This window comes from Bradyrhizobium sp. GW821-FHT13H05, assembly GCF_058804065.1.
This window is the reverse complement of record NZ_JBXAPO010000005.1, coordinates 282,596-339,671: the sequence shown is the minus strand read 5'-3', so window position 1 is coordinate 339,671 and position 57,076 is coordinate 282,596. Positions and strand designations below refer to the sequence as shown.

49 protein-coding genes (1 of these 49 only partly in view) are annotated in these 57,076 nt (G+C 65.0%); 13 read left to right on the top strand and 36 right to left on the bottom strand.

Features of this window, described 5'->3' with window-relative positions; genetic code table 11:
• Positions 1-1,556, bottom strand: partial view of a transcription termination factor NusA gene (nusA, locus tag AC1RR3_RS18290; protein WP_492824506.1) — the 5' portion only. Its footprint begins 55 nt before the window's first position; 1,556 of the gene's 1,611 nt are visible here — the first part of the coding sequence; its start codon is at positions 1,554-1,556; its stop codon lies off the left edge, out of view.
• A 2-nt stretch (positions 1,557-1,558) separates the two neighbouring features.
• Positions 1,559-2,317: a ribosome maturation factor RimP gene (gene rimP / locus AC1RR3_RS18285; RefSeq protein ID WP_492824505.1), complete on the bottom strand. Its 759-nt coding sequence runs from the start codon at positions 2,315-2,317 to the stop codon at positions 1,559-1,561.
• A 362-nt stretch (positions 2,318-2,679) separates the two neighbouring features.
• On the opposite strand from rimP, the gene AC1RR3_RS18280 reads away from it, so the two are divergent.
• Entirely contained in the window at positions 2,680-3,762 is a 1,083-nt protein-coding gene (locus AC1RR3_RS18280) for a DUF2336 domain-containing protein (protein ID WP_492824504.1), read from the top strand.
• Here the strand turns inward: AC1RR3_RS18280 and trmB are convergent.
• The 12 genes from trmB to tsaB form a co-directional block, all read right to left on the bottom strand.
• Positions 3,759-4,469 carry a tRNA (guanosine(46)-N7)-methyltransferase TrmB gene (gene trmB, locus AC1RR3_RS18275; protein WP_492824503.1) on the bottom strand — a complete coding sequence of 237 codons (711 nt, stop codon included), beginning with the start codon at positions 4,467-4,469 and terminating at the stop codon, positions 3,759-3,761. The genes AC1RR3_RS18280 and trmB overlap by 4 nt on opposite strands.
• The gene (locus tag AC1RR3_RS18270; RefSeq protein WP_492824502.1) at positions 4,466-5,623 is read right to left on the bottom strand and encodes a M20 family metallopeptidase; all 1,158 of its coding nucleotides are present in this window, start codon (positions 5,621-5,623) and stop codon (positions 4,466-4,468) included. The genes trmB and AC1RR3_RS18270 overlap by 4 nt, the downstream gene beginning before the upstream one ends.
• A gap of 79 nt (positions 5,624-5,702) precedes the next feature.
• Positions 5,703-6,116 carry a helix-turn-helix domain-containing protein gene (locus tag AC1RR3_RS18265; protein WP_008131807.1) on the bottom strand — a complete coding sequence of 138 codons (414 nt, stop codon included), beginning with the start codon at positions 6,114-6,116 and terminating at the stop codon, positions 5,703-5,705.
• A 231-nt stretch (positions 6,117-6,347) separates the two neighbouring features.
• Positions 6,348-7,961, bottom strand: a complete 1,614-nt coding sequence (gene lnt / locus AC1RR3_RS18260) for an apolipoprotein N-acyltransferase (protein ID WP_492824501.1) — start codon at positions 7,959-7,961, stop codon at positions 6,348-6,350.
• The gene (locus AC1RR3_RS18255; protein ID WP_492824500.1) at positions 7,958-9,076 is read right to left on the bottom strand and encodes a hemolysin family protein; all 1,119 of its coding nucleotides are present in this window, start codon (positions 9,074-9,076) and stop codon (positions 7,958-7,960) included. The genes lnt and AC1RR3_RS18255 overlap by 4 nt, the downstream gene beginning before the upstream one ends.
• Before the next feature lies 1 nt (position 9,077).
• Positions 9,078-9,566, bottom strand: coding sequence for an rRNA maturation RNase YbeY (gene ybeY, locus AC1RR3_RS18250; RefSeq protein WP_492824499.1), 489 nt, complete (start codon positions 9,564-9,566; stop codon positions 9,078-9,080).
• An 81-nt stretch (positions 9,567-9,647) separates the two neighbouring features.
• Positions 9,648-10,643 (bottom strand): PhoH family protein, encoded by a 996-nt coding sequence (locus AC1RR3_RS18245; RefSeq protein ID WP_492824498.1) that lies wholly within the window; start codon positions 10,641-10,643, stop codon positions 9,648-9,650.
• 64 nt (positions 10,644-10,707) lie between these two features.
• Positions 10,708-12,105, bottom strand: coding sequence for a tRNA (N6-isopentenyl adenosine(37)-C2)-methylthiotransferase MiaB (gene miaB / locus AC1RR3_RS18240; protein WP_492824497.1), 1,398 nt, complete (start codon positions 12,103-12,105; stop codon positions 10,708-10,710).
• A gap of 138 nt (positions 12,106-12,243) precedes the next feature.
• Positions 12,244-12,924: an HAD family hydrolase gene (locus AC1RR3_RS18235; protein WP_492824496.1), complete on the bottom strand. Its 681-nt coding sequence runs from the start codon at positions 12,922-12,924 to the stop codon at positions 12,244-12,246.
• Positions 12,925-12,928: 4 nt separating this feature from the next.
• Complete coding sequence (locus AC1RR3_RS18230) at positions 12,929-13,384, bottom strand: Fur family transcriptional regulator (protein WP_492824495.1); 456 nt, start codon at positions 13,382-13,384, stop codon at positions 12,929-12,931.
• Positions 13,385-13,422: 38 nt separating this feature from the next.
• Positions 13,423-13,908: a ribosomal protein S18-alanine N-acetyltransferase gene (gene rimI, locus AC1RR3_RS18225; RefSeq protein WP_492824494.1), complete on the bottom strand. Its 486-nt coding sequence runs from the start codon at positions 13,906-13,908 to the stop codon at positions 13,423-13,425.
• On the bottom strand, positions 13,905-14,597 hold the full coding sequence (tsaB, locus tag AC1RR3_RS18220) for a tRNA (adenosine(37)-N6)-threonylcarbamoyltransferase complex dimerization subunit type 1 TsaB (protein WP_492824493.1): 693 nt from the start codon (positions 14,595-14,597) through the stop codon (positions 13,905-13,907). The genes rimI and tsaB overlap by 4 nt, the downstream gene beginning before the upstream one ends.
• Before the next feature lie 315 nt (positions 14,598-14,912).
• On the opposite strand from tsaB, the gene AC1RR3_RS18215 reads away from it, so the two are divergent.
• A complete protein-coding gene (locus tag AC1RR3_RS18215; RefSeq protein WP_492824492.1) occupies positions 14,913-16,598 on the top strand; it encodes a methyl-accepting chemotaxis protein in 1,686 nt (561 codons plus the stop codon).
• Positions 16,599-16,653: 55 nt separating this feature from the next.
• On the opposite strand, the gene AC1RR3_RS18210 is transcribed toward AC1RR3_RS18215, so the two are convergent.
• The 4 genes from AC1RR3_RS18210 to murJ all read right to left on the bottom strand — a co-directional run bounded on the left by AC1RR3_RS18210 (position 16,654) and on the right by murJ (position 20,738).
• A complete protein-coding gene (locus AC1RR3_RS18210; protein WP_492824491.1) occupies positions 16,654-17,223 on the bottom strand; it encodes a NifU family protein in 570 nt (189 codons plus the stop codon).
• Between the two features lie 238 nt (positions 17,224-17,461).
• Positions 17,462-17,956, bottom strand: coding sequence for a universal stress protein (locus tag AC1RR3_RS18205; RefSeq protein WP_492824490.1), 495 nt, complete (start codon positions 17,954-17,956; stop codon positions 17,462-17,464).
• A 104-nt stretch (positions 17,957-18,060) separates the two neighbouring features.
• Entirely contained in the window at positions 18,061-19,113 is a 1,053-nt protein-coding gene (gene trpS, locus AC1RR3_RS18200) for a tryptophan--tRNA ligase (protein WP_492824489.1), read from the bottom strand.
• Between the two features lie 92 nt (positions 19,114-19,205).
• Positions 19,206-20,738, bottom strand: a complete 1,533-nt coding sequence (murJ, locus tag AC1RR3_RS18195; RefSeq protein ID WP_492824488.1) for a murein biosynthesis integral membrane protein MurJ — start codon at positions 20,736-20,738, stop codon at positions 19,206-19,208.
• Positions 20,739-20,863: 125 nt separating this feature from the next.
• On the opposite strand from murJ, the gene AC1RR3_RS18190 reads away from it, so the two are divergent.
• Complete coding sequence (locus tag AC1RR3_RS18190) at positions 20,864-21,865, top strand: adenosine kinase (protein WP_492824487.1); 1,002 nt, start codon at positions 20,864-20,866, stop codon at positions 21,863-21,865.
• A gap of 125 nt (positions 21,866-21,990) precedes the next feature.
• Here the strand turns inward: AC1RR3_RS18190 and AC1RR3_RS18185 are convergent, their stop codons facing one another.
• On the bottom strand, positions 21,991-23,184 hold the full coding sequence (locus tag AC1RR3_RS18185; protein WP_492824486.1) for a serine hydrolase domain-containing protein: 1,194 nt from the start codon (positions 23,182-23,184) through the stop codon (positions 21,991-21,993).
• Positions 23,185-23,532: 348 nt separating this feature from the next.
• Between AC1RR3_RS18185 and AC1RR3_RS18180 the strand changes: the two genes are divergently transcribed.
• Together AC1RR3_RS18180 and AC1RR3_RS18175 are read left to right on the top strand one after the other, a co-directional pair.
• Complete coding sequence (locus AC1RR3_RS18180) at positions 23,533-23,853, top strand: hypothetical protein (RefSeq protein ID WP_188099486.1); 321 nt, start codon at positions 23,533-23,535, stop codon at positions 23,851-23,853.
• A 168-nt stretch (positions 23,854-24,021) separates the two neighbouring features.
• A complete protein-coding gene (locus AC1RR3_RS18175) occupies positions 24,022-25,515 on the top strand; it encodes an NAD-dependent succinate-semialdehyde dehydrogenase (protein ID WP_492824485.1) in 1,494 nt (497 codons plus the stop codon).
• A 133-nt stretch (positions 25,516-25,648) separates the two neighbouring features.
• On the opposite strand, the gene AC1RR3_RS18170 is transcribed toward AC1RR3_RS18175, so the two are convergent.
• Positions 25,649-26,548, bottom strand: coding sequence for a helix-turn-helix transcriptional regulator (locus AC1RR3_RS18170; protein ID WP_492824484.1), 900 nt, complete (start codon positions 26,546-26,548; stop codon positions 25,649-25,651).
• A gap of 30 nt (positions 26,549-26,578) precedes the next feature.
• Between AC1RR3_RS18170 and AC1RR3_RS18165 the strand changes: the two genes are divergently transcribed.
• Complete coding sequence (locus tag AC1RR3_RS18165) at positions 26,579-27,460, top strand: NAD(P)H-binding protein (protein WP_492824483.1); 882 nt, start codon at positions 26,579-26,581, stop codon at positions 27,458-27,460.
• A 39-nt stretch (positions 27,461-27,499) separates the two neighbouring features.
• On the opposite strand, the gene AC1RR3_RS18160 is transcribed toward AC1RR3_RS18165, so the two are convergent.
• From AC1RR3_RS18160 to AC1RR3_RS18150, 3 genes are all read right to left on the bottom strand, one after another.
• Positions 27,500-29,716: an SLC26A/SulP transporter family protein gene (locus AC1RR3_RS18160; protein WP_492824482.1), complete on the bottom strand. Its 2,217-nt coding sequence runs from the start codon at positions 29,714-29,716 to the stop codon at positions 27,500-27,502.
• Between the two features lie 447 nt (positions 29,717-30,163).
• The gene (locus tag AC1RR3_RS18155; RefSeq protein ID WP_492824481.1) at positions 30,164-31,078 is read right to left on the bottom strand and encodes a phosphoribosylaminoimidazolesuccinocarboxamide synthase; all 915 of its coding nucleotides are present in this window, start codon (positions 31,076-31,078) and stop codon (positions 30,164-30,166) included.
• Between the two features lie 76 nt (positions 31,079-31,154).
• On the bottom strand, positions 31,155-32,072 hold the full coding sequence (locus AC1RR3_RS18150; RefSeq protein WP_492824480.1) for a pirin family protein: 918 nt from the start codon (positions 32,070-32,072) through the stop codon (positions 31,155-31,157).
• 274 nt (positions 32,073-32,346) lie between these two features.
• Between AC1RR3_RS18150 and AC1RR3_RS18145 the strand changes: the two genes are divergently transcribed.
• Together AC1RR3_RS18145 and AC1RR3_RS18140 are read left to right on the top strand one after the other, a co-directional pair.
• Positions 32,347-33,408 carry a helix-turn-helix domain-containing protein gene (locus AC1RR3_RS18145; protein WP_492824479.1) on the top strand — a complete coding sequence of 354 codons (1,062 nt, stop codon included), beginning with the start codon at positions 32,347-32,349 and terminating at the stop codon, positions 33,406-33,408.
• A 144-nt stretch (positions 33,409-33,552) separates the two neighbouring features.
• Positions 33,553-34,980 (top strand): serine hydrolase domain-containing protein, encoded by a 1,428-nt coding sequence (locus tag AC1RR3_RS18140; protein WP_492824478.1) that lies wholly within the window; start codon positions 33,553-33,555, stop codon positions 34,978-34,980.
• Between the two features lie 199 nt (positions 34,981-35,179).
• On the opposite strand, the gene AC1RR3_RS18135 is transcribed toward AC1RR3_RS18140, so the two are convergent.
• Positions 35,180-36,547: an MmgE/PrpD family protein gene (locus AC1RR3_RS18135; protein WP_492824477.1), complete on the bottom strand. Its 1,368-nt coding sequence runs from the start codon at positions 36,545-36,547 to the stop codon at positions 35,180-35,182.
• A 123-nt stretch (positions 36,548-36,670) separates the two neighbouring features.
• Between AC1RR3_RS18135 and AC1RR3_RS18130 the strand changes: the two genes are divergently transcribed.
• Positions 36,671-37,786 carry an FUSC family protein gene (locus AC1RR3_RS18130; RefSeq protein ID WP_492824476.1) on the top strand — a complete coding sequence of 372 codons (1,116 nt, stop codon included), beginning with the start codon at positions 36,671-36,673 and terminating at the stop codon, positions 37,784-37,786.
• Position 37,787: 1 nt separating this feature from the next.
• Here the strand turns inward: AC1RR3_RS18130 and AC1RR3_RS18125 are convergent, their stop codons facing one another.
• The 7 genes from AC1RR3_RS18125 to AC1RR3_RS18095 all read right to left on the bottom strand — a co-directional run bounded on the left by AC1RR3_RS18125 (position 37,788) and on the right by AC1RR3_RS18095 (position 46,331).
• On the bottom strand, positions 37,788-38,438 hold the full coding sequence (locus AC1RR3_RS18125) for a 2-hydroxychromene-2-carboxylate isomerase (RefSeq protein WP_492824475.1): 651 nt from the start codon (positions 38,436-38,438) through the stop codon (positions 37,788-37,790).
• Positions 38,435-38,923 (bottom strand): DUF2867 domain-containing protein, encoded by a 489-nt coding sequence (locus AC1RR3_RS18120; RefSeq protein WP_492824474.1) that lies wholly within the window; start codon positions 38,921-38,923, stop codon positions 38,435-38,437. The genes AC1RR3_RS18125 and AC1RR3_RS18120 overlap by 4 nt, the downstream gene beginning before the upstream one ends.
• Positions 38,920-40,314 (bottom strand): MATE family efflux transporter, encoded by a 1,395-nt coding sequence (locus AC1RR3_RS18115; RefSeq protein ID WP_492824473.1) that lies wholly within the window; start codon positions 40,312-40,314, stop codon positions 38,920-38,922. The genes AC1RR3_RS18120 and AC1RR3_RS18115 overlap by 4 nt, the downstream gene beginning before the upstream one ends.
• A gap of 219 nt (positions 40,315-40,533) precedes the next feature.
• Entirely contained in the window at positions 40,534-41,829 is a 1,296-nt protein-coding gene (gene murA / locus AC1RR3_RS18110; RefSeq protein WP_492824472.1) for a UDP-N-acetylglucosamine 1-carboxyvinyltransferase, read from the bottom strand.
• A 140-nt stretch (positions 41,830-41,969) separates the two neighbouring features.
• Positions 41,970-42,437: a hypothetical protein gene (locus AC1RR3_RS18105; RefSeq protein WP_492824471.1), complete on the bottom strand. Its 468-nt coding sequence runs from the start codon at positions 42,435-42,437 to the stop codon at positions 41,970-41,972.
• 228 nt (positions 42,438-42,665) lie between these two features.
• On the bottom strand, positions 42,666-45,101 hold the full coding sequence (gyrB, locus tag AC1RR3_RS18100) for a DNA topoisomerase (ATP-hydrolyzing) subunit B (protein ID WP_492824470.1): 2,436 nt from the start codon (positions 45,099-45,101) through the stop codon (positions 42,666-42,668).
• A 339-nt stretch (positions 45,102-45,440) separates the two neighbouring features.
• Entirely contained in the window at positions 45,441-46,331 is an 891-nt protein-coding gene (locus AC1RR3_RS18095) for a LysR family transcriptional regulator (protein ID WP_492824469.1), read from the bottom strand.
• A 70-nt stretch (positions 46,332-46,401) separates the two neighbouring features.
• Here AC1RR3_RS18095 and AC1RR3_RS18090 point away from each other — a divergent pair, with 70 nt between their 5' ends.
• The 4 genes from AC1RR3_RS18090 to AC1RR3_RS18075 are packed head-to-tail and all read left to right on the top strand — an operon-like array spanning position 46,402 to position 50,837.
• The gene (locus tag AC1RR3_RS18090) at positions 46,402-47,736 is read left to right on the top strand and encodes an acyclic terpene utilization AtuA family protein (RefSeq protein ID WP_492824468.1); all 1,335 of its coding nucleotides are present in this window, start codon (positions 46,402-46,404) and stop codon (positions 47,734-47,736) included.
• 4 nt (positions 47,737-47,740) lie between these two features.
• Positions 47,741-48,073 (top strand): AtuA-related protein, encoded by a 333-nt coding sequence (locus AC1RR3_RS18085; RefSeq protein ID WP_492824467.1) that lies wholly within the window; start codon positions 47,741-47,743, stop codon positions 48,071-48,073.
• 35 nt (positions 48,074-48,108) lie between these two features.
• Entirely contained in the window at positions 48,109-49,689 is a 1,581-nt protein-coding gene (locus AC1RR3_RS18080; RefSeq protein ID WP_492824466.1) for an ABC transporter substrate-binding protein, read from the top strand.
• On the top strand, positions 49,686-50,837 hold the full coding sequence (locus AC1RR3_RS18075) for a serine hydrolase domain-containing protein (RefSeq protein ID WP_492824465.1): 1,152 nt from the start codon (positions 49,686-49,688) through the stop codon (positions 50,835-50,837). Before AC1RR3_RS18080 ends, AC1RR3_RS18075 begins: the two co-directional genes overlap by 4 nt.
• A 172-nt stretch (positions 50,838-51,009) precedes the next feature.
• On the opposite strand, the gene AC1RR3_RS18070 is transcribed toward AC1RR3_RS18075, so the two are convergent.
• The 5 genes from AC1RR3_RS18070 to dnaA form a co-directional block, all read right to left on the bottom strand.
• Positions 51,010-51,753: a hypothetical protein gene (locus tag AC1RR3_RS18070; protein ID WP_492824464.1), complete on the bottom strand. Its 744-nt coding sequence runs from the start codon at positions 51,751-51,753 to the stop codon at positions 51,010-51,012.
• A 120-nt stretch (positions 51,754-51,873) separates the two neighbouring features.
• Positions 51,874-53,010, bottom strand: coding sequence for a DNA replication/repair protein RecF (gene recF / locus AC1RR3_RS18065; RefSeq protein ID WP_492824463.1), 1,137 nt, complete (start codon positions 53,008-53,010; stop codon positions 51,874-51,876).
• Positions 53,011-53,099: 89 nt separating this feature from the next.
• The gene (locus AC1RR3_RS18060) at positions 53,100-53,465 is read right to left on the bottom strand and encodes an endonuclease domain-containing protein (RefSeq protein ID WP_492824462.1); all 366 of its coding nucleotides are present in this window, start codon (positions 53,463-53,465) and stop codon (positions 53,100-53,102) included.
• A 210-nt stretch (positions 53,466-53,675) separates the two neighbouring features.
• Entirely contained in the window at positions 53,676-54,794 is a 1,119-nt protein-coding gene (gene dnaN / locus AC1RR3_RS18055; protein ID WP_492824461.1) for a DNA polymerase III subunit beta, read from the bottom strand.
• A 378-nt stretch (positions 54,795-55,172) separates the two neighbouring features.
• On the bottom strand, positions 55,173-56,585 hold the full coding sequence (gene dnaA / locus AC1RR3_RS18050) for a chromosomal replication initiator protein DnaA (protein ID WP_492824460.1): 1,413 nt from the start codon (positions 56,583-56,585) through the stop codon (positions 55,173-55,175).
• Between the last annotated feature and the right edge of the window lie 491 nt (positions 56,586-57,076).

Genomic DNA, 57,076 nt, shown 5'->3' with positions numbered 1-57,076 from the left:
GCCTCGGTGATCCAGCCGGCCTTGACGCGGGCCTGCATGATCATGGCTTCGGCATCGTCGCGGGAAACGTCGAGACCATCGAGCGCGCCGGCGAACTTGGTCTGCTCGCCGCCTTCCTTGCGCTCGGTCCAGCCGACCAGATCGTCGGTGGCGCAGCCGGCGAGGTCGTCGACCGTCTTGATGTCGTTCTCGCCGAATTTCACCAGCATCTTCAAGGTGACGCCGGGCACGTCCTTGACGGCATCCTCGACCCCGAGCTCCTTGCGCTTGGCCTCAATCTCGGCTTCCTGCTGCTCGAGATATTCGCGAGCCCGGTTCTGGAGTTCCTGCGCGGTCTCCTCGTCGAAACCCTCGATGCCGGCGAGTTCCTTGATGTCCACCATGGCGAGTTCCTCGACCGAGGTGAAGCCTTCGGACGCCAGCAGCTGGCCGACCACTTCGTCGACGTTGAGCGATTCCATGAAGACGCGGGTGGAATTCTCGAAGTCGGCCTGGCGGCGCTCCGATTCCTCCTGCTCGGTCAGGATGTCGATGTCCCAGCCGGTGAGCTGCGAGGCCAGACGCACGTTCTGGCCGCGGCGGCCGATCGCCAGCGAGAGCTGGTTGTTGGTGTCGGGCACGACGACCTCGATGCGCTCGCGGTCTTCGTCGATGACGACCTTGGAGACTTCAGCCGGCGCCAGCGCGTTGACCACGAAGGTCGCGATGTCGGGCGACCAGGGAATGATGTCGATCTTCTCGCCCTGCAGCTCGTTCACCACGGCCTGCACGCGCGAGCCGCGCATACCGACGCAGGCGCCGACCGGATCGACCGAAGAATCGCGGGAAATCACGCCGATTTTCGCGCGCGAGCCGGGATCGCGGGCGACCGCCTTGATCTCGACGATGCCGTCATAGATCTCGGGCACTTCCTGCGCGAACAGCTTTGCCATGAACTGCGGGTGGGTGCGGGAGAGGAAGATCTGCGGGCCGCGCGTCTCGCGGCGGACGTCGAAGATGTAGGCGCGGACGCGGTCGCCGTTGCGGAACACTTCGCGCGGCAGCATCTCGTCGCGGCGGATGATGGCTTCACCGCGGCCGAGGTCGACGATCACGCTGCCATATTCGACGCGCTTGACGACGCCGTTGACGATGTCGCCGATACGGTCCTTGAATTCCTGATATTGCCGGTCGCGCTCGGCCTCGCGCACCTTCTGCACGATCACCTGCTTGGCCGACTGCGCGGCGATGCGGCCGTATTCCAGCGGCGGCAGGGTGTCGGCGATGGTGTCGCCGACCTGGGCGCCGGGGTTGGCACGCTGTGCGTCCACCAGCGAGATCTGGTTGGAATGATTTTCGACCTTCTCGACCACCAGCATGTGGCGCGACAGCCGCAGCTCGCCCTTCTTCGGGTCGATTTCGGCGTGAACGTCAGTCTCGCTGCCGTAACGAGCCCGCGCCGCCTTGGCGATGGCGTCCTCCATCGCCGCGATGACGATACCGCGGTCGATCGATTTCTCGCGCGCAACGGCGTCCGCGATCTGGAGCAATTCGAGTCGATTGGCGCTGACTGCCATGGCTAGTCTCCTTCGTCAGGCTCGATCTCGCCACGCCGCGCGCGTTCGGCGGCAAGGCGATGTTTCTTCGTATTGGTCGGAGCCGGCTTCTTCTTTTGCGGCTTGGTGTTCTTGGTGATCTTCGCACTGATCTCCGCGTGCGGTGCAGCCGGCGGCTCGATGCCGAGATCGCGGCGCATCTGGCGTTCCTGCGCCTTGCCGCGGCGCATGGATTCCGCGATCAGCTCGTCGGTCAGCACCAGGCGTGCCTCGCCGATATCTTCCATCGTCAGGAGAACGTCGGCAGCGTCGTTCGCTTTGGCGTCGTCGCGACGCAGATGCACGCGGTCGCCTTCGACGGCACCGAGCATGCCACGGAACCGCTTGCGCCCTTCATGGGCGACCGCCATGTCGATCTTCACCAGATGGCCGGAATAGCGCTCGAAATCGGAACGGCGCACCAGCGGGCGGTCGATCCCCGGTGAGGAGATCTCCAGCCGGTAGGCGCGGTCGATGGGGTCGGCAACGTCGAGCACGGGCGAGAGTGCCCGCGAGATCGCCTCGCAATCCTCGAGCTGCATCGAGCCGTCCGGCCGCTCGGCCATGATCTGCACGGTACAGCCGGACTCCCCGGAAATGCGGATCCGCACCAGGCGGTAGCCCATGCCCTCGAGCACGGGACCTGCGACCGCGGACACCCGTGCCGCAACGCCCGGCTCGACCACGAGCCTCGGCTCGGCCAGCAACTCGGCATCGGTGGAACCAGTGGTCGGTTCGGTCATATCCAGGGTCAAGGCGCTCGATGGTTAAGGCTTGGTTAAGACTTCAAAGCCCGTTTCGGAACTCTCCCGACAGCGCGTCGGGCCGTATCTTCCGCCAAGCCGCGTTCAGGTAATAAAAAAGAGCGGGTCCTTTCGGGCCCACTCTCACTACGCGGATCGTATGAGAAGATGAATTGGCGGTGATATAGCCCTTTCCGACCTCCCGGACAAGGCCCATCGCAGGCCACAGGAGGGCTTTTTGCGTCCGCCTGGCGGGCCACCGCGCAACGCTTCCTTCACCTCCGAGGCCTAAATTCCCTGTTTGTGGGGCGGCTTGGACCAAGGGCGCACCCGCGGCGTGCCCCGTACGAGTTTGCGTTTTCATGACCGTTGCCACGTCGCTCATTCCTGGACTGGACGAGATCGTCAAACGCGGCGACCCAAGGCGTCGCGGCGAGATCGCGCGTGCCATCTCCGAGCTGTTCTTCCAGGATCCCGCCAAGCTTCGTCCCGAGCTCATCGACCTCTTCGACGATCTCCTGATCGATCTCGTCCCGCATGCCGAGCTCGCCTCGCGGGTAGATCTCGCCGAGCGCTTCTCGCACCTGGACAACGCGCCGCGGCACCTGGTGAACCAGCTCGCCCGTGAAAACGAGATCATGGTGGCGGGGCCCGTGCTGCGCCGCTCGCCCGTGCTCGACGAGGCCTCCCTGGTCGAGATCGCGCGGCTGAAGGGCCAGGGCCATCTGCTGGCGATGACGGAGCGTCCCGTTCTGTCGCCCGTCGTCACCGACGTGCTGGTCGAACGTGGCGATCGCGACGTGGTGCGTCGTGCCGCGGGCAATGCCGGCGCAATGTTCACGCCTGGCGGCTATTCCGAACTGATCAAGCGCGCCGCGCAGGACGGCGTGCTGACACTCAAGATCGGCCAGCGCAACGATCTCTCCGGCGAACACCTGAAAGAGCTCCTCAACGGCACGCTCGACGTCATCCGCCGCCGCCTCTCCAGCGTGGTCAATCCCGTGCGCCAGGTCGAGATCAAGCGCGCGATGGCGGCGATCGAGGAGGCCGCGCTGCCGCCCGGGCCGCGGCGCGATTTCTCCGCGGCACAGCGCACGGTGCTTGCCCTGCATCGCGAGGGGCATCTCGGCGAGAGCGCGCTGCTCGGCTTTGCCAAGGCGCAAAAATACGAGGAATCGATCGCCTCGCTCTCCGCGATGGCCGGCGTCCGCCTCTCGATCCTTGACCGCCTGATCTCGGGCGACCGCTACGATCCGATTCTGATCCTGGGGCGGATGCTGAATCTGGGCTGGCCTACGGTGCGCGCGCTCATCCTGCTCTGGTACGGTCCGCATCGCACGCCTGCTGATGCCGACATCGAGGCCGCACGCATGAACTTCACGCGCCTGATGCCGACCACGGCAGAGCGCGTCGTGAATTTCTGGCGTAACCGGCAGACGATCTAGAGTCTCTCAAACCGCAGATACGTCGTCTTGCGCCCTTCGCGCGTGGCCTTCCGGCCGTAGCGCGTCATGGTGTAGCCGGCCCATGGTTGCCGGAAATCGTCGGCGCCTTCGGCAAGCCATTTGAAATCCGGCGCGCGCGCAAGATGCGACAGGGTCCACGCGCAGTAATCGTCGATGTCGCAGACGAAGCGGAATTCACCGCCGCTCCTGAGCACGCGCGCCATCGCCGCGATCGTCCTGTCCTGGACGAAGCGACGCTTCCAGTGCCGCCGCTTCGGCCAGGGATCGGGATGGATCAGGTCGATCCGCGACAGCGAGGCCTTCGGCAACCAGGCCAACAGCTCGGCGGCATCGCCGGCGAATAGGCGGATGTTGGCGATGTTGGCAGCCTCGATCTGCGCGAGGATTTTGGCCATGCCGTTGACATAAGGCTCGCAGCCGATGAAGCCGGTGGTGGCGAAGTTCTCCGCTTCGGCTGCAAGATGCTCGCCGCCGCCAAACCCGATCTCGAGCCGCACATTCTCCGCCGCGGGATCGAAGATCTCGCGGGCATCGGCCGGCCTTTCGCCCTCGATGTCGAGTGCAAGATGCGGCAGCAGATGATCGATCAGCTCGGCCTGATGCTGCCTGAGCTTGTGGCCCTTGCGCCGCCCGAAGAAGGCACGCTCGCCGTCATCGCGATCGGGCTCTGATTTGCGCTCGCTCATCGCAGCGTCTGATAGAGCCGATAGAGCAGCCGTGCGCGCGGTTCGAGCGACGAGACGTAGAGCTGCTCATAATGAGTGTGCGCGCCCTTGCCGTCGACGCCGAGTCCATCGAGCGTCCCGGTGTGGGGAGCGGTGAAATTGCCGTCCGAGCCGCCGCCGCTATAGGTGTCGATCAGCTCGAAGCCGATCTCTGCCGCGAGCGTCTTTGCGTGCTCGTACAGCGAAGCGCCCGCATTGCCCTTCTCGTAGGGCGGACGGTTGAGCTCGCCCTTGACCGTGACGGTGACACCTTCGGTCTTCGATGTCAGCCCGAGGATCTTGCCGACGAACTCCTCCGCGTCGGCGAAGCTCGGAACACGCAGATCGACTTCGGCATAGGCCTCTTCCGGCGTCACATTGGGCCGCGTGCCGCCGCGGACCACGCCGACATTGACGGTGACGCCACGCTTCAAATCGTTCATCGCTTCCAGCGTGTGGATGACGTTGGCAAGCTCGCGGACGGCGCTGCGGCCGTCTTCGGGCCGCGAGCCGGCATGTGCGGGCACGCCCTTGATGAACACATGGAAACGCCCGACGCCCTTGCGTCCGGTGACGATCTTGCCGCCGTCGCGCGCCGGTTCCGTCACCAGCACATATTTGGCCTTGCGGCCTTCCTTCTCGATCAGCGCACGCGAGGTGGGGCTGCCGATCTCCTCGTCGGAGGTGAACATGTGGGTGATGCCGAGCGGCGAATGATTGCCGTCGGCGCAGAGTGCGCGAAATGCGTGATGGGCGATATAAGCGCCGCCCTTCATGTCGTAGATGCCGGGACCGAACGCGCTGTCGCCTTCGACCTTGAACGGCAGGCGCTCGATGAAGCCGAGGGGATGAACGGTATCGAGGTGGCTCAGCACCAGAATGCCCGGCTGCCCCTGGCCCCAGGTCGAGCGTGCCAGGAGATGATCGCCGCAGCCGTCGATGCCGGCGATACGTTCAAGCGTGACAGGCAAATCGCGGTGTTGATCCGCGACCAGCGACACGAGTTTGTTGACTTGTTCAGGCGCCTCTGTCGGCGTCTCGATCTCTACCCAGCGCCGGATGCCATCGAGAATAGTTTGGGTATCGAACCAATTTGAGCTCGCCATGGACGCATCTATGCCTTTGAATCGCATCATCTGAGCGGACGCGCATCAATACGCGGCCACAAATGACGACATAGGCCAGATTTGGCGCAGTCTCAAATCGGAATGGCGCTCAGCGCTTGTCGGGGCCTTCGCGGGCGGCGATCTGCTCGACGAGATCGACGATCGAGCGGCGCATCTTCGAATCGGTGATTCGCGTGAACGCCTTGGTCAAAGCGAGACCTTCGGAGGTCGCGAGGAAGTCCGAAACATAAGAGGGCGAGGCGCCTTCGGCGAAGCCGTCCGGCCCGGCCACGCCGCTCGGGCCGCCCTCGAACAGGAACGACACCGGCACCTGCAAAATCTCGGCGATCTGCTGGATGCGGCTTGCGCCGACCCGGTTCGTGCCCTTCTCGTATTTCTGAATCTGCTGGAAAGTCAGGCCCAAAGCTTCACCGAGCTTTTCCTGGCTCATGCCCAACATGATGCGGCGCATACGCACGCGGCTGCCGACATATTTGTCAACAGGGTTGGGCGCTTTCGACATTTCCTCAGCCTCCAAACACCACCTTCAGCGCAATCGACGGAATGCCTCAGGTGCCAGCATCGTAAAAATCAAACCCTGTTATTGGGAAACATTGCGGAGAAATTTAGCAATGCCCACTGTCTTTCGCAGCGGGTGCAGAATGAGGAACCCGCGTGCAGTCTGTCAACCGTGGGACTACGGTTGTCAAAGGATTCCGGTCACCTCGACCAAAAACCGCTAGCGACGACGCGATCAGGGGTGCCGTTTGGCAACACGTCGGCGGACCGCGAGAAACACGGCCAGTGCGACCAGCATGGCTGCGGGCACATCGCCCACCCGCGCATAGACGGTCGGCGGGATTGCGGCAGGCAGGCTTGCATCCAAAATGCCTTCGACTCCGAGACCGAGGCTGGCGACGGTGCGGCCCACCGGATCGATCACTGCGGAGACGCCGGTATTGGCGGAACGAACCAGCGGCAATCCGAGCTCGATCGCGCGCATCCGTGCCTGCTCCAGATGCTGATAGGGTCCGGTCGAGATGCCGAACCAGCCGTCATTGGTGAGGTTCACGATCCAGCCGGGACGCTCGTTGCGTCCGGCAACCTCACCGGGAAAGATGGCTTCGTAGCAGATCAGCGGAAGCGCGCTTGGAGCGCCCGGCACTGCCAGCGCATGCCGCACGGTGCCGGGAATAAAGCCGCCGCGCATGCGCGTCAGTTGCTCGAAGCCGAGCTTCTCCATCAGCTCCTGGTAGGGAAGAAATTCGCCGAACGGCACCAGATGCAGCTTGTCGTAGACTGACAGCACGCTGCCTTCGTGATCGATCACGTAGATCGAATTATAGGCACGCGTGATCGGGGTTCCCCGCGGCAAGTCGGGCGCGCGCACCGAACCCGTGATCAGCACCGTGCCCTTCGGCAGAAGCTCGGCGATTTGCGCCATCGCGTCGGCTTCGCGGGTCAGGAAGAACGGAAACGCTGATTCCGGCCAGATCAGGATGGTGGCATCGCGCACGCCGGTTGATTGCGGGCCGGAGGCGCGGTCCGACAGCGCGAGGTATTTCTTCATCACCTCCGCCTTGGCGGCGTAGTTGAATTTCGCGTCCTGCTGGAGGTCGGGCTGCATCAGGCGCAGCTTGGTGCCCGCGACCATCGTGGTCGGATGCAGCGACAGGCGGATCGCGCCGAAGATGCTCATGACAATCAGAAGCGCAATTGCCGCGGCCGGCGCCCGCCACGCCGGGCGGCGATCGGGCGTGCGGTCGATCAGCGTCGCCGGGCTCGCAAAAATCGCAATGCTGAGGAACGTCATGCCCCACAGGCCGATCAGCGAGGCCGTTTGCGCGAGCGGCAGCGGCTCGGACAGCGCATAGCCGAACGCGTTCCAGGGAAAGCCGGTCAGCGCGTGACCGCGCAGCCATTCGGCGATGGTGAGGCTTGCTGCGAGCGCAAGCACGCGCGTGGCGTTCTTGGTCCAGAGCAGGCGTGCGAGCGCAAACCCGATCGCGGTGAAGATGGAAAGATAGGCCGGCAGGCCCAGCACGGCGAACGGCGTCAGCCAGGCGAAAATATCGGCGTCGACGAAGAAGGCGTAGCCGATCCAGTAAAGCCCGGGCACGAAATAGCCGAGCCCGAACCAGTAACCGGTCAGTGCCGCGGCGGGGACGCCGCCATATCGTCCAGCGCCGGCGCCGTCGATCAACCAGACCAGCACCGGGAAGGTGATGAACAGCACCGGAAAGATATTGAATGGCGCCAGCGCCAGCACCGACAGCGCGCCGGCAGCCATCGCGAGCAGCGCGCGCTTCCATCCCCAGGTCAGGATGATGGCAAGCGCAATCTGCCGAAATCGCTGGAACGCGCTCACTGCGGGCCGGTCCCGTCGCCTGGCGGCGGGGTCGGCGTGTCGCTTGACGGCGGTTGACCGCTCTCCGGTGGTGCCTCGCGGCGACGGCTCTCGCGCTGGGTGCGCGGTGCGGGACGTTCCTTTCGCGTCGAGATCCGCAGCCGCTTGACGCGGCGCGGATCGGCATCGAGCACCTCGACCTCGTAATGGCCGGGGCCCGAGATCACCTCGCCACGCACCGGAAGGCGCCCGACGAAGCTGACGAGATAGCCGCCCAGCGTCTCGACCTCCTCGCCGGCTTCGCCGGTGACGAAGTCTTCGCCGATCACGGTGCGGACGTCATCGAGGCTGGCGCGGGCGTCGGCGATGAAGGCGTTGTCGGGCAGGCGCACGATCGAGGGCGGCTCGTCGCTGTCATGCTCGTCGTCGATCTCGCCGACGATCTGCTCGACGATGTCCTCGAGCGAAACCAGCCCGTCGCTGCCGCCATATTCGTCGACCACCAGCGCCAGATGGATGCGTGTCGCCTGCATCTGCGCGAGCAGGTCGATCGCCCGCATCGACGGCGGCACGTAGAGCAGCTTGCGGATGATGCGCGCATCCCCAAGCGGCAGCGCGAGGTCGACCGTCCGCAGGTCGAGGCCGGCCGGCAGCGGCTTCTTGCGCTTGGTCTTGGTGGTCTCGGACACGCGTGCGCGCGCGGTCATGAAGGCGAGCAGATCGCGGATATGGACGATGCCGACGGGGTCGTCGAGCGTTTCGTTGTAGACCACGAGCCGCGAATGGCCGGCGCTCTCAAAACGATCCATCAGCTCGCCGAGCGGGATGTCGCGCTTCACTGCGATGATGTCGGCGCGATGCACCATGACGTCGGCGATGCGACGTTCATGCAGGCCGAGGATATTGCGCAGCATGGTGCGCTCAACTGCGGAGAAGCCGGTGTCGTCGGGTGTCGTGGCGTCGAGCACGACCTGGAGATCGTCGCGCACCGATCCCGCCTTCCAGCCGAACAGCGTGCGGATCGCACGCAGCAGCCAGCCGTCGGCGGTCGGACGCAACACCTCGCCAGGCGTCACCACCGCCGGCAAATTGGCCGTGTTGCGCGGATTGTCGTGGATCGGTTCGGAATCCGGCATCTCAGTGCGTCCCCGGGCGATCGGCATAGGGATCGGGGATGCCGAGATGAGCCAGGATCTCAGTCTCCAGCGCTTCCATCTCTTCCGCGTCGTCGTCGTTTTCGTGGTCGTAGCCGACCAGATGCAGGAAACCGTGGACCGCGAGATGGCTCAAATGATGGTCGAACGGCTTCTTCTCCTCGTCCGCCTCGCGCCGCATGGTCTCATAGGCGATCGCGATGTCGCCGAGCATCCGCGGCGCATCGCCGGGTTTCCATTCGCCTTCGGGCTGGAGTGCGGGAAACGACAGCACGTTGGTCGGCTTGTCGATGCCGCGCCAGTTGCTGTTGAGGGTGCGGATGCCGGCATCATCGGTCAGCATCACGGCCACTTCGGCGTCCGCGACGTCTTCGTCGACGCTTTCGGCGGCGGCCGCGACTGCGCGCTGGATCACGGTCTCGGAATCAGGTTCGCGCTGCCAGCAATCGGCAACGACGAGGACCTCGGTCATGGGAAGGTTGGGGTGTGACATTGTCTTTGTTCGGAACGAAAGGCGCTTGCGTCCGCGCCCGCTGGTCCGGCTGTTGTCCCGTCAGGATTTACCGGCGGCCGGCCGCTGCGGCTGCCCTTCATAGGCGGAGACGATCCGCGCCACGAGTTCGTGGCGGATCACGTCCTCGGCTTTGAAATGAACTTGTGCAATGCCTTCGACGCCGTTCAGCAGGCGGGTCGCTTCCGCGAGACCCGAGGTCTGGCCGTTCGGCAGGTCGATCTGCGAGGGGTCGCCGGTCACGATCATGCGGCTGTTCTCGCCGAGACGCGTCAGGAACATCTTCATCTGCATCGACGTGGTGTTCTGCGCCTCGTCCAGGATGATGGCGGCGTTGGTCAGCGTGCGGCCGCGCATGAAGGCGAGCGGCGCAATTTCGATCTCGCCGGTCTGCAGCGCGCGCTCGACGATGCGGGCGTCCATGAGGTCGTACAGCGCGTCGTAGATCGGGCGCAGATAGGGATCGACCTTCTCGCGGAGATCGCCGGGCAAAAAGCCGAGCCGCTCGCCGGCTTCCACCGCCGGACGCGACAGGATGATCTTGTCGACCTCCTTGCGCTCGAACAGCTGCGCGGCATGCGCGACGGCGAGCCAGGTCTTGCCGGTGCCGGCAGGTCCAATGCCAAACACCAGCTCGTGGCGCTTCAGCGCCCGGATGTAAGAGTCCTGCGCGGCGGTGCGCGCGCGCACCGGGCGCTTGCGCAAATTGATGCTGTCGAAGGTCGACTTGCCCGACTTGGCGTCGAACTCGAACAGCGACCCCTGGGCGATGACCGCACGGATCGCGCCTTCGACCTCGCCCTGGTCGAGGTCCTGGCCTTTCACGGCCTGGGCGTAGAGCGTCTCCAGCACACGGCGTGCGGCATCGCAGCCGTCGCGCGAGCCGCCGATCGTGATGTGGTTGCCCTTGGAATCGACCACGACGCCGAGCCGCCGCTCGATCTGCGCGAGGTGCTGGCCGTAGGGGCCGACCAGCGCGGATGCGGCGCGGTTGTCGTCGAAGTCGATGACGACCTGGGTCTCGGGCGGAACTTGCATGTCGCGGTCAAATTTGCGGCTGGGAGCGATAGAAGACGAATCCGATGCGCTTTTTGGCAAGGGTTCAGGCTCCAGTGGCTATGGGCGATAAAGCGGGCTCGTGCGCAACGCGCGGGATCACGAGCTCGCCGAGGAAACTATAGCGTTCAAGGCTGTCGATTCTGACAGGCAGGATCTGTCCGATAATGTCGGGCGAGGCCATCACATGGGCGGGCTGGAGGAAGGCGGTGCGACCGACGATCTGGCCATCCTTGCGCGCCGGCCGCTCGAACAGCACATCGACCGTTGAGCCAATCGCAGCCTTGTTGAAGGCCGATTGCTGGCTGTCGATCAGTTCCTGGAGCCGCTCCAATCGCTGGTCCATCTCGGAAGGGGACACCGTCTCCTGCATATCCGCGGCCGGCGTTCCCGGCCGGGCGGAGTATTTGAACGAATACGCCGCAGCGTAGCCGATTTGCGTGACAAGCGCGAGAGTGGCGAGAAAATCTTGCTCGCTTTCGCCCGGGAAGCCCACGATAAAATCTGATGAAAAAGCAATGTCTTGGCGTGCAGAGCGGAAACGGTCGATGACATCGAGATAATCATCGGCGGTATGTTTCCGGTTCATGGCGGCCAGAATCCGGTCCGAGCCCGACTGCACCGGCAGGTGTACGAACGGCATCAAGGCATCGAGATCGCGATGGGCCGCGATCAGACTGTCATCGACGTCGCGGGGGTGGCTGGTCGAATAGCGCAGCCGTGCGATGCCGGGAATCGTCGCCAGATGCTCGAGCAATCGGCCAAGCCCCCAGCTTTTTCCGTCCGGTCCGTCGCCATGATAGGCGTTGACGTTCTGCCCGATCAGCGTGAGCTCGCGCACGCCGTTGTCGGCCAGCCGCTTCACGTCGTCGACGATCTTCGCCACAGGACGCGAGACTTCGGCGCCGCGCGTATAAGGCACGACGCAGAAGGTGCAGAACTTGTCGCAGCCTTCCTGCACCGTGACGAAAGCGGAAATGCCGCGCGCGCGGATCGCGGCGGGTTTCGGCTGGGCCAGGAAGCCGAACTTGTCCGCGGCGGGAAATTCGGTCTCGATCGCGCGGCCTTCCTCGCGCGCCCGCTTCAGAAGCTCCGGAAGGTGATGGTAGCTCTGTGGGCCGACCACGACATCGACGACCGGCGCGCGCCGCGTGATCTCCCCGCCTTCGGCCTGCGCAACGCAGCCGGCGACCGCGATCTGCATCGTCCGGCCCCCGCGCGCGGCCTCGTCCTTGGCGAGGCGCAGCCGGCCGAGCTCGGAATAGACCTTTTCGGAGGCCTTCTCGCGGATATGGCAGGTGTTGAGGATGACGAGGTCGGCGTCCTCTGCGCTGGCCGTCTCCACGAATCCTTCGGGGGCCAGCGTGTCCACCATGCGCTGGGCATCGTAGACGTTCATCTGGCAGCCATAAGATTTGATGTGCAGCTTGCGCGGCGGCGTCATGGAACCTGGAATGGAGGTGGAGGACGGCCCTCAGATATAGGCTGGAGGGACGAAAATCCAGCGAATGGCCGCTTTTTAGACGGTCATTCCGGGTTCAAGTGCTCTGCGCACGCCCAAAATGATGCAAAATGGCCGATATCAGCCCGTCAGGGCGTCCGCTGCGACCCGCCGGACCAGCTCGGGCAATTGCCGCATATCGTCGAATGTCAGTCCGGCGCCGGCGGCCCGCAGCCTTTCGGCATGACCCGGCGGGCAGTGGCTGCCGCCGTGGAAGCCCAGCACGGTCATCCCGGCGGCGTGCGCGCCGGTTACGCCGGGCACGCTGTCCTCGATCACGACGCAGCGTTCCGGTGCGGCCTTCATCTGCCCGGCGGCAAACAGAAACAGATCGGGCGCAGGCTTGCCGCGCGCGACCTGGCTTGCCGAAAAGATGTTCGGGGCGAGCAGGTCATAGAGCCCGGCGCATGTCAGGCCGTGATGGATCTTTTCCGGCGTGCCGCTCGAGGCAACGCATTTGGGCAAATCGATCGCGGCGATCGCTGCCGCCACATGGGTGATCGGCTGCAGATCGCTGGCGTAGAATTGCAGCGTTGCCGCGTTCACCTGGCTCTCCAGATCGTCAGGGAGGCTGCGGCCGATTTCCTGCTCGACCATCCGTCGCGCATCTTTCTCGGATACGCCGAGGAAGCGGACCAGCACCTGCTCGGATGTGATCGGATAACCGTGCCGCGTCAGCACATCCGCATGCGCACGACAGGAGATCACCTCGCTGTCCACGAGCACGCCGTCGCAATCGAAGATGATGAGATCTACCGACACCAGATCAGGACGTCGGCTTGTCGTCGTCGAGCGGGACGCAATAGAGCTCGAGCCGGTGATCGACCAGCTTGTAGCCAAGCTTGCGGGCGATCTCCGCCTGGAGCTTCTCGATCTCTTCGGAGGTGAACTCGATCACCTTGCCATCGCGCAGATTGATGAGGTGGTCGTGATGGCTGTCGCGCATCGTCTCGTAGCGCGCGCGGCCCTCGCGGAAATCATGGCGCTCGATGATGCCGGCATCCTCGAACAGTTTGACGGTGCGGTACACCGTCGAGATCGAGATCTTGTCGTCGACCGCGACGCAGCGCCGGTACAATTCCTCGACATCGGGATGATCGACGGCCTCCGCAAGCACGCGCGCGATGACGCGGCGCTGCTCGGTCATGCGCATGCCGGTGGCGGCACAGCGCGCTTCGATGCCGGACGCCTTGGATGCGGGAGAAGCTTTAAGTCCACTCATGTGTTGTCTGCCTGACGGGGCGCTATCTGCCATCAATATTACGACAAGTCACGTCGCATCAGAAGGGCGTTCAATTGGTCCCCGTTCGGCTGCTTATAGTAGCGTTCGCGACGTCCGACCACCATGAATCCGGCCTTGTCATAGAGTCGCCGCGCCGGCTGGTTATTCTCCTCGACTTCGAGAAATATCGTGCGCACGCCGCGCCCGGCGAGATGGCCGAGATGGGTCATCAGCAGCGTACGGGAGAGGCCGCGGCCGCGCTGGGCCTGGTCCACCGCGATCGAGAGGATTTCCGCTTCGTCGGCGCCGATCCGCGACACCGCAAAGCCGATCGTCTTGCGGTCGAGCCGCAGCCGATGCACCAGCGTGTTGCGCTCACTTAGCATGCTCTCGAACTCGCCTTCGCCCCAGCCGTGCGCGAAGGAGGCGCCGTGAAGCTGCGCGAGCCGCGCGGCGTCACGCGCGGAGGCGGGCTCGACGGCGGCCGTGCCGCCGCGCCACCATTCCGAAAACCATCTCATCATGAGTTTGCGGCTTGTGCGAGCGGCGGCAATGCGGCCGGCTTTGCATCGGGCGCCTTCAGATAGAACGGCCGCGCCGGATTCGCCTCGGGATTGGCTGCGGCGCCGAGCCAGGCGACCCAGCTGATGTCGGGCGCAGGCTGCGCGTCGATTGCAACGGGTTGCGGCCCATCCTTCGGCCAGCGATCGGCAAGGATCTTTGCGGCGTTGCCGACCAGATGCGGCGCGCCGAATTGCGAGGCCGCAATCGCCTCGTCGATAGAAGCGACGCCCGGCCGCACCAATTGGCTGCCGTCGCCGGCCACGATCTGGAAATAGACGTGATCGTGCCGCGCATCGATCGCCGAGATCACCGGTGCCGTTCCGCTCTGGCCGACGACGGTCGCGGCATAGGCCGATAACGTCGTCAGTCCGACGGCGGGGCGCTTGGCCGCGAGCGCAAGGCCGCGTGCGGCCGAAATGCCGACGCGGAGGCCGGTGAAGCTTCCGGGGCCGACGGTGACGGCGATGCGGTCGAGCGAGGTGAAAGCGAGATTGGTCGATTGCATGACGCGCGCAATCATCGGCATCAGGGCCTCGGCATGGCCGCGCTTCATGAGAAGCTGCTCCTGTGCAAGGAGCTCGCCGGCGTCGGTGTCGAGAACGGCGGCCGCGCACGCCTCCAGCGCGGTATCGATGGCAAGGATCAGCATGGAATCAGCTTAGTCGGTTCCGCCGCGGTCGAACCAGAGCAAGTTTCACTTCTCGACAGGCGCACAGCCGGTTCCGTAATTCTACGTGCGCGGGAACACGATGGGAGCTTCGCGCCCCATTTTTGAAGCGGCCGGATGGATTGCAACCTCCGTGATGTCCAGCTAAGTATTTGAAATATTTTAATTTTAAGAAAGCCTTAGCAATCCAATGTCACCTTGCGTGCATAGCGGAAAATCGAGTTAACGACGACTCGGGCAGAGCATTTTGGCGGATCAGGTCGCGCGCGGTCAGGACATTTGCAAAGGGATTCATTGATGTTTTTTTGGCGCAGCGGTTCTTCGGCAAGGGAGGCTTTGGCTCAGGTCATCGCGCTCGGCAAGTCGCAGGCGGTGATCGAGTTCAATCTCGACGGCACCATCGTGACGGCCAACCAGAATTTTCTGGATGCGATCGGTTATCGGCTCGACGAGATCAAGGGCAAGCACCACAGCATGTTCGTGGTGCCGGAGGAGCGGGATAGCGCGGCCTACCGCGCGTTCTGGGCGAAGCTTGCCCGCGGCGAATATCAATCCGCGGAATACAAGCGCCTTGGCAAGGACGGCCGCGAGATCTGGATCCAGGCGTCCTACAATCCGATCATCGACGAGGCAGGCAAGCCGGTAAAGGTCATCAAGTTCGCGACCGACATCACGGCGCGCAAGATCCGCAGTCTGGAAGATGCCGGAAAGATTTCCGCGATCGGCCGCGCGCAGGCGGTGATCGAATTCAATCTCGATGGCACCATCATCACCGCCAACGAAAATTTCCTGGGTGTGATGGGCTATCGGCTCGACGAGATCCAGGGCCGGCATCACGGCATGTTCGTCGGTGGGGGCGAGCGTGACAGCGCGGCCTATCGCGCGTTCTGGGCGAAGCTCGCCCGCGGCGAATTCCAGTCGGCCGAGTACAAGCGCTTCGGCAAGGGTGGCAAAGAAGTCTGGATTCTCGCCTCCTACAATCCCATCCTCGACGACGCCGGCAAACCGTTCAAGGTGGTGAAGTTTGCCACCGACATCAGCGCGCAAAAGTTGTCGAACGCGAATTTTGCCGGGCAGATCGAGGCGATCGGCAAGTCGCAGGCCGTGATCGAGTTCGACATGGATGGCAAGGTTCTGACCGCCAACGAGAACTTCCTCGGCGCGCTCGGCTATACACTGCCCGAGATCGTCGGCAGGCATCACAGCATGTTCGTGGGCGCCGATGAGCGCGACAGCGAAGCCTACCGCGCCTTCTGGGCCAGGCTGAACGCCGGTGAATTCCAGTCCGGCGAATATCAGCGTGTCGGCAAGGGCGGGCGGCAGGTCTTCATCCAGGCCTCCTACAATCCGATCCGCGATCTCAACGGCAAGCCGTTCAAGGTCGTGAAATACGCCTCCGACACCACCGCCCAGGTGATCGCGCGCAAGCGCAGCGAGAAGGTGCGCGACATGATGGACTCGGTCGCTGCCGGAGCCGAGGAGCTCAACGCCTCGGTGCGCGAGATCGCGGAGGCGATGACGCGCTCGCGCCAGACTGCTTCGACCGCGGTCGACCGGGTCGAGGCGGCGGACCAGCAGGCGCAGCGGCTGACGCAAGCGGCGGAGTCGATGAGCATGATCGTGCAGCTCATCGGCAACATCACCGGCCAGATCAATCTGCTGGCGCTGAATGCCACCATCGAGTCCGCGCGCGCCGGCGAGGCCGGTCGCGGCTTTGCCGTCGTGGCGTCGGAGGTGAAGAACCTTGCCAATCAGGCCAAGCAGGCGGCCGACCGGATCGAGCAGGAGATCGGCAATCTCAACGGCATCTCGGTCGACGTGGTCGCCGCGCTGGGGGCGATCCGGGGTGCGATCGAGGGCGTCAACGAATATGTGTCGTCAACGGCTGCCGCCGTCGAGGAGCAGAGCACCGTCACCAACGAGATGTCGGCCAGCATGCGCAAGGCCGCGGAAGAGGCGGCAAGCATCGGCCAGGCGGCGTAGGAAGGTCTCGTAGGGTGGAGTAGCCGAAGGCGTAATCCACCCTACGGCACCGTGCTTACATCGGCCGGACTTCGACCACGTCGGGCACGAAGTGCTTCAAGAGATTCTGGATGCCGTGCTGGAGCGTCGCGGTCGATGACGGGCAGCCGGCGCAGGAGCCCTTCATGTTGAGATAGACGATACCGTCCTTGAAGCCGCGGAAGGTGATGTCGCCGCCGTCATTGGCGACCGCGGGCCGCACGCGGGTCTCGATCAGATCCTTGATCATGTCGACCGTCTCGGCATCGGACTCGTCGAAGAACTCGTCCTCGTCGTCGAGATCGGCCGCGCTCTGAGCTGCGCCGTCAGCGAGCAGCGGCGCGCCGGACATGTAGTGCTCCATGATGGCACCGAGGATCGCGGGCTTGAGCTGCTGCCACTCACCGTCCGCCTTGGTCACGGTGATGAAATCCGATCCGTAGAACACGCCGGTGACGCCGGGCACGTCGAACAGCTTTTCCGCGAGCGGCGAACGCGTGGCCGATTCGCGGCTCGCGAATTCCATCGGGCCGCCGTCGACGACAACGCGGCCGGGAATGAATTTCAGCGTGGCGGGATTGGGGGTGGCTTCGGTTTGAATGAACATGGTTTTCTCCAGACGTCGCCGGTTCAAGGCCGGCGCGTGGCCTATTCCCTAGCAGATGGCGACGGGGAACGCACGGTCAAGGGGCGGCGAGGGCGTTTCGTTGTCATATCAGCGGGTTAGGGCACCCAAAAAGCCTCTGCACCGTCATGGCCGGGCTTGTCCCGGCCATCCACGCCTTGCTTCGTGGCGCCAAGAACGTGGATGCCCGGGACAAGCCCGGGCATGACGAGTGCCGGAGCTATGACAGCGAATCCACGCTTTGGTCGCTCAGCGCACCGGAGATGATCGTCACCGGCACGGGGAACGTGCCGAGTTCGTGCGCGAGCAGCGAGACCAGCGGTCCCGGACCTTCAGCGCCGGGGCTGGCGGCCAGCACCAGCAGGGCGATGTCAGGATCTTCGTCGATCACTGCCAGCAGCTGTTCCATCGCAGCGCCCTCGCGGATCACCCGCTCCGGCGTGATTGCGGCGATGCCGTTGGCACGGCCTGCGGCGCGATCGAGCTCGGCTTTTGCCGCCTCCTGCGCCTCGGCGCGCATGATGTCGGCGACACCAAGCCATTCCTGGGTCCGCTGCTCGGGCTCGATGATGCGCAGCATCACCACGCCGCCGCCGGCACGGATCGCCCAGCGGCTCGCATAATACACCGCGCGATCCCATTCGGCGGTGTCGTCGACGATGACGAGGCATTTGGGCTTGTGACCCGGCTCGAAGCAAAGTCGCTTGCTGGTCATGCATGTCCCGGAATGTGCACGGTGAGCATGCTGCCACACTCCCCGATGGTTTGGGAGAGGGACGTTGGCCGGCGTCGTCACGCCGGCCGTGTTCCGCGAACGCTTTAGCGCCGGCGGATGAAGCCGACGATGTCCTTCGAGAGCTTCATGGTCTCGTCGGCAATGGCACGGGCCCGGTCGGCACCATCGTTCAGGATGGCGTCGATATGGCCGGGGTCGGCGACAAGGCGCTTCATCTCGCCGGCGATTGGCGAAAGTTTTGTCACGCACAGCTCCACCAGCGCGTTCTTGAAGCTGGAGAACTGGCCGCCGCCGAATTCTCTGAGCACGTCGGCCTTGGTACGGCCGGAGAGCGCGGCGAAGATGCCGACGAGATTGTCGGCCTCGGGCCGCGGTTCCAGGCCCTTCTCCTCGGAGGGCAACGGCTCCGGATCGGTTTTCGCCTTGCGGACCTTCTGCGCGATGGTGTCGGCATCGTCGGTCAGATTGATGCGCGAATTGTCCGAGGCATCCGACTTCGACATTTTCTTGGTGCCGTCGCGCAAGGACATCACGCGCGTCGCGGGTCCCGTGATCAGCGGCTCCGGCAACGGGAAGAACAGGCCGTCATTGGCGCCGAGGTTGCGGATCGAATCGCCAAAGTCGTTGTTGAACTTCTGCGCGATGTCGCGCGAGAGCTCGAGATGCTGCTTCTGGTCCTCGCCGACCGGAACATGGGTGGCGCGGTACAGCAGGATGTCGGCGGCCATCAGCACGGGATAGTCGAACAGACCCACGGACGCATTCTCGCGGTCCTTGCCGGCCTTCTCCTTGAACTGGGTCATGCGGCCGAGCCAGCCCATGCGCGCGACGCAGTTGAAGATCCAGGCGAGCTCGGCGTGTCCCGAGACCTGGCTCTGGTTGAACACGATGTGCTTCTTGGGATCGATGCCGCTGGCGATGAACGCCGCGGTCACCTCGCGGGTGTTGCGCGCGAGCTCGACCGGTCCGCCCCAGACGTCCACGCCCTGCGTGATCGCGTGCATGTCGACGACGCAATAGATGCAGTTGTGGGTTTCCTGCATCTTCACGAAGTTGACGATCGCGCCGAGATAATTACCGAGGTGCAGATTGCCCGTCGGCTGGACGCCCGAAAAGACCCGTTCAACGAATGGCATGTTGGTGTTCCCAGAGGTATTCGGGTCGTCGTTTCCAACAGCGGCGCTGCCCCGTCAAGGGTAATTCGATGGCCTCGCCCGCCAAGGTCGGGCTAGGCGGGCCGCTTCAAGGCGGCCGCCGCCTCGCGCCAGGAGGCTGCGCCGAGGATTTGCAGGAGCAGGCCATAGACGGCGATTCCGGCCGCAATCTGCACGCCCAGCACGATGAAGCGGATGAGGCCATGCGCCTCGGCGGGGATGAGATCCGTGGTCAGCCAGAGCAGGGCGCCCATGGCCGCGGCTGCGAGCACGATCCGTGGCAGTCGTTTTCGTGCGGCGGCGTCAACCGAGAAACCGAATTCGCCGGTGCCTTTCCGGAGCAGCGAGAGCGTGCTGCTCCAGGCGCCGGCGGCGATGCTCGCGGCAATTCCGGTCGCGCCGAAATAGTGGCCGAGCAGGACCGCTAGGGCGACCGCGACCACAAAGCCTTTGGCGGTCGCCAGCATCGGCGTCATCGTGTCGCTGCGCGCATAGAAGGCCGGCGACAGCGCCTTGATCAGCACGTGGGCCGGCAGGCCCAGCGCCAGCCACATCAGTGCGCGTGCGGTGGACGTGCTGTCCTCCGCGCCGAAGGCGCCATGCTCGAACAGCAGCCGCACGATCGGCTCGGCCAGCACGATCAGGCCAAGCGTGGCCGGCAGCGCCAGCCCGGTCGCAAGCTCCAGCGCGCGCGATTCCGCATGCGCCACCGCGTCGCGGTCGTCGCTGGTGACCGCGCGCGTCAGTTCGGGCACCAGCACCGTGCCCATGGCGACGCCGACGATGCCGAGCGGCAGCTCGATCAGGCGGTTGGCGAAATAGAGCCAGGACACGGCGGAAGGCGTCGCGGAGGCGATGATCGCGCCCGCGACCATCAGCCATTGCGGGCCCGAGCTCGCAATCATGCCGGGGATCGCCTTGGCGAAAAAGCCGCGCATCTCCTTGTCGAAGCTCACACGCAAAGGCGTCGCAAGACGCGCACTCCGTTGCGACAGCAGCATCAGGAGTTGCAGCAGGCCGGCAACGCCGACGGTCGCCGCCAGCATCCACGCGGCGAAGCCGGCATCCGCATGCCAGACGAGCAGCACTGCGATCGCAGCGATCAGCGCGATGTTGAACAGCAGCGGCGAGAATGCGGTCAGCGCAAAACGCCCTTGCGCGTTGAGCAATCCCATCAGCACGGTGACGGGGCCGGCGAAGGCGAGATAAGGCAGCATCAGCCGCGCGTTCTGGACCGCGAGATCGAGTGTCCCGCTGCCGAGGAATCCCGGCGCGATCACTGTGATGATCAGCGGCATCGCCAGTGCAATCACGAGCGAGATCACGATCAAGGCCGCGCTGACCGTGCCAAGCACGCGTCCGGCGAACGCGGAGGCGGCGTCCTCGCCATCACGGTCACGGACGCGTAGCCAGGCCGGGATCAGCGCCGCGTTCAGGGCTCCCTCGCTGAGCAGCCGCCGCACCACATTGACGAGCTGGAAGGCGGCCAGAAACGCATCTGCCACGGCGCCGGTGCCCAACAGTGCGGCAATCATGGAATCGCGCGCAAAACCGAGTAGCCGCGAGGCCAGTGTTCCCGTCGAGACTGTCAGGAAGGAGCGGATCATTGCTCTTTAATAATACCGTTGCTTGCTCGCTAAGGCCCGGTCGTGATAGGCCGCGAGCCAGATTTCAGGCTGACAGGAAGCGGATTTCCCCAAGGTTCGCAATCCGCCAAACAGGATCAAGGTGAATGGCTGACGTGAAATATGACGTTCTCGGGATCGGCAACGCGCTGTTCGACGTCCTGGTCAAGACCGACGAGGCTTTCCTGGCCAAGCATGGCATGACCAAGGGCAGCATGTCCCTGATCGACGAGGCGCGGGCCGCCGCCATCTACAGCGACATGGGCCCGGCCACGGAAGTCTCGGGCGGCTCGGCCGCCAACACCATCGTCGGCATCGGCAGCTTAGGTGCCCGCGCCGCCTATGTCGGCAAGGTCAAGGACGACCAGATCGGCAAGCTCTATGTCCATGACATCCGCTCAGCCGGCGTCGCCTTCAACACGCCCGCCGCCAAGGACGGCCCCGCCACCGGCTGCTCCTACATTCTGGTCACCGGCGACGGCGAGCGCACCATGAACACCTATCTCGGCGCGGCGCAGGATCTGTCGCCAGCCGACATCGACCCGGCCGAGATCGCCTCAGCCGGCATCGTCTATCTCGAAGGCTATCTCTGGGACCCCAAGAACGCCAAGGACGCCTTCGTCAAGGCGGCCAAGATCGCCCATGACGCCAGACGCAAGGTGGCGCTGACGCTGTCGGATTCCTTCTGCGTCGATCGCTATCGCGACGAATTCCTCAGCCTGATGCGCAACGGCACCGTCGACATCGTGTTCGCCAACGAATCCGAGCTGCATTCGCTCTACATGACATCGGATTTCGACACCGCGCTGAAGCAGCTGCGCAATGACGTCAATCTCGGCGTGGTCACCCGCAGCGAGAAGGGCTGCATGGTGGTCTCGGCTGAAGATGCCGTCGCCGCGCCGGCCGCTCCCATCGCAAAACTCGTCGACACCACCGGCGCCGGCGATCTCTTCGCCGCCGGCTTCCTGTTCGGCCTCGCGCGCAATTTGCCGTACAAGCAGTGCGGCGAACTCGGCGCGCTCGCCGCTGCCGAAGTGATCCAGCACATCGGCGCGCGGCCGCAAGTGTCGCTGAAGGAGCTGGCCGAGCAGCGCGGGCTGACGGTTTAAGGCCCCGCTCTCTCATCGTCATTGCGAGGAGCCCTTGCGACGAAGCAATCCAGACTATTTCTGCGGAGGGATTCTGGATTGCTTCGCTGCGCTCGCAATGACCGTGTGGTGAGAGCCCCAATCCCTCACGCCGCCTTCTGCCCGCTCCCCGCATCGAGCCCGGCATAAACCCCGCGCTCGAAGCCTGCGAATGCCTCCAGGCATTTCCCATCCGCGAACGGCAACAGCTGCATCAGGATCACGCCGGTGACGTCGCGCGCCGGATCGATCCAGTAATAGGTGTTGGCGAGGCCCGCCCAGGCGAGGCTGCCGGCGCTGCGGCCTTCCGCGGTCTTGGCGGTGTTGATCATGAAGCTGAGGCCCCACTTCTTCACCTGCTCCGGATAGAGATCGACGTCGTTGGTATAGATCGGCGCCGCCGTCGCCAGCTTGGTCATGTTGAGATCGCCCATCTGGTTCTGGCTCATGGCGGCGATCGTCTCTGATTTCAGCACCTGGTTGCCGTTGCCGCGGCCCTTGTTGAGGATCATCTGGGTGAATTTGATGTAGTCGGCCGCGGTCGAATAGAGGCCGCCGCCGCCCATGTGGAATTCCGGCTCCTGCTCGAGCTCGAACGGGATCGCCGCGAGCTGGCCGTCCTCGCCGCGCGCATGCATGCCGACCAGGCGCTTGCGCATGTCGTCGGTGATCTTGAAGCCGGTGTCGGACATTCCGAGTGGAGCAAAAAGATTGTCGCGCAGATACGCGTCCAGGCGCTTGCCGCTGACGGCTTCGACCGCCTTGCCGACGAAATCGATATTGGTGCCGTATTCCCAGCGCGTGCCGGGGTCGGTCATAACAGGCGTCTTCAGCGCCGCGTTCTGGCAGGTGGTGATGGCCGGCGTGCCGGTCTTCTCCAGATAAACCCCGAGGTCGCCGTTCCACATGTTGTAGGCGAAGCCGGCGGTGTGGGTCATGAGCTGACGCAGCGTGATCACGCCCTTCGCCGGTCGCAGTTTTGGTTCGCCCTTGGCATCAAAGCCCTCCAGCACCTGCGGCTTGGCCAGATCAGGCAGCACCTCGCCGATCGGCTTGTCCAGCGACAGCTTGCCATGCTCGACCAGTTGCATCGCGCCTGCCGATGTCACCGCCTTCGTCATCGAGGCGATCCAGAACACGCTGTCCGCCGTCATCGCATCGGGTTTTGACAGATCGCGCTTGCCGAATGCGCCCTGATAGAGCACTTCGTTACCGCTGGCAGCGATGGCGACCACGCCGGGAATCTCCTTGGTGTCGCTCTTCTGGCGCAGAATCTCGTCGATCTCAGCTTGGCTTCGCATCCGCGTTTCCTCCGGTTTGATTATTGTTGGAAGCGATCGATTGTCCTCCTGCACGCCTTGCGCGGCAAGCGCGTCGAGATGCCCGCGATGGTCGCGATCTCGTGACTTGACGGTCCGCGTCTCAGGCAGGACGACAAGGCGGCTGAACTGCAACACTCCGTCACAATCTGCGGTGGATCGCCATGACTCGCCGTGACCGTAGATGGGCTCTGGCGCTATGTTTTGAGTGTTTGAAGCACTTGAAACATTTTGTGCGATGCGGCGTTCAGCACTCGGCCCAATCGACGGCCGACGTTAAGACTTGATGCAAATTTGGTGGCCTTCGATCGGCCGCGAGGGGGACCTCAGATGATTTCGACCTGGAGCGAATGGAAGCGCTATCCCCGTCCCGGACGGGGCGAGAACCTCGAGGCGCCGATCTCGCCCGGTATTTACGAGGTCCGTATCGCCGGCTCCGGCGCGCTCTATTCGTTCGGCGCGGTCGACAATCTGGCGCAGGCGCTGGCGCTGCTGCCGGTCGGCTCGAAATCCTGGTTCGGCCGCCGCAACGCGTCCGACGTCCCCGATCTCGAATACCGGACCTGCGCGACCTCCTCGAAGGCCGACGCGAAGGCCGCTGCCGAGCGCATGATCGGCCGGCGCGAGACCTATATGAGCGGCGCGGCGTAGAGCATGATCCGGAACAGTGTGCAGCGGTTTTCCGGAAAGATCATGCTCGAACAATAAGTTCGCCGCTCCCAGCTTAGCTGCCACCAGATGTGCGTTGCGGGACGGTGCATTGCGCGCCGTCTCTCCCTATATTCCCGGCCGATCCGATTGCCCCCAGGGAGTAACGCCATGACCCCGACTGCCGCTGCCCGCGCCACCCAAGCCGCCGCCACCCTGCGCGACCGGCTGAAGGATCCTTCGCTGCTGAAGGAGGCCTGCTATATCGATGGCGCCTGGGTCGGCACGCCGGTCTTCGCCGTGAACAATCCTGCAACCGGCATCGAGCTCGCAAAAGTTCCGCAGCTTGGCGCAGACGAGACCACCAAGGCGGTTGAAGCCGCCCAGCGCGCGTTCCCGGCATGGGCCAAGCACACCGCCAAGCAGCGCTCCAACATCCTGCGCAAATGGTTCGAGCTGATCACCGCCAACCGCGAGGATCTCGCGCTCATCCTCACCTCAGAGCAGGGCAAGCCGCTCTCCGAGGCATTGGGCGAGGTCGACATCGGCGCGGCCTATATCGAGTTCTTCGCCGAGGAAGCCCGCCGCGTCTATGGCGAGACCATCCCGACCCAGCGGCCCGATGCGCGCCTGCTCGCGATCAAGCAGCCGATCGGCGTCTGCGGCGCGATCACGCCATGGAATTTCCCCAACTCGATGATCACGCGGAAAGTCTCACCGGCCCTGGCCGCCGGCTGCACCGTGGTGCTCAAGCCCGCCAACGAGACGCCGCTGTCGGCGCTGGCGCTCGCCGTGCTTGCCGAGAAGGCCGGCATCCCCAAGGGCGTGCTCAACATCATCACCGGCGATGCGCCGCCGATCGGCAAGGTGCTGTGCGAGCATCCGGCGGTGCGCTTCGTCGGCTTCACCGGGTCGACCGCGGTCGGCAAGATCCTCTACCAGCAGGCTTCCGTCGGCGTGAAGCGGCTCGGTCTCGAGCTCGGCGGCAACGCGCCGTTCGTGGTGTTCGACGATGCCGACATCGACGCCGCCGTCGAAGGCGCGATCGTCTCGAAATACCGCAACATGGGCCAGACCTGCGTCTGCGCCAACCGCATCTACGCCCAGGACAAGATCTACGACGAGTTCGTGAAGAAGCTCTCGGTCAAGGTCGCGGCGATGAAGATCGGCGACGGCACCGAGAGCGGCGTCACGCAGGGCCCGCTGATCAATCTGAAAGCGGTCGACAAGGTCGAGCGGCACATCGCGGACGCTGTGAAGCGCGGCGCCAAAATCGTCACCGGCGGCAAGCGCAGCGAGCTTGGCCGCTCCTTCTTCGAGCCGACCGTGCTCTCCGACGTCAAGCCGGATTCGCTAGTGGCGCAGGAAGAGACCTTCGGCCCGCTCGCACCGGTGATCCGCTTCAAGGACGAAGCCGACGTGATCGCGATGTGCAACGCCTCGCCGTTTGGTCTTGCCTCCTACTTCTACTCCCGCGATCTCGGCCGCGTCTGGCGCGTCGCCGAAGCGCTGGAATCGGGCATGGTCGGCGTCAACACCGGCCTGATCACGACGGAAGTCGCGCCCTTCGGCGGCGTCAAGGAAAGCGGCTTGGGGCGCGAAGGCTCGCGTCACGGCATGGAAGAATATGTCGAGATCAAATACGTGATGATGGCGGGGGTGTAAGGCCGCACCTGCCTCTCCACGTCATTGCGAGCGCAGCGAAGCAATCCAGAATCCTTCAACGGAGACAGTCTGGATTGCTTCGTCGCAAGAGCTCCTCGCAATGACGAAGCGGGCTACGGAAGCACGCAACCAATCAACTCCTGCTTCGACGCAGTTCGCTGGGACTGTATCCAAGCTCGTGCCGCATCCATTTGGCCAGGTGAGACTGATGGGCAAAGCCGGCTTCAGCGGCAATATCGCTTAGCTTCCGATCGCCCTGAAGGAGAAGCTGGCGCGCGTGCTCCACCCTCCTTCTCAGGATGTAGCGATGAATCGTGACATCCATGGCCGCCTTGAACCAGGTCCGCAGATGCGAGTTGCTGACGCCGGCCTCGCGGCTGAGAATGTCGATGGTGAGCGGCTGGTCGAGATTGGCATCGATATAGGCCAAAACTCTCTGGAGCTGCGCGTCCGAGAGGCGGACGGCCTTGTCAGGCGGATCATTCGCCAGATTGAGCAATTCGACCGCCAGGGCCATTCCAACGTTTTCGGCAAACAGCGGGCCGCTGGGCGAGCCTGCTTTCACGTCGCTTTCAAGAGCCTGTCCAAGCAGAACGATGCGGTCATTCCGCAGCATATGATGGTGCGCGAGCCGGGCGGATGCCAATTGCCGGCTTCTTGCTGCTGCGTGGTCCAGCATGCCCGGCGCGAGCCGGATTTGAAGCGATTGGTAGGGCGTCTCGGCCACGAAGCCGCCGACGGCGCCGCATGGGATCACATCGATGTCGCCGGCCTGACGCAGACACTGCTCCCCGGTCTCGAGGCAGAATGAGCGCGTCGCGGGGCTGAGATGGATGATGATCCGGTGATCGCAGATCGGCTGCAGCGCAACGGCGTCAGGCTCGGTCCGCCTGGCCGCGGCGATGGCGCCGACTGATGTGGGCGCCGAACTCGGTCTCGCACGCATGGGCCTGGCTCCAGAGCTTGGCGGAACGTGTTCGATATTTGGCGCATCGTGCGCGATTTTCAACGGCTCGGGCGTCAAAGAACTCATATGTCTTTTCGTGACAAATGAGGATGCCAGGTGAGCCATTACGTGATTGTCGGAGCCGGCCCCGTCGGGCGCGAAACCGCGCGCCTTCTGGCGGAGGAAGGGCACAGCGTCGTCCTGACCAGCAGGAACGCCGGGTCGCTCGACGCCGGAGATGTACGTACGGTTTCGTCGGATGCCACCGATGCCGCACAGCTGGCGGCCCTCAGCAAGGGCGCAGATGCGATCTTCATGTGCGCCATGGCGGCCTATCATCGATGGCCGACCGATTTCTTTCCGATCATGGACGGAACGGTCAAGGCGGCCGAGCAGGTTGGTGCCAGGCTGCTCGTGGTCGGGAATGTCTATGGTTATGGCGCGGCGGCTGTGAGCCCTCTCACGCCGGACCTGGAGCCCGACCCGACCACCCGAAAGGGCACGACCCGGCACATCATGTGGCAGCGTGCGCTGCAATCGAACGTTCCCGCGCTCGAGGTCCGCGCCAGCGACTATCTCGGCAAAGGCGCGATCGCGTATTTCTCGCTGCTGGCGCTGCCGTCGCTGCTCAAGAACGAGCCGGTCGCGTTCCTCGGCGATCCCGACGCTGCGCATGCCTGGTCCTTCACCAAGGACACGGCGAAGACGCTGGTCGCGGCGTCGCGCTTCACCGGAGAATGGGGCCGCGCCTTCCACGTGCCGTCGCACTCGGCATCGGTGCGCGAACTGGTCCAGAGATTCGCGGCCGCGCTGAAAATTGACGTTCCCAATTTGTCGCGACTCACCTCGGCCGATCTGGAAGGCATCGGCTTCAGCGAGGGGATCGAGATGTCCTATTTGTTCGAAAAGCCGCTTCTGCTCGATGCCGGCGAAACGGAGAAACTGCTGGGGGTCACGGCGAGCAGCCTGGATACGATGGTTCGCGACACCCTCTCGTAAGCGGCAGGCATGGATGTGGCGAGGCGGGCTACGTGGCGGCTACCGCCGCAGCACCGCAATCGTCCTATTCGCGAACGTCAATCGCTCCGCCATGACCGATACGAAATAGGTCAGCAGCTTGTGGCTGAGCGCGGGATCCTCGGTCTTGATCGCGTCGAACTGGAGCGTGTTCAGCACATAGAGCACGCTGTCGACCTCGGCCTGGATCGTCGCGCTGCGCGGCGTCTGCGACACCAGGCCCATCTCGCCGATGGTGGTGTAACGGCCGAGGCTGCGCACGCGCGTGGTGCGGTCGTCGTCGGCAGGGACCATGATGCCGACGCGGCCGTCGAGGATGAAGTGCATGGAATCGGCGGGATCGCCCGCTCGCACGATGACGTCGCCGGCCTCGACCTCGAGGCGCTGGCAACGGCGGATCAGCGCGTCGGCGTCATCCTCGCTGTCGAGAATCCCTGCGAACCAGTCGCGCAGGCTGGCTTCTTCCTGCGCCAGGCCCTGGTGCTGCGAGATGAGCTCGTTCTCGCACCATTCCAGCGCACGATCGAGCTCGGGAATGATGGTGACGCCTTCGCCGATGAAATCGCTGGAGCGCAGCACTTTCTTGGCCGCCGCCGACAGATGCACCAGGATCAGCTCGACGCCGAGATCGGCGGCGCTACGTTTGATCTGGGCAAAACTATAGGCGGCCGAGGAGTCGACGCCGGTGACGAGCTTGAAATCGAACAGCAGATAGCGGCACTCGGGGCGTTCCTGGAGCAGTTGCTTGACGTGCTGGTAGAGCCGGTTGGCAGAGCCGAAGAACAGGTAGCTCTGGAGATTGAGGCCCTGGATCTTGCCGCCGTGGGCCAGCAGCACCTCCTGATCGTCGCGCGAGCGGTCGAGCGAACTGCGATACTCCGAGCCGTCGAAACTGTATTTGATCGACTCCACGCGCGCGGCGCTGAACGCAAAGGTCGCGCAGCCGATGATCACGCCGATCAGGATGCCCGGGACGAAACCCCAGACCACGATGATCGCGATGATGGCGATCAGCGAGAGGTATTCCAGCTTCGAAAGCCGCTTGCGCGATTCGATGATCCATTTATGCAGCTGGTCGGCGCCGAGATAGAGCAGCAGGCCGCCGAGCACGAATTTCGGGATGAAGCCGAGCAGCTGCGGCGCGATCGCGAGCATCAGCAGCGACATCGCGGCGACCGTGAGGCCCGACAGGCGGCCGCGGCCGCCGCTGCCGAAGTTGAGGACCGAGCGGCTGACGGAGACGCAGCCGGCATAGCCGCCGAGCAAGCCGGTCAGCATGTTGGCCGTGCCGGTGACGTTCAGCTCGCGCTCGAGATTGGCCTCGCGATGCGCGGCCACCTCGATCCCGGTGGTGTTGAACAGCGTGCTGGACGCGGTGACGAAGATCACGGCGACGAGATTGCCGAGCAGGTCCGGCACGGCAAACCAGGGATAGTGGATCAGTCCGTCGACGTGCCAGGGCAGCATGAAGGCCGCCTGCGGCGGCGGCTGGAACGTCCAGCCCAGCGCGCGGGCCTCGCCGAGCGAGACGCCCGTGATCCAGAACGCCAGGTGCGCGGTGAGCACGCCGCCGACCAGGATGATCGGCAGTCCGAACGGGCTGCGCGAGCGGTGCCAGGTCAGGTAGAGCACCAGCGCCATGGCGCAGGCGGCCGCCAGCTCCGACAGCGCGATGCCGTTGGCAAGCCGCGTCAGCGTCGCGAACTGCACGGGATGATCGGTGATCACCCGGATCGCGCCCATGACGATGAGAAGTCCGGTCGCGCCGAGGAAGCCGCCGACCACGGGATAAGGCACGTAGCGGATGGCACGGCCCATCCGCGTCAGGCCCAGTCCGCACAGCGCCACTCCGGTCAGCACCGTCGACAGGCCGAGGGTGATCAGGACCGGTGAGAGCAGTGACGTCGCCGGATTCGCCGCCTCGATCCGTTCGACCAGCGAGGCGACCAGAATGCCCGTCACCGCGGCTGTCGAGCTGTCCGGTGCGGCAATCGCGAAGGGCAGGGAGCTGCCGAGCGCGACGACGGCCGCAAGCACGGCGGAACTGACGAAGGTGGCCGTGATCCCGTAGGAGAGAAAGGGCGACAACGGTCCGGCGAAGATCAGCAGCGAATAGGACAGCCCGAAGGTGACGGTCAGGACGCTGGCGGCGCTGCCGCCCAATATATCGTTCAGCGCACGTTTGAGCGCCGGACTCACGCGCGGAGCCGGACTGAAAATGATTGCTGGATCGGTCACGCCGTTGCGCTCGCTCCTGAAAAATGCCGTCTGAGACGTAGACGACTACGGGCTTAGCGCAACTGGATTCTTGCAACTATGAAGTATCCGACAGTTTTGCGGTGAGGATCTGCATTCACGGCGTGTGAATGGTCAACCATACGGTTGAGATAAGAGCCGAAGCTCGTGCCACACCCCCGATGTCATGGCGGGAAGTGGTCCCACGTTCACCGCTGTCATTCCCCGCGAAAGCGGGGAACCCAGTACGCCGCGGCGTCTCCGTGAATCACAGGTGTCTCGGAGTACTGGATCGCCCGGTCGAGCCGGGCGATGACAGTTGAGAGTGTGAGGGAGCTTCGCCCAGCCCGTCATTGCGAGCGCAGCAAGGCAATCCAGAATCCCTCCGCGGAGACAGCCTGGATTGCTTCGCTGCGCTCGCAATGACGGAGCGAGAGGCGACGACTGGGCCTAAATCCTCAGCTCTTTCCCCGTCACGCGCCGATACGCCTCCAGATACCGCTTGCTGGTCGCATCCACCACGCTCGCCGGCAGCGGCGGGGGCGGGGCGTCGCCGTTCCAGCGGCCGGCGCGGCGCTCGACGTCGAGATAGTCGCGCAGGGGCTGCTTGTCGAAGCTCGCCTGCGGCTGGCCGGGCTTGTAGGCATCGACCGCCCAGAACCGCGACGAATCCGGCGTCATGACCTCGTCGATCAGGATGATGCGGCCGTCCTTGTCGCGGCCGAACTCGAACTTGGTGTCGGCGATGATGATGCCCTGCTCGCGCGCCAGCTCCTCGCCGAGCGTGTAGATCGCGCGCGTCATGCTCTCGAGCGTGTAGGCGACCTCGTCGCCGACGACCTCGCGCATCTTCGCGATGGTGATGTTCTCGTCATGGCCGGTCTCGGCCTTGGTCGCCGGGCTGAAGATCGAGGGATCCAGCTTCTCGCTCTCGACGAGGCCGGCCTTCAGCTTCTCGCCGGCGAGCGTGCCGCTGGCCGCATACTCCTTCCAGGCCGAGCCCGAGAGATAGCCGCGGATCACGCATTCGATCGGAAACACGGTGGTGCGGCGGGACAGCATGGCGCGGCCGAGGATCTCGGCGCGGTGCGGCTCCAGCGCCGGCACGGCCGCGATGATCTCGTCGGTATCGGCGCTGATCATGTGATGCGGCACCACGCCTTCCAGCTCGTTGAACCAGAACGCGCTGATTTGCGTCAGCACCGCGCCCTTCATCGGGATGGTCTCGCCCATCACGACGTCGAAGGCGCTGATGCGGTCGGTGGTGAGCAGCAGCAGGCGGTCGTCATCGACGGCGTAGATATCGCGCACCTTGCCGCGGCCGATCTTGGGCAGGGGCAGGTCGCTGGAGAGCATGGCGGTCATCGCAGAACTTTCGAAAATTTGGCCTTCGCGCAAAAATCCGGCCGCGCCTGATGGCACGGCCGGACACCGGATTAGCCTATTCCGGCAGCGGAATGAACTCATGTTCCTGCGGAACCGCGGCGAAGCGGCCGGTTTTCCAGTCCTGCTTGGCCTGCTCGATCCGCTCCTTGCTGGAGGAGACGAAATTCCACCAGACGTGGCGCGGGCCCTCCAGCGCATCGCCGCCGAGAAACATCATCCGCGTGGCTTTCAGCGCTTTCACGGTGATGCGGTCGCCGGGCCGGAAGATCAGCAGCCGCGGCGCCTCGTAGCGCTCGTTCGCGATCTCGACCTCGCCGTCGACGATGTAGATCGCGCGCTCCTCATGATCGGGGTCGAGCGGCACGCTGGCGCCTGCAACGGCGGTGACCTCGGTGTAGAACCAGGGCGAGACCATTTTGACCGGCGAGGTGATGCCGAATGACGAGCCTGCGATCACCCGCGCGGTGAAGTCGCGCTCGGAAATCATCGGCAGGTCGCCGGCGCCGTAATGCTGAAACGAGGGATCGATCTCTTCGGATCCCGCCGGCAGCGCGATCCAGCTTTGCAGGCCGAGCATCTGCTGGCCCGAGGCGCGCTGCGCATCCGGCGTACGTTCCGAATGCGCGATGCCGCGCCCGGCCGTCATCAGATTCATCGCGCCGGGCTGGATCTCGCAGACGTTGCCCTCGCTGTCGCGATGCATGATCGAGCCGTCGAACAGATAGGTGACAGTCGCGAGCCCGATATGTGGGTGCGGCCTAACGTCCATGCCCTTGCCGGATACGAACTGCACCGGCCCGAAATGATCGAAGAAGATGAAGGGCCCGACCATCTGCCGCTTGCCGTGCGGCAGCGCTCGCCGCACTTGAAATCCGTCGCCGAGGTCGCGCGTGCGCGGCACGATGACGAGATCGAGTGCATCGCAGGACATGGGATCGCCGAGCACGGGATCGTTCGAGGGTTGCCAGCTCATGGGGGACTCCTTCTTTATTGCGGCGAGCGTAACAGGATTTGATGGCCCCGTCGCGGCGCCGCCGCATCGCCGCGATGGTCTATTTGCCGTCATCGTGCGATATCGGCGATACCTAATCTGGAAACAGGGGCGGGCGATGGTTTCTCTGATCAAACCGGGCGCAAACCTGATCGAGGTCAAATCCCAGGGATCGAGACCGCGTGATCCAGCTTGAAAAGCGCGGCCCGACGAAGGATGTTCGGCGGATGTCAATCGCGACCGATCGCATCACCAGATGACCCTTGCCGCAACCGAGCTCGCCTTCCGCGCCGCCAGCGTCGCGCTGCTGCTGGTGCTGGCGGCGTCATTGCTGTCCGATTTCCGCAATGTGCTGGCAGCGCGCCTCGGCGCGGCGTTCGCGCTGGGTTCGGCCGCGCATGCTGTGAGCTATTCGTTGGATGTCACGTCGCGGATCCCGCTCTGGCATGCACCGCTGATCGCGTTGTCGACCGGCACCATCGTGGTGTTCTGGCTGTTCACGCGCTCCCTGTTCGACGACGAGTTTCGCCTTCGCTGGTGGCACGGATCGGTCTGGGCGCTGGTGACGGCCTTCAGCTTCGCAGGCTGCGCCTGGATTGCACCCAGTGGCCATGTGCGGTTCTCGGTGACAATGGTCAATCTGATCGTGCTCGGCTTCATCGCGCTTGCGGTCGGGCAGATGATCGCATCCTGGCCGGCCGACCTGGTCGAGCGCCGCCGCAGCGCTCGCGTCTTCATCGTCTGCATAGCCGCGCTCTATGGCGGGCTGAACGCGGTGCTCCAGATCGCCGTCGCCGGGCACCACGTCGGCGATATCGCCGAAACCATCAATGCCGGCGCGCTCGCCTGCACCGTCGCGGCGATCGTTTATGCCATGATGCGCGTTGACGGGGCGGATCTGTTTCCGGCCGCGGCGGAGCCCGCACCGCCTGACGTTTTCAGCCAGCCTGTGGCCGAGGACGCCGCCGATCAAAAGCTCATCGACGCCCTGATGCGTCTGATGGCGGACGAGCGCATCTATCGCCAGGAGAATATCACCATCGGCGTGCTGGCGGGTCGGCTGAAAATTCCCGAATACCGGCTGCGCCGCCTGATCAACCAGCGGCTCGGCTATCGCAATTTTAATGTGTTCCTGAACAACCACCGTATCGAGGAAGCCAAGGCCGCGCTCGCCGATCCCGCCCAGGCCGAGGTTCCCGTCATCACCATCGCGATGGACGCCGGCTTCCAGTCGCTCGGGCCGTTTAACCGTGCGTTCAAGGCGGTGACCGGCGTGACGCCGACGGAATACCGGCGGCTGAAGGTCGAGGCAGTCTAGATTTTTATGAAATTGAAATCACAGAAGAATTCCAGAATCGGCTAGCTCCGGTCAGCTTCGACGAGGTCGTTTTTCAAATTCGGCGAGCGCACATCGCCCGCATCCCGCTTTCTCTCGGCACGTCCTCAAGCCCGGAGAAAGCCCGTGACCCGCCGCCGCAAGATCCTCCTCCTCACCACCGCCATCGCCTGTGCCGGCCTGGCGCTCGGCGCCGCGCGGGCCCGCGACGTCCCCAAGGTTGCCACCGGCTTCATTGCCGACATCCTCTGCTCGGAGACCTTCGTCTCCGGCCTCGATATCAGGCGCAATCTTGCCGAGACCACCGATGCGATGCCGGGCACCGGCCTTTTGACCTGGGCGATGGACTATCAGGTCGATCGTGTCCGCAAGGACGTCACGGTGACGCTGCTCGGTTTCGGCCGCAGCCATGCGGTCTATCGCGAGGGGCTGGGCTGCACGCTGGAGCACGACGCGGGGATTGTCGCCGTCGAGCCGCTCGCAGATGACAGGCAGCCGGCGCTGCTGCCGGAGATCGCCGGCCCTGCGATCGTGCCGCCGCAAAATCCCGAGCTCGCCGCCGCGCTCGACCGCGCCTTCACCGAGCCTGCGCAGCCGCCTTATCGCCGCACGCGCGCGGTCGTCGTGATGAAGTCCGGCCGCGTCATCGCCGAGCGCTATGCGGACGGCATTGGACCGGAGACGCCGCTGCTCAGCTTCTCCATGACGAAATCGGTGATCTCGGCGCTGACAGGCGTGCTGGTGCGTCAGGGCAAGCTGAAGCTCGACGCGCCTGCACCGGTCGCGGCGTGGAAAGATCCGGACGATCCGCGCCACGCCATCACCGTCGATCAGCTCTTGCGCCATACCGCGGGGCTCGCGCTCGGCAGCTCGTTGGAGGCCTCGCTCGGCTCGGCGTTCGAGCCGGTCAACCGGATGAAGTTTGGCGAGCGCGACATGGCGGCCTATGCCGAGAGCATTCCGCTCGCGACCGCGCCGGGTACCGCGTGGAATTATCACGACGGCAACATGCTCATTCTCTCCCGCCTGATCCGCAATGCGACCGGTGGAAGTCCTGCGGACGCGCTGCGCTTCGTACGCCGCGAATTGTTCGCGCCGCTCGGCATGCGCAATGTCACGCTTCAGCTCGACGGTTCAGGTACGATCGAGGGATCGAGCGAGATGCTGGCCTCCGCGCGCGACTGGGCGCGCTTCGGCCAGCTCTATCTCAATGACGGCGTCGCCGGCGGCAAGCGCATCCTCCCCGAGGGCTGGGTGAACTATTCGGCGACGGCGACGCCAAACGCGTGGGTCGGCATCGGCGCCGGCTTCTGGACCAACCAGGGCGACAGTTTTGGCGCGACCCTTCGCGTCGAGCACGGCTGGCCGCGCGATGCCTTCTTCGCCAAGGGCACGATCGGGCAGTACACCATCATCATTCCCTCAGAGCGGCTGGTGATCGTGCGGATGGGCCGCTCGCCGAACTGGCCGCCGGAAGCGGATGGCGTGTTCGATCTCGTGCGCGATGTGGTGGCCGCCACGCGCGAGAAGGCGAAAATGGCGGGGGCGGATTGAGGAGGTAGCGAGGAGCGCCGCTGCTTTTTCCTTCTCCCCTTGTGGGAGAAGGTGGCGCGAAGCGCCGGATGAGGGGTATCTCTCCGCGCATTCAAATGAAGGTTGGACTCGCGGAGAGAACCCCTCACCCGGCTGCGCTTCGCGCATCCACCCTCTCCCGCAAGGGGCGAGGGTGTACCGGCTGCGCGGCGAGAATTGACTACCTTCCCAGCTCCGTTGCCTTCGCCACGCGATCGAACCGCTCCAGCGTCATGATCGCATCTGCAAATTTCTCCGCGCGCGCGTTCAGTACCGGACGCGCCAGCGTCAGAAACTTCTGCTGCATCGCCAGTGCATCCGGGAACGAATTCGGCTCGCCGGAAGGATCGGCGTAGAGCCGCTCATGTACGCCGTCGTCGGTGGTGATGCTGACGCGCGCGCCGAACGGGTGGGTGCGGCCGATTTCGAGCCGGTCGTCCTGCACCACGTCGAACTTGTCGGCGAGCGCGTCGATGGCGGCGTCGCCCAGGCGGTTGTAATCGTCCCAGCCGAATGAGCCCTGGTCGAGCGCGAGCGCGCCGGTGAAGAACATCGAGAACTGGCCGCCGACGATCGAGGTCGGATGGCGCTTGGTCGCCGCGTCGCCGGTCAGCGTGATGCCGTTGCGATGCAGGCCGATCTCGACGCGCTTGACCTGGTCGGGCGTCAGATTGTGCTCGCGCCGCATCGCGATCAGCGCGTCGATCGCAGCATGGGTGTAGCGGCAGCTCGGATAAGGCTTCACGCCGATCTTCATGGTCTCATAGGTCTTGCCGAGCTCGGCCACCGCCTTGTCCGGATGCGCATCGTCGGTGTAGCCGGCGAGCAGGCCGTGCTTGCCTTCGACCGATTCGCTCGAGCCGACGAAATCGTTGCGCGCCAGCGTTGCGGCGATCACGCCGTTCATCGCGGCAGCGCCGACCTGGTAGCGTTTGTTCCAGGCGCCGTTGACCAGGAATTGCAGCGAGCCCGCGGCCTGGCTGCCGGAGACGCCGAAAGCGGAGATGAGTTGCTGCTCGCTTAGACCAAACAGTTTTCCGGCGGCCGCGGCCGCACCATAGGTGCCCGCGGTCGCTGTGGGGTGGAAGCCGCGTGCATAATGCGAGGTCGGATCGAGCGCGTTGCCGAGCCGGCAGCAGACCTCATAGCCGGCAACGATCGCGGTCAGCACGTCACGGCCGGAGGCGCCGACCATCTCGCCGACGGCGAACGCGGCCGGGACCACCGGCGCGCTCGGATGCAGCGAGGAATCGGCATGCGTATCGTCGAAATCGAGGGAGTGGCCGAGCGCACCGTTCAGCAATGCCGCCACCGCCGGCGTCCAGGTCTTGCTGTCGCCGAACACGGTGGACTCGCCCTTGGTGTCGAGCGCGAGCGCTTCCAGCATCTTCAGGATCGAGGGGGTGGATTCCGCTTCGCTGCGGGCCCGGATGGCGCTGCCGAGGAAGTCCAGCGTCAGCACCTTGGCGCGGTCCAGCACTTCCGCCGGAATATCCTGGTATTTCAGATTGAAGACATAGGCGGCGAGCGTTGCGGTTTCGTGGGCCATCGTGTTTCCTCGTTTTGGCCGGCAAGTTAGGCGGGCTGATTTGGCCTTTCAAGCGGCCTTGGGGCCGCGGGCATCAGCTATGCTTTTGGCAGGCGCAAGAGGATCGGACCGGGACATTCGACGATGACACTCGCAAGACAGATGTTCGACCGGATCCGGTCACGGCGAACGCAACTGGGGCTGGCGATCCGGGTCACGGTGGCGGCGACCGCCGCCTATGCCATCGCGACCGCGCTGCATCTGCTGTTGCCGCTCTGGGCGGTGCTGACCTCGCTGATCGTGACCCAGATGAGCGTCGGCCGCTCGCTGAAGGCGACGCGCGACTACGTGCTCGGCACCATCGGCGGCGCCATCTACGGCGGCGCCATCGCGATCATGATCCCTTATTCCACCGAGGCGGGCCTGCTGGGGCTGCTGGTGCTGGCGGTCGCGCCACTCGCCTTCGTCGCCGCGATCAATCCGAGCCTCAATGCGGCAACGGTGACCGCGATCATCGTGCTGCTGGTCCCGACCATGCATCATTCCGACCCGATGACCTCGGCGATCGATCGCGTCAGCGAGGTCGGGGTCGGCGCCATCACCGGCCTGCTGGTCTCCTTCCTGGTGCTGCCCTCACGCGCGGTGCGGCAGATCCGCGCCAGCGCGGCAAAGCTGCTCGAACTGATCGCGGATGCCTTCACCGAGCTGCTTGCGGGCCTGACGCGTGGCCGCGACAACGACGCGCTCCATCAGATCCAGGACGGCATCGGCACCGCGATGGTCGGCATGAATGCCATCGGTGCCGAGGCCGAGCGCGAGCGCTCCGCGCGGCTGTCGAGCGGACCCGACACCGGCCCGCTGCTGCGCACCGTGCTGCGGCTGCGCCATGACGTCGTGATGATCGGTCGCGCCACGGTGGTGCCGCTGCCGGTCGAGGTGCAGATGCGGCTTGCAGCGCCCCTGACGGAAGTCTCGACCGTGATCGCGCGTTTCCTGCGTTCGGCTGCAGCCGCCCTGCGCGAGGGCGCCGGCGCGCCGCCGATCCATCCCGTCCATGTCGCGCTCCAGCACTATGCCGAGGCCGTTGCCGCCGTCCGTCATGACGGCCTGATCCGCGGCCATTCCGGCGACACCGCCGAACGCTTCTTCGCCATCGGCTTCTCACTGGAGCAGATGCACCAGAATCTCTGCGATCTCGATCGCGTCGTCGGCGAATGGTCGGAAGCCTCGACCGACAAGTCCGCGCGCGTGGCGGAATGAATTAGCGCTTCGTCAGGCCCTGAGCCACCAGGCGCCAGAGCAGCAGGTCGATGCGGTCCTGGCCGAAGAACGGCTCGTTCTCGAACACGAAAGTCGGCACGCCCCAATGGCCTGATGCGGCGTGGTCCTTCTCGTTCTCCGTGATCACCTGCTCGTAGCGATCGGCATCCGCGGTGATCGCCGCATCCATCGCGGCGAGATCGAAGCCCGCCTTCTCGGCAGCGCGAGCGAGATGATCGCCTTCGTTCCAGCCCGCGACCGAGCCGTCCCACAGCACCCGCGCGATCGCGTTGGTGAATGCGAGCGAGCGTCCCTCGAGCTGTGCCATGGCACCCAGCCGGGTCAGCCGGTGGATGTAGGGCTGCTCGGCCGCGACATCGAACGTCACCTTGTCCTGCACGATCGGATCTGGCCTCGGAAAGCGGAACGGAATGCCCTCGTGCTGCGCCACGCGCGTGCTGTCGAGCACGACATAGCGAATGAAGTTCGGGCTGGCTTTCTTGAAGAAGCCGGGCACACGGACGGCGAGCGGATAGACCGGCCGCAGGTTCACCGCGAGGTCGTACTCCGCGACGAGCTTCAGCGTCTTCGGCAGCGCCAGATAGCTGAACGGGCTGCGGAAGGAATAGAACAGGTCGACGGACAGCGTCATCGCGCCGGCTCCACGATGCTCCCCATCATGCTGCGGGCCACGAGCTTGTGGAACGGCGTGATCAGCGCAAGGTAGGTCCGTCCGAGGAAATTGTTCGTTTTCACCAGAGTGGTCACGGTGACGTGGCGAAGCGTCGCTTCGCCGGCGACATCGACCACGATACGGAAATTGAGATGATAGTCGTCGAAGCCGGCGACCAGCCGCTCCGGCGTCTCGCTCACCACCGGAAACAGGCCAATCAGGCCGCCGGGCGCGTAGGCGCCTTCGCCCGATTTTTTCAAGCCGAAAGGTGTCACCAGAATGTTGCGCAAGCGCGTCAGCGCGTCGATCCAGCGCGGCCCGTGCAGCACCATTCGGGTGCAGGCCTCGCGGGCGCTCAATTGCGTCGCGCCGACCTCTGCACGAAAGGCGTCGATGAACTGCGCGCCTGACAGCACTGCGCCGGCATCGACATCGGGGGTGATTTCGCGAACGGGTCCGGTCATCCCATCAATTTGCGCGTCAGCATCCGGAAGCGCAAGACCAGGAGACCGGCATAGACGAATGTTCCGACCGAGAACCCGATCCAGATCCCGACCGCGCCAAGCCCGGTGTGGAACGCCAACACCCAGGCGACGGGAAAGGCGATGCACCAATAGCCGATCGCCGCGAACACCAGCGTCATCCTGGTGTCATTGATGCCGCGCAGCGCGCCGCCCACGATGGTCTGGAGGCCGTCGGCGATGAAGAAGGTCGCGCCGACCAGCAACAATGTTGCGGTGAGATCGACCGTCGCCGCGCTGGCCTCGCTCCGACCGAAGAACAGCCGTCCAAGCTCGTAGCGGCCGAGGATGATGGCGACGGTCAGCGCCGAGACGAACGCTACGCCGAGCACGGCGGCAACGATGCCTGCGCGCTTCACCGCAGCCGGCTCGTTGCGGCCGAAGGCATGGCCGACCCGCACTGTCGCCGCCATGCCGATGCCCAGCGGCACCATGAACAGCACGGCGGTGACCTGGAGCGCGATCTGGTGCGCGGCAAGCGCCGTTGTCGAGATCAATCCCATCAGCAGTGCAGCCGACGAGAACAGGCCATATTCCAGCAGCAGGGAAAACGAGATCGGCGCGCCGATCGCGATGAGCTGGCGCATCAACGGCCAGTCGATCTGCCAGAGACGGGCGAGCGGGTGATAGTCCGCGAATGGCTTTCGCCAAGCTGCGATGGCAAGCGTAGCGAGGAAGGTGCCGAGATTGACGATCGTGGTCGCAAGCCCCGCGCCGAACAGGCCGAGCTCCGGCAGGCCGAACAGGCCGTGGATCAGCGCGTAGACCAGCACGACATTTGCCGGGATCGCGGCGAGCGTGATCCACAGTGGCGCTTGCGGCCGGTTCACCGCGCTCATCATGCTGCGCAGCGCGATGAAGCCGAGCGCCGGCGCGATGCCCCAGGCCAGACCATTCAGATAGCGCTGGGCGAGCGCGGCCGACTGCGGCGCCTGACCAAGTGCGATCAGGATGTGCTCGCCATAGAGCGGCGAGGCCATCATCGGCAGCGAGATCAGCAGCGCAACCCATAACCCGACGCGCAAGGAGCGGCGGATGCGCCCGATATCGCCGGCGCCGAACGCCTGCGCCGCCAGCGGCGACACCGCCGACATCAATCCGAGCCCGAAGGTGAAGCTGACGAAATAGACCGTATGCGCCAGCGCTGCGGCGGCGACCGCGTCCTCGCCGAGCCGGCCGATCAGCGCGAGATCGGTCGTGATCATCGCGATCTGCCCGAGCTGCGTCAGCATCATCGGCACGGCCAGCCGCAGCGTCTCGACGAATTCCTGCGCGAGATGGTTTTGCGGCACGCCGGCTTGCGGCTGCGGACGAGGTTGCGCGGTGTCGAGCATGGCGGCTCAATAACACAACCGGGCGACGAAAACATGGCTGTCGCTGTCGTGTCCCGGACGCGCCGCAGCGCGAAGCGGTGCTGCGCAGAGCCGGGACCCAGCAATCGTGGGCGCGGCTTTCGGCAGCATGGGCCCCCGGCTCAGCAGCGCATCACTGACGTGCTGCGCTGCGTCCGGGGCGCGAGACCATCGTCGGACTAAGCGATGAAGAAAGAAGCCTCAGCCCTTGCGCTCCGGCACGCGCCGGATCTTCGCGCCAAGCGCATTGAGCCGCTCGTCGATGCGCTCGTAGCCGCGCTCGATCTGGTCGGCGTTGTTGATGGTGGAGGTGCCCTCGGCGCAGACCGCCGCGAGCAGCATCGCCATGCCGGCGCGGATGTCGGGCGAGATCATCGAGGCGCCGCGCAGGCGGCTCGGGCCGGCGATGATGGCGCGGTGCGGATCGCACAGCACGATGCGCGCGCCCATTGCGATCAGCTTGTCGACGAAGAACATCCTGGATTCGAACATCTTCTCGAACATCAGGATCACGCCCTCGCATTGCGTGGCGGTGACGATCGCGATCGACATCAGATCGGCGGGGAAGGCGGGCCAGGGCTGGTCCTCCAGCTTCGGCACGTGGCCACCGAAATCGTCCTGGATCTTCAGCGTCTGATTGGATGGCACGATGAGATCGTCGCCCTCGACGCGGCAGACGATGCCGAGCCGCTCGAACCCCATGCGGATCGAGCGCAGATGCTCGACGCCGGCGCGCACGATGCGAAGCTGCGAGCGCGTCACGGCGGCCAGGCCGATCAGCGAGCCGACCTCGATATGGTCGGGCTGGATCCGGTAGGTCGTACCGCCCAGCGTCGCCGGCCCATGCACGATCATGGTGTTGGTGCCGATGCCCTCGATCTTCGCGCCGAGCGCCACCAGGAAATTGGCGAGGTCCTGCACATGCGGCTCGGACGCGGCATTGCGCAAATAGGTGACGCCATCGGCGGCAACGGCCGCGACCAGCGCGTTTTCGGTCGCGGTGACGCTCGGCTCGTCCAGGAACACGTCGGCGCCGGCGAGCCTTGCCGCGCGGAATTCGAGCCGGTCGGTGGCGGTGACTTTTGCGCCAAGCTGCTCCAGCGCCAGCACATGCGTGTCCAGACGTCGGCGGCCGATGACGTCGCCGCCCGGCGGCGGCAGCATCACTTCGCCGCAGCGGGCGAGCAGGGGACCGGCGAGCAGGATCGAGGCGCGGATGCGCACGCACAGCTCGGGGTCGAGATCGGCGGCGCGGATGCTCTTGGCGTGGATGTGAAGCGTGTTGCGCCCGGTCCATTCCGCCTCTGCGCCGACCGAGCGGATCAGCTCGACCAGCGTCTCGGTGTCGCGGATCCGCGGCACGTTCTCCAGCGTCACCGGCTGCTCGGTGAGCAGCGCGGCGGCGATGATCGGCAGCGCCGAATTCTTGTTGCCGGACGGCTCGATCGAGCCCGAGAGCCGGTGACCGCCCTCGACGATATACTGGATGGGCGCCACGGTGATTCTCGCTGTCCTGTTGCGGTGGGGCGGGCTGCTTCGGAAGCGGAAACTACCGAGAATTGAGCAGGGGAGCAATTCTGCACTTGTCGCGGCGGGGGCCGCTCATTGGTCCCGAACAGGCCCACTTTATCAGGCGTTTAGAACAAGCCGATGATATTCGCCACCACATAAAGGATCACGATCAGCATCAGGACGCCCATGGCCAGGAAGGATATCTCGATGGCAATGGCACCGCTGCCGAGCGCCGCTGCTACGCCCGCCAGCAGCCTCTCCTCGCGAAACACCAGCGCAAGGACGGAGAACAGGATGGCGAGCAGGCCCAGCGAAATCGCCCCGATCGAGGAGGCCTCCCTGAGCTGGCTTCCCGTCGATTTTTCCCGCGGCGGGGCCTGGTACTCGACGCCCTTGACCCGCGCGATCAGGCGGTCCTTCAGGCGATGGCCGGTGTCGACAATGACCTTGTCCGCCGGCGGTGGCGGGTAGATCACAGGTATGACCCAGTGCGGCAGCACGGCCGCGATCAGCGCCAGCACGCCGACGATGCTGCCGATCACGCCGAGGCGGCGGGAGGGGAGTGTGGGGCTGGTGGTCGCGGAGCTGGTCATGATGCTTCGTCGTGACGGTGGCTGGTGAGGTTCAGCCGAGAAGTTTCCACGAAGGTGGCGCGCCCCCTCTCCCGCTTGCGGGAGAGGGCAGGGGAGAGGGTGTCTCCGCAACGGGACAATCTCCAAGAGGAGAAAGCCCTCACCCGCGCCTTCGGCGCGACCTCTCCCGCAAGCGGGAGAGGCGCTCGACCGAGTGCTCGGCTAGCAGATCGAGTCTGAAGCTGCGCCTCAAATATCGATTGTCGCGCTCAGCGAATGTTCCTGGATGAAGTCGCGGCGCGGCTCGACCACGTCGCCCATCAGCTTGGTGAAGATGTCGTCGGCCTCGTCGACCTCCTTGACCTTCACCTGCAACAGCGAGCGCGCGTCGGTGTCGAGCGTGGTCTCCCAGAGCTGCTCCGGGTTCATCTCGCCGAGACCTTTGTAGCGCTGCAGCGTGACGCCCTTGCGGCCGGCGTCTGTGACCGCCTCGAACAGGTCGACCGGGCCGTAGACCATGTGCTCGGCGTCCTTGCGCCGCAGCTTGCCGGGGCGGGCATATACGTCCTGGAGCTTGGTCGTGTACTCGTCGAGCTTGCGCGCCTCGACCGAACCCAGGAAGGCGTCGTCGATGAGGGCGGCTTCCTTGACGCCGCGCACGGTGCGCTCGAACTGGAAACCCTGTCCCTCGACATATTGACCGACCCAGCCGCGCTCGACTTCGTCGGCCTGGCTGTCCAGCCGGCCCGCGATGTACTGCGCAGCGGCAGCAGCTTTTTCCGGATCGCCGTAGATCGCCTTGTTGAGCACGCCGGTGATGGCGGCCTGCTCGATGACCTTGCGGTTGTAACGGCTGTGCAGACTGCGCAGGACGCCGCGGACGGTTCGGGCGTCGTCGACCAGCGAACGCAGGTCGCGGCCGGTGCGGTCGCCGCCGGTGCCGGGCATGTAAACACAGTCGTCGAGCCCGGTATCGATCAGATAGTCTTCCAGCGCCCGCTCATCCTTCAGATACTGCTCCGACTTGCCGCGGTTGACCTTATAGAGCGGCGGCTGGGCGATATAGAGATAGCCGCCGTCGATGATCTCGCGCATCTGCCGGTAGAAGAAGGTCAGCAGCAGCGTGCGGATGTGGGCGCCGTCGACGTCGGCGTCCGTCATCACGATGATCTTGTGATAGCGCAGCTTGTCGATCGAGAATTCGTCGCTGATGCCGGTGCCGAGTGCGGTGATCAGCGTGCCGATCTGCTCGCTGCCGAGCATCTTGTCGGGGCGGACGCGTTCGACGTTCAAGATCTTGCCGCGGAGCGGCAAGACGGCCTGGAATTCGCGGTTGCGGCCCTGCTTGGCGCTGCCGCCTGCCGAGTCACCCTCGACGATGAAGAGCTCTGACTTGGCCGGATCCTTTTCCTGGCAGTCGGCGAGCTTGCCGGGCAGCGAGGAGACCGAGAGCGGGCTCTTGCGCGTCAGCTCGCGCGCCTTTCGCGCGGCTTCGCGGGCAGCTGCGGCCTGGATCACCTTGCCGACGATCATCTTGGCCTCGGACGGGTGCTCCTCGAACCAGGCCTGGAGCGCCTCGTTGAGGACGTTCTCGACCACGGGGCGCACTTCCGAGGATACCAGCTTGTCCTTGGTCTGCGACGAAAACTTCGGGTCCGGCACTTTCACCGACAGCACGGCGGTGAGGCCTTCGCGGCAGTCGTCGCCGGTCAGCGCGATCTTTTCCTTCTTCGCGTTGGCCTCGGCATAGCCGTTGACCTGGCGCGTCAGCGCGCCGCGGAAGCCGGCGAGATGGGTGCCGCCGTCGCGCTGCGGGATGTTGTTGGTGAAGCACAGCACGTTCTCATGGTAGCTGTCGTTCCACCACAGCGCGGCCTCGACGCCGATGCCGTTGGCTTCGGCGCGCACCATGATCGGTGCCGGCACGATCGCCTTCTTGTTGCGGTCGAGATATTTGACGAATTCCTCGACGCCGCCGGAATAGTGCATCTCCTCGCGCTTCTCGACCGCGTGACGCATGTCGGAAAGGGCGATGTTGACGCCGGAATTGAGGAAGGCGAGCTCGCGCAGCCGGTGCTCGAGCGTGGCGAAATCATATTCGATGTTCTTGAACGTTTCGGTCGAGGCCTGGAACGTCACCTCGGTGCCGCGCTTGCCCGGCGCGTCGCCGACCACCACGAGCGGTGCCACCGCATCGCCGTGGGCGAACTCGATGTAGTGCTCCTTGTTGTCGCGCCAGATGCGCAAGCCCAGCTTGCTCGACAACGCGTTGACGACGGAGACGCCGACGCCGTGCAGGCCGCCGGAGACCTTGTAGGAGTTCTGGTCGAATTTTCCGCCGGCGTGGAGCTGGGTCATGATGACCTCGGCCGCCGAGATGCCTTCGCCCTTGTGGATGTCGACGGGAATGCCGCGGCCGTCGTCGCGCACGGTGACGGAATTGTCGGCGTTGAGCACGACGTCGACGCGCGTGGCGTGGCCCGCCAGCGCTTCGTCGATCGCGTTGTCGACAACTTCGTAGACCATGTGGTGCAGGCCCGAGCCGTCATCGGTGTCGCCGATATACATGCCCGGACGCTTGCGGACGGCATCGAGACCCTTGAGCACGCGGATCGATTCCGCCCCGTAATCGCTTGGATTTGAGGGCTCGTTTTCGGCAGGCGTCTGCCGAGCAGGTTCTGTCATGAGAGGCCTTCGAGATGTCGCCCGAATCAGCCGCGCAAAAGGCGCTGATTTGCAGGCTATTTGTGCCATGAAAGACCGATTGCGCCTAGCGCAAAGTATCCTCCGGCAACCCTTTGATAAAATAGGAATTTTTTGCCGGTTTTCAAGACTCTCGAAGGCCGATTCTGGGGCTCGCGAAAAGCCCGATTCGAGGGGCTTTTTGGCCACCCGTTCCAAGCGATTCTGCAACCGGCGTGTTGGTGAATCCAGGGTCTTCAGGTCGTCCTGGAGCGAACGATATCGACCGCCGCGCAACCGCCGCCACGGTCCGAGCATCGCTCGCATTTCGCGACGCCGCTCTCAGTTGGTGGTCATTTCGCGGAAGTGGTGAACGAACAGGGCCGAGAGTGGCGACAGGATCCGCCCTCTCTTCTTCACAACACTGATCTGCCTGACGAAGCCAGCCGCCTCGATTGGTCGCGACCGCAGCGCCGGATCGGAGCCGATCTCTTGCGCCGACGACGGCAGAATCGTGATGCCGAGCCCGGCCTGAACCATTCCGACCGCGGTCATCATATAGGTCGCTTCCCCGGCCGGCCGCGGGATGAGACCCGCGGCGTGGAAGCCCGCCTCCACCACGGCGCGGACGCTGGTGTCGGGGTCCATCATGATCAGCGGGTGCTGCATCAGCAGTTCTGGCGTGACGGTCTTCACCTGCGCCAGCGGATGGGACTGTGGAAAAACGACGTGCATGCGATCTTCGACGGCGAGCAGCACGTCGACATCGGCCGCCTTGGTCGGACCGCCCGTGATGCCGATATCGACGTCCTCCGATTCGACGAGCGCGAGCACGCGCCGGGCAATGACGTCGCGGACGCGGAAGTCGACGCCAGCATTCATGGCACGGAACGACTTGATGGCTCTGGGCAGAAGGGCGGCCGCTGCCGTCGGGAGTGCAGCGATCCTCACCAGGCCTTGATAACCAGTTCCCTGGCTGCGAACCTCGTCGAGCACGCCGTCCATATCCTGGATGAGCCGTCCAAGCACGGGCAGAAGGTCGCGCCCCGTCTGCGTCAACACGACCGAACGCGAGGTTCGATCGAACAGCCGGACAGCAAGAGCCTCCTCGAGTTTCCTGATCTGCACCGTCAAGGTCGGCTGCGCCACATGCAGCAGCGCAGCGGCGCGCGTGAAGCTGTTCAATCGTGCGACGGCGACGAAGGACCTGATCTGCCGGAGGCTGACATCCATAGCCTAAAGCTATTAAAGGCATTGAATCATTTCAATTGTTTCATTGTCCTTTGCGGCACACCCTGGCTGCATGCGGACTATCAGGATCGGCGCAGGGGCAGGTTTCGCGGGGGATCGGATCGAGCCCGCCGTCGAGCTCGCCCGGCATGGAAGACTCGACTATCTCATCTTCGAGTGCCTGGCCGAGCGGACCATCGCGTTGGCCCAACAGGCGCGGCTTGCGGATCCGAGCAGCGGTTACGATCCCCTGCTGGAGCGCAGGATGTCCGCCGTCCTCCCGGCTTGCCGCGCCGGCGGCACGCGGATCGTGACCAACATGGGCGCCGCCAATCCGCTGGCGGCTGCGGAGCTCGTCCGCGACGTCGCGCGCCGGCTGGGTCTTGCCGGCCTCAAGGTTGCCGCGGTGACGGGAGATGACGTTCTCGACAGCATACGCGGCACCGATCTCGCGCTGCTGGAAGGCGGTACCCTGGCCGACCTCGGCAAGCGCGTCATTTCGGCCAACGCTTATGTCGGTGCCGGGCCGATCGCCGACGCGCTCGCCACCGGGGCTGATGTCGTCGTCACCGGACGTGCCGCCGACCCGGCCTTGTTTCTCGCGCCATTGATGCATGCCTTCGGCTGGCACCCCGAGGACTGGACGCGTCTCGGCAAGGGGGTCCTCGTCGGCCACCTTCTCGAATGTGCCGGGCAGATCACCGGCGGCTATTTCGCCGACCCCGGTGTGAAGGACGTTCCCGATCTTGCTCGCCTCGGCTTTCCGATCGGGGAGGTGACCGAGAACGGCGATCTGGTCGTGACCAAGCTCGAAGGAAGCGGCGGTGCAGTGACGACGGCGACGGTCAAGGAGCAGCTGCTGTACGAGATCGAGGACCCTTCCCGATATTTTCAGCCGGACGTCGTCGCCGACTTCTCCGAGGTCCGCGTGCACAGCGCGGGGCCGGATCGCGTCGCCGTCGAAGGTGGGACCGGCGCGACGAAGACCGGTCTGCTCAAGGTCTCGATCGGCTATGTCGACGGCTTCGTCGGCGAGGGGCAGATGTCCTATGCCGGCCCCGGCGCGGTCGCGCGCGGCCGTCTTGCGCTCGCCGTCCTGCGCGAGCGCCTGGCGATGATCGGCGTGCCCTTGCAGGAGGTTCGTTTCGACCTGATCGGCCTCGATGCGCTGCACGGCGCCGAACTCTCCGGCGGCGGATCGCCCTACGAGGTCCGTGTTCGCGCCGCCGCGCGCACCGCCACGGCCGCCGACGCGACGGCAGTCGGCAACGAGGTCGAGGCGCTCTACACCAACGGGCCTGCGGGCGGCGGCGGCGGCTGGAAGTCGGTGAGGCAGGTCGTCGCGATCGCCTCGGCTTTGGTGCCCGAGGGACTCGTCGTGCCGCGATTGAGCTTTTTCGAGGCCTGATGCGATGAAGCTACGCCAGATCGCGCACTCACGAACCGGCGACAAGGGCAATGTCTCGACCATATCGGTCATCGCCTTCGACGAGGCGGACTATCCGCTCATCGCCGAACAGGTCACGGCGGCGCGCGTGGCCGAGCTCTTCGCCGACATCGTGACAGGGCCGGTCACACGTTACGAGCTGCCGGGACTCGGCGCCTTGAACTTCGTCATGAGGGGCGCACTCGGCGGTGGCGTCACCCGGTCGCTGGCACTGGACGCCCACGGCAAGGGGCTCAGCTCGGCGCTGCTCGACCTCGACCTCCCCGCTCCGGCACGCTCGGGAGACGGTGCGGTCTGACGCGGCAATCATCATCAGGAAAGAGGGGATCGGCAATGATCACAAGACGTGGATTTCTCGCCGGCATGGCGTCGGCGGTGAGCCTGCCTTCCATCGCGCGCGCCCAGGGCGCTTCGGTTCTCAAATTCGCTCCGCAGTCCGACGTGGCGATCCTCGATCCGATCCTGAGCGTGTCCTACGTCACGCGAAATCACGCGCTGATGATCTTTGACACGCTCTATGGCGCCGACGAGCACAATCGCGCACAGCCGCAGATGGTCGAGGGCCATCTCGTCGAGCAGGACGGCCTTCAGTGGACGCTCACCCTGCGCGAGGGGCTGCTGTTCCACGACGGGACGCCGGTGCTCGCCCGCGACGTGGTCGCCAGCCTGAAGCGATGGTGGAAGCGCGACAATGTCGGTCAGGTGCTGGCGGCGAGCACGGACGAGCTCTCGGCGGTGTCCGATCGCGCCATTCGTTTCCGGCTCAAGGCCCGTTTCCCGATGCTGCCGGATGCGCTCGGGAAATTCGGGACCAACAACGCCGTGATCATGCCTGAGCGGCTCGCGCTGACGGAGCCTACGGTTCAGGTCACCGAGATGGTCGGCAGCGGTCCCTATCGCTTCGTGCCGGGAGAGCGCGTTTCCGGCAGCCGGCTCGTCTACGAGAAATTCTCCGGCTACGTGCCGCGTCCGAGCGGGCCGACCAGCGCACTGGCCGGTCCGAAGCTCGCCCATTTCGACCGTGTCGAATGGATCGTCATGCCGGACGTCGCCACGGCGGCATCGGCTCTGCAGACCGGCGAGATCGACTGGTGGGAGCAGCCGGCCTCGGACTATTGGGATCTCCTCGCGGCGAACAGGAACGTCAAGCTCGACCAGATCGACACGTTCGGATCGGCCGGCGTCATTCGCTTCAACTTCTTGCAGGGACCGACCAGCAACGTGCTCGTGCGGCGAGCCGTGCTCGCGGCGATCAGCCAAAAGGACGTCATGACCGCCGTCATTGGCGAGGATCCCAAGCGCTGGAAAGACAGGGTCGGCTTCTTTCTCCCGGGCACACCGATGGCGAGCGGGGTCGGCCTCGACGCGCTGAAGGAGCCGCCGGACAGGGATGCGGCGCGGCGCCTGCTCAAGGAAGCCGGCTACAAGGGAGAGCCGCTCGTCTACCTCGTGCCCGGAGACCTCGCCACGCTCAAGATCCAGGGCGAGGTCGTCACGGACGCCCTGAAGAAGGCCGGCTTCAACATCGACATGCAGGTGATGGATTGGGGCACGGTGCTCGCCCGTGCCAACAACCGCCAGGCGCCGGACAAGGGCGGCTGGCATCTGGTCGGCACCTTCACCGCCGGCGCGGGCCTGCTCAATCCGTCGAGCAACAATTTCCTGCGCGGCAGCGGTGCGTCCGCCATTTTCGGCTGGTCCGACATCCCGCGTCTGGAAGAACTGCGTGTGGATTGGTTCCGGGCCCCGGACGAGCCTGCCCAGGCCGCGATCTGCGCCGAGATCCAACGCGTCGCCTTCGAAACCCTGCCTTACGCACCGACCGGCCTGTACTTCCAGCAGACGGCCTATCGCAGCAATCTGACGGGCGTGCAGAAAGGGCTGCCGCTATTCTATGGAGTACGCAGGATATGAGTGCCGACATCGCACAACCGCGCCGCTACGTTCCCCGCGGTGAGGACTTCCTGCTGCTCTCGCCGACCTGGCAGGCCTATGTCTACCGCAATGTCGACAGCATGTTCGCGACGCGCCGCATCGCGCGGGGTCAGCATGTCTTTCCCCTCGCGCGCGGTTCCGAGATTGCGCCGGAATACCAGCTGGACGGCGAACGTCGTGGCGTCGAGGACTACATCCATCGGACCAATATCGCCGGGCTGCTGGTGCTGCACGGCGACACCATCCGGCTCGAGCGCTATGCGCTCGGGCTGGAGGAGCAGCTGCGCTGGTCGTCGATGTCGATGATCAAGTCGCTGACCTCGACGCTGGTTGGCGCCGCCTTGCAGGACGGCGCCATCGCGAGCCTCGACGATGCGGTCTCGCGTCATCTGCCAGCGCTGGGCGGCAGCGCCTACGATGCGGTGAGCGTGCGCAGCCTCATCACCATGTCGTCCGGCGTCGACTGGAACGAAGACTACACCGACCGCAACTCGCACGTGAACCGCTACAGCAAATCCCTGGGCGACAAGGTACCCGGCGGGGTACTGGCGTTGATGCGCAGCGTGCGGGGCCTGCATTCGCCCGGTACGCAGTTCAACTACAATACCGGCGATTCCTACGTTCTCGGTGCGCTGCTGTCCGCGGCAACCGGGCAGACGCTGGCCGACTATATGTCTCGCAAGATCTGGTCCCGGTTCGGGATGGAGTTCGACGCGTTCTATACGCTCGAATCGGAGGGCGGGCAGGAGATCGGCGGAAGCCGCGCCGGCATGACGCTGAGGGACTTTGGCCGTTTCGGCGCCTTCCTGCTCCAGGGAGGCATGATCGGCGGCGAGCGCGTCCTTCCGGAGGGATGGCTCGATGCCGCCGGCTCGCGCGCCTTCACGCTCGATCCGGCGACGAATTCCTACGGCGCCGATGGCTACGGCTACAGTTGGTGGATCGATCCGGACGGCGCCATGGTCGCGTCCGGCTTCGCTGGCCAGACGCTCTACGTCAATCGCGCGGCGAATGTTGTGATCGTGACCCTGTCATGCCACCCGCAACCACCGTTCGCCGCGAGCTACGGCGTGGACTTCAAGACCGAGCGTTTCGCCTTCAAGCGGGCTGTGCTCGGCTGTCTTTGATACACTGCTTCGGAGGTCGCTCCGCCGCATCAAGGGGGTGACGGCTGGATCAATACAGCTGCACCGGCAGGACGTCGCCGCTCGCCGCCACCTTACGGCGGCGCCATCTGCGACATCGTCGGCGCGGCCTCAGACCAGAAGTCGCATCAGAAAGCAGTGAGGTTCGAAAGGCTCAATACAGCAGGAGCGGCGACCATGCCTCTCCGTCGCGGCCGACCGTGAGCTCCCAGGTGTCGCCGGCGGCGAGATCAAGGACGTTCGTGGTGGCTGGACGGCCGGGCACGCTCACCTCGTAGGAATATTTGCCGGGCTGCAGATCCAGCGACACCGCGTGGGCACCGGCGGCGCGCGTGATGGTCCGCTGGTTGATCGTGAGCGCGGCGTCGGTCTCGCTGATATTGGAGAACACCAGCTTGGCCTGGCCGGGCTCGGGCATGACGTTCGCGTTGGTCGCGACGGCCGTGTTCTTCTGCACGAGGTTGACCGCGGTGCTGGTGTCCTTGCGGTCGAGCGCCAGCATGCCGGGTCCGAGCGGGGAGACGAAGGCGAGCTGGACGTGATCGGCGGAGATCACCGCGCCATCGTGTTGTTCCTGCCAGCCGAGCTTTCCGAGCTCGGTGCGGTAGAAGGCGAGGACGTTGCTGACATCGGCGGGCACGGTCGCTTCGAGCTTGGTGCGGAGTGGCGTCTCAACGCCCTGGACGACGGTGGTGTGGATTCCCCTGTAGCTGTAACGGGTCGGCGCGGGCAGCTTGGTGTCGGGATCGGGCACGAGCTCGGCCGAGAACAGCGCCGACAGATGCGGCCCCCAGGCGCTGGCGCTGGCCGCGAGCATGCAGCTTCCAAGGAAGACGAGGCCGCACGCGAACGCCCGCCATCGTGCCGAGGCTTGCGCCCCGGGCCTTACCGTCCGCATCTCACTCTCCAGGAATGTCGCGCATCGTGTCATCGCGCGATGGATAACGGCTGCGACACCGTCGGCGCGACCTCTGGCCAACTAGTCGCGGCGGGAAAGGGGCCGGTTCAAGGGCAGGGATTACCGGCGGGCCGAAACCCGTCCGCTTTCGACGTCAAAGACCTCGCCGCCTGCGCCAATCTCGGCAAACGCGGCGGGGTCCGCGCCGGTCAGCCACACCTGTGCGCCGAGCTTGCGCAACTCGTCGAACAGCGCCGCGCGGCGGTTCGGATCGAGATGGGCGACGACCTCGTCGAGCAGCAGCAGCGGCACGATGCCGGTCATCTCGGCGACCAGCGTCGCGTGCGCCAGCACGAGGCCGATCAGAAGCGCCTTCTGCTCGCCGGTCGAGGCATCGCGCGCCGGCATGCTTTTCGGCGCGTAGATGACCTGGAGATCGGTCAGATGCGGGCCGTCGGTGGTGCGGCCGGCGATGGCATCGCGCGGGCGGTTGTCGCGCAGGATCTGGCGGTAGCGATCCTCGACCGAGGTCGCGGTCTCGTTGAGCAGCGCGTTCTCCATCCAGCCGTCGAGCGCGATTTGCGCGGAGGGAAAGGCGGATTGCTGCGCGCGCGCGCTGAGCATGCCGGTCAGCCGCGCCGCCGTCTGGCCGCGCGTTGCGGCCACCGCGACCGCAAGCTCGGCGGTCTCGCGCTCGATCGCGTCACACCAATGGTCGTCGTAATTGCGCGTCTCGAGCAGGCGGTTGCGCGAGCGCAGCGAACGTTCGAGCGCGTTGATGCGGCTGGAATGCTCGCTGTCGATGGCGAGCACGAGGCGATCGAAGAAGCGCCGCCGCTCCGAGCCTGCGCCCATGAACAGCCCGTCCATCGCCGGCGTCAGCCACACCATGCGGATATGATCGCCGAAGGCGGTGGCTGAATTCACCGGCTCACGGTCGATGCGGACGCGCCGGCTGACCGCGGTGTCTGCGCGCGGCGGATCGATGCCGGTGCCGAGCGTGGCGAGCCCCAGCGCGCCCTCGACCTGCGCCGAGACCGCCCAGGAGCCGTCGCCCTGGTTGTCGGCGACGTCTTCCAGCGTGGCGCGCCGCAGGCCGCGCCCCGGCGACAGGAACGAGATCGCCTCGATGCAATTGGTCTTGCCCGCCCCGTTCGGCCCGACCAGCGCCACCATGTCAGCCGCCGCCTCGAGCCCCGCCGCCCGATAATTGCGAAAATGCGTCAGCGTCAGGCGATGAATGCGGGAGGGGGTCATCAGTTCTTCGTCATTGACGCGGTTCTTCCCCTCTCCCCTTGTGGGAGAGGGTGGCGCCTCACGAAGTGAGGCGACGGGTGAGGGGTATCTTACCGCCCGGCGAGCTTTGCAAGGATGTCCTCCAGGACGGAAGTGGGCTGTTGCAACACGTCGTTGTTCCAGTAGCGCGCAATCGAGAAACCTTCAGCGGAAAGTGCGGCTTCGCGAGCTGCATCACGTAGCGAATCTAAGTGCTGGCTTCCATCGATCTCGATCACAACACGCTTCTCGAAGCAGACGAAGTCGAGAATGTAGGTCTTGAACGGGACCTGCCGACGGAACTTGAAGGCAGAGAGTTGACGGTGTCTTAGCAGGCGCCACATTGCCGCTTCCGCATCCGTCGGTTCGTGCCGCATGTTCTTCGCAAATTGGCGGAGACGTTTGGGGACTGGCCGATGGGATGGCTCCTGCGGCACGAACCCCTCACCCGACTGAGTGTGCATCCGCCAGCGGAGATGCCCTCTCCCACAAGGGGAGAGGGCACAGCAACGTGCATCGCGCTTGTTTAGACGGGGAAAGCTGTAGCTTCACCCTCTCCCCCTGTGGGAGAGGGTGGCTTCGCGCAGCGAAGCCGCGTGAGGGGTTGTCTCCACAGAGCAGGTGTCGCGAGAGGAGGACCACGTCCCTCACACCCGCATCGGCATCAGCACGTACAGCGCGCTCTTGTCGTCGCGGTCCTGCACCAGCGTCGGCGAACCCGGGTCGGCGAGCCGGAGCGTTGCGACGTCGCCTTCGATCTGGGCGGCGATGTCGAGCAGATAGCGGGAGTTGAAGCCGATATCGAGGGCGTCGGAGGCGTATTCGACCTCGAGCTCTTCGGTCGCGCTGCCGGAATCCGGGTTGGTCACCGACAGCACCAGCTTGCCCGGCGACAGCGAGAGCTTCACGGCGCGGCCGCGCTCGCTTGAAATCGTGGATACGCGGTCGACCGCGTTCTCAAAGTCCTTCTTGTCGACGACGAGTTCCTTGTCGTTGCCCTGCGGGATGACGCGGCCATAGTCGGGGAAGGTGCCGTCGATCAGTTTCGAGGTCAGCACCACATTGCCGATGGTGAAGCGGATTTTGGCCTGCGACAGCTCGATCGTCATCTCGGCTTCGGTGTCCTCGATCAGGCGCTGTACCTCACCGACCGTCTTGCGCGGCACGATCACGCCGGGCATGCCCTCGGCGCCCTTGGGCTGAACCAGGTCGAGCTGGGCGAGGCGATGGCCGTCGGTGGCGACGCCGCGCAAGGTCGCTGCCTTCGCGGAGCCTGCGGCATGCAGATAGATGCCGTTGAGATAATAGCGCGTCTCTTCCGTCGAGATCGCGAACTGGGTGCGGTCGATCAGCCGCTTGACGTCCTTGGCGGCGAGGTTGAACGAATGCGACATGTCGCCGGCGGCCAGATCCGGGAAATCATTCTCCGGCAGCGTTTGCAGCGTGAAGCGCGAGCGGCCGGCACGGATCGCCAGCACGGCGCGGTCGCCGTCGGCCTCCAGCACGATCTGCGAGCCATCAGGCAGCTTGCGCACGATGTCGTAGAACATGTGTGCCGGCACGGTGGTGGATCCGGCCGTGGCGGTTTCCGCCGGCAGCGTTTCCGTCACCTCGAGGTCGAGGTCGGTCGCCTTCAGCGACAATTTCGCATTCTCGGCCCGGACCAGCACGTTGCCGAGGATCGGAATCGTGTTGCGGCGCTCGACCACGCGATGGACATGGCCCAGTGACTTCAGGAGTTGCGCGCGTTCGACCGTAACCTTCATTGCACTACTCGCCCGATCCCCAAAGATGAAAAAGCCGGGCAGCCGAAAAGCGCCGCGGCACCGTAGACCCCGGAAAGCCGGGTCATCCAGCCGATATGACCAAAGCCGTCAGGGTCGCGCAAGGTGGCTCGGATGGCCCCCGGATTCAAGGGAGCGGGGGCCAGTTCCCCACGATTTACAGGCAGAAACACCTCCGCCGCCCAGGCATAGGTCTGCTCCCTCGCCCCGCTTGCGGGGAGAGGGTTGGGGTGAGGGGGAATCTCCGCGAGGGAGGTGAGAGTTGGACATGCCGAGAGTCCCCCTCACCCGGAATCCGCGCTGTGCGCGCATTTCACCTCTCCCCGCAAGCGGGGAGAGGTGAAAAGAAGAAATAGGCCTTTATTCCTGAAGCTGGCGCTTCAGCGACTCCACTTCTTCCGACAGCGTGGTGTCCTTGGAGACCAGCGCCTCGATCTTGCGCACCGCGTGCAGCACCGTGGTGTGGTCGCGTCCGCCGAAGCGGCGGCCGATCTCGGGCAGCGAGCGCAGGGTCAGCGTCTTGGCGAGGTACATCGCCACCTGGCGCGGGCGGACCACGTTGGCGGTGCGGCGCGACGACAGCAGGTCGGAGCGGCTGACATTATACTGCCGCGCCACCACGCGCTGGATGTCTTCGATCTTGATCCGCTTCGGCTCCTGCGGCCGGATCAGGTCGCGCACCTCGTGCTCCGCCATCTCCAGCGTCACCGGCCGGTTGTTGAGCTTCGAGTGCGCCAGCAGGCGGTTGATCGCGCCTTCGAGATCCCGGCCGTTATGGGTGATGGCGCGGGCCAGATAGGTCAGCACCTCCTCAGGCACCTCGAACGTCGCATGGTGGGCGCGGGCCGCCGCGACGCGCGACTTCAGGATGCCGTGGCGCAGCTCTTCGCCGAGCGAACCCATCTCGACCACGAGGCCGCCGGCTAGCCGCGAGCGGACGCGATCGTCGAGGCTTTCGAGGTCGGACGGCGGACGGTCGGCCGCGATCACGACCTGGCGGCCGGCGTCGATCAGCGCGTTCAGCGTGTGACAGAACTCAGCCTGGGTCGACTTGCCCTGCAGGAACTGGAGATCGTCGATAACAAGCACGTCGATGCCGCGCAGCGCTTCCTTGAAGGCGAGCGCCGTCTGCGTCTTCAGTGCGGCGACGAAGCCGTACATGAATTTTTCAGCCGTGAGATAGAGCACCTTGCGCTCGTTGCCGGAATTGCCGGCCCAGGTCACCGCCTGCAACAGATGCGTCTTGCCGAGGCCGACGCCGGCATGGATGTAGAGCGGATTGAACATCACGGGGTCGCCGCGGCGTCCTTCGGCAACCTGGCGCGCCGCCGCATGGGCCAGCGTGTTGGAGCGGCCGACGACGAAGCTCGCAAAGGTCAGGCGCGGATCGAGCGGCGAGCCGCCGAGCGCATCATGATTGGCCGAGACCGGCGCGGTCGCGGTCGAGCGCAGCTCGGCAGCGGGCGCACGACGCACCTCGACCGGTGCCGGCGCCTCCTTCGGCTGCACGACCGGGCGCACAGCGGAACGGACGGTGAGATCGATGCGATGCACTTCGGGCATCTCGGCCTGCCAGCACGACAGCACGCGCTCGGCGTAATGGGCCTGGATCCAGCTCTTCAGGAAGCGGGTGGGAACCGAGAGCCGCACGCTCTCCTCCTGCACGCCTTCCAGGTCCATGCGCGCAAACCAGCTCGTATAGACGTCTTCGCCAACGCTCGAGCGCAGCCGACCCTTCACGCGTGACCAGCGATCCTGTTCCGATGTGTTCATCACTAAAAACTTCTCTTGAGAGATTTGGTTGCGTTGTGAGCGCCATGCAGGGTTCCTGCCGGAATCCCCAACATGGCGCGACCTCAAGCGAGTCCATCTTCAGGCATGGCTCGACCGTTCGGCGAAAGCCGCCGCGGGTCAGATCAGCGATGTCCGGGATGGATGGTTCGCGAGGTCAGCGCGTACTCGACGCGTCCCCGCAGATCGGAGGTTGAGCACAGGACGGATCGGAGACGGCATCGTCGAACGATGGAATTTGTGTCAATACCGCGTTGAATCCGTAGGACATGATACCTCCCCGTCCTGCCGTGATCGCTCACGGCAAGGTCCTGCGTAAGAGACAACCGCGTCGTAATCCTGTCGCGGATGTCTTGCCCGTCTGCACTGTTTGTCCGCTCGGCTTCGCCAATCACGCGTGTCGGGGTAGCTGAAAGATGTCCCTCATTTGCGCTTGGCGCGAGCGGGATGCATAAGATCCCGCTTGGAGACAT

What these genes read in the sequence shown, in the direction of transcription:
- AC1RR3_RS18270 (WP_492824502.1), bottom strand. Translation starts at nt 5,623, where the DNA reads ATGATGCGATTCAAAGGCATAGATGCGTCCATGGCGAGCTCAAATTGG.
- dnaN (WP_492824461.1), bottom strand. Translation starts at nt 54,794, where the DNA reads ATGAAGGTTACGGTCGAACGCGCGCAACTCCTGAAGTCACTGGGCCAT.
- AC1RR3_RS18095 (WP_492824469.1), bottom strand. Translation starts at nt 46,331, where the DNA reads ATGGATGTCAGCCTCCGGCAGATCAGGTCCTTCGTCGCCGTCGCACGA.
- AC1RR3_RS18150 (WP_492824480.1), bottom strand. Translation starts at nt 32,072, where the DNA reads ATGAGCTGGCAACCCTCGAACGATCCCGTGCTCGGCGATCCCATGTCC.
- murJ (WP_492824488.1), bottom strand. Translation starts at nt 20,738, where the DNA reads ATGATCCGCTCCTTCCTGACAGTCTCGACGGGAACACTGGCCTCGCGG.
- AC1RR3_RS18085 (WP_492824467.1), top strand. Translation starts at nt 47,741, where the DNA reads ATGAAGCTACGCCAGATCGCGCACTCACGAACCGGCGACAAGGGCAAT.
- ybeY (WP_492824499.1), bottom strand. Translation starts at nt 9,566, where the DNA reads ATGACCGAGGTCCTCGTCGTTGCCGATTGCTGGCAGCGCGAACCTGAT.
- AC1RR3_RS18120 (WP_492824474.1), bottom strand. Translation starts at nt 38,923, where the DNA reads ATGACCGGACCCGTTCGCGAAATCACCCCCGATGTCGATGCCGGCGCA.
- AC1RR3_RS18145 (WP_492824479.1), top strand. Translation starts at nt 32,347, where the DNA reads ATGACCCTTGCCGCAACCGAGCTCGCCTTCCGCGCCGCCAGCGTCGCG.
- AC1RR3_RS18230 (WP_492824495.1), bottom strand. Translation starts at nt 13,384, where the DNA reads ATGAGTGGACTTAAAGCTTCTCCCGCATCCAAGGCGTCCGGCATCGAA.
- AC1RR3_RS18105 (WP_492824471.1), bottom strand. Translation starts at nt 42,437, where the DNA reads ATGACCAGCTCCGCGACCACCAGCCCCACACTCCCCTCCCGCCGCCTC.
- trpS (WP_492824489.1), bottom strand. Translation starts at nt 19,113, where the DNA reads ATGCCATTCGTTGAACGGGTCTTTTCGGGCGTCCAGCCGACGGGCAAT.
- AC1RR3_RS18265 (WP_008131807.1), bottom strand. Translation starts at nt 6,116, where the DNA reads ATGTCGAAAGCGCCCAACCCTGTTGACAAATATGTCGGCAGCCGCGTG.
- AC1RR3_RS18215 (WP_492824492.1), top strand. Translation starts at nt 14,913, where the DNA reads ATGTTTTTTTGGCGCAGCGGTTCTTCGGCAAGGGAGGCTTTGGCTCAG.
- AC1RR3_RS18175 (WP_492824485.1), top strand. Translation starts at nt 24,022, where the DNA reads ATGACCCCGACTGCCGCTGCCCGCGCCACCCAAGCCGCCGCCACCCTG.
- AC1RR3_RS18170 (WP_492824484.1), bottom strand. Translation starts at nt 26,548, where the DNA reads ATGAGTTCTTTGACGCCCGAGCCGTTGAAAATCGCGCACGATGCGCCA.
- rimI (WP_492824494.1), bottom strand. Translation starts at nt 13,908, where the DNA reads ATGATGAGATGGTTTTCGGAATGGTGGCGCGGCGGCACGGCCGCCGTC.
- AC1RR3_RS18155 (WP_492824481.1), bottom strand. Translation starts at nt 31,078, where the DNA reads ATGACCGCCATGCTCTCCAGCGACCTGCCCCTGCCCAAGATCGGCCGC.
- AC1RR3_RS18090 (WP_492824468.1), top strand. Translation starts at nt 46,402, where the DNA reads ATGCGGACTATCAGGATCGGCGCAGGGGCAGGTTTCGCGGGGGATCGG.
- trmB (WP_492824503.1), bottom strand. Translation starts at nt 4,469, where the DNA reads ATGAGCGAGCGCAAATCAGAGCCCGATCGCGATGACGGCGAGCGTGCC.
- AC1RR3_RS18115 (WP_492824473.1), bottom strand. Translation starts at nt 40,314, where the DNA reads ATGCTCGACACCGCGCAACCTCGTCCGCAGCCGCAAGCCGGCGTGCCG.
- AC1RR3_RS18280 (WP_492824504.1), top strand. Translation starts at nt 2,680, where the DNA reads ATGACCGTTGCCACGTCGCTCATTCCTGGACTGGACGAGATCGTCAAA.
- AC1RR3_RS18080 (WP_492824466.1), top strand. Translation starts at nt 48,109, where the DNA reads ATGATCACAAGACGTGGATTTCTCGCCGGCATGGCGTCGGCGGTGAGC.
- AC1RR3_RS18075 (WP_492824465.1), top strand. Translation starts at nt 49,686, where the DNA reads ATGAGTGCCGACATCGCACAACCGCGCCGCTACGTTCCCCGCGGTGAG.
- AC1RR3_RS18255 (WP_492824500.1), bottom strand. Translation starts at nt 9,076, where the DNA reads ATGCCGGATTCCGAACCGATCCACGACAATCCGCGCAACACGGCCAAT.
- AC1RR3_RS18180 (WP_188099486.1), top strand. Translation starts at nt 23,533, where the DNA reads ATGATTTCGACCTGGAGCGAATGGAAGCGCTATCCCCGTCCCGGACGG.
- rimP (WP_492824505.1), bottom strand. Translation starts at nt 2,317, where the DNA reads ATGACCGAACCGACCACTGGTTCCACCGATGCCGAGTTGCTGGCCGAG.
- AC1RR3_RS18125 (WP_492824475.1), bottom strand. Translation starts at nt 38,438, where the DNA reads ATGACGCTGTCCGTCGACCTGTTCTATTCCTTCCGCAGCCCGTTCAGC.
- miaB (WP_492824497.1), bottom strand. Translation starts at nt 12,105, where the DNA reads ATGACGCCGCCGCGCAAGCTGCACATCAAATCTTATGGCTGCCAGATG.
- AC1RR3_RS18210 (WP_492824491.1), bottom strand. Translation starts at nt 17,223, where the DNA reads ATGTTCATTCAAACCGAAGCCACCCCCAATCCCGCCACGCTGAAATTC.
- AC1RR3_RS18135 (WP_492824477.1), bottom strand. Translation starts at nt 36,547, where the DNA reads ATGGCCCACGAAACCGCAACGCTCGCCGCCTATGTCTTCAATCTGAAA.
- AC1RR3_RS18130 (WP_492824476.1), top strand. Translation starts at nt 36,671, where the DNA reads ATGACACTCGCAAGACAGATGTTCGACCGGATCCGGTCACGGCGAACG.
- recF (WP_492824463.1), bottom strand. Translation starts at nt 53,010, where the DNA reads ATGACCCCCTCCCGCATTCATCGCCTGACGCTGACGCATTTTCGCAAT.
- AC1RR3_RS18185 (WP_492824486.1), bottom strand. Translation starts at nt 23,184, where the DNA reads ATGCGAAGCCAAGCTGAGATCGACGAGATTCTGCGCCAGAAGAGCGAC.
- tsaB (WP_492824493.1), bottom strand. Translation starts at nt 14,597, where the DNA reads ATGCTGATCCTTGCCATCGATACCGCGCTGGAGGCGTGCGCGGCCGCC.
- AC1RR3_RS18205 (WP_492824490.1), bottom strand. Translation starts at nt 17,956, where the DNA reads ATGACCAGCAAGCGACTTTGCTTCGAGCCGGGTCACAAGCCCAAATGC.
- dnaA (WP_492824460.1), bottom strand. Translation starts at nt 56,585, where the DNA reads ATGAACACATCGGAACAGGATCGCTGGTCACGCGTGAAGGGTCGGCTG.
- AC1RR3_RS18245 (WP_492824498.1), bottom strand. Translation starts at nt 10,643, where the DNA reads ATGCAAGTTCCGCCCGAGACCCAGGTCGTCATCGACTTCGACGACAAC.
- AC1RR3_RS18070 (WP_492824464.1), bottom strand. Translation starts at nt 51,753, where the DNA reads ATGCGGACGGTAAGGCCCGGGGCGCAAGCCTCGGCACGATGGCGGGCG.
- gyrB (WP_492824470.1), bottom strand. Translation starts at nt 45,101, where the DNA reads ATGACAGAACCTGCTCGGCAGACGCCTGCCGAAAACGAGCCCTCAAAT.
- AC1RR3_RS18190 (WP_492824487.1), top strand. Translation starts at nt 20,864, where the DNA reads ATGGCTGACGTGAAATATGACGTTCTCGGGATCGGCAACGCGCTGTTC.